We start from the raw sequence: 57351 nt of genomic DNA on the forward strand, positions 1-57351 counted from the left end.
CGGCTGGTCCGGCGAGAAGTCCGAGGGCGGCTGGTCCGGCGAGGAGTCCGAGGGCGGCTGGTCGGGCGAGAAGCGCGACTGGGCCGACGAGGAGTCCGGCAAGGGCGACAGCTGGGAGCACGAGAAGGACTTCGTCTACTACGGCGAGGCCCGCGTAGCCAAGGACGCCAAGCCCGGCACGTACGAGCTGGAGGGCTCCTGCGGCACCGGCGAGCTGGTGGTCCTGCCGCACGGTGGGGTCGACGGTGGTGACGGCGGCGTGGCCACCGGCACCGACCGGGGCCTGGCCACCGCCGGTGCGGGTCTGGTCGGCGCGGCCGCCCTTGGCGGGCTCGTGCTGATGCGCCGCCGCCGGGTCGATGAGTTCGCGGCCTGACACGACGGCGAGACGGGCCGACGGCCGTCACGGTAGACCGTGGCGCGCCGTCGGCGCCGCCGTCGTCGTCATGGTCGCCATGGTGGGCGCCGGGATGATCGGCGCAGCGCTGAAGACCGCTGAGGCCGACCGACCGCCCCAGCCGGCGGCGCGGGCCGGGGCGGGGACGTCCGATCCCACGCGGACCGGCGGCGCGGAGCCGACACCGGCGGGCCTGCCCCGCTCCGCCCCCACCGCCATCAGCATCCCCCGCATCGGCGTCGACGCGCAGATCATGGCGCTCGGCACCAACCCCGACGGCACCGTCGAGGTTCCTCCACTCGACCAGGCCATGTTGGCCGGCTGGTACGAGCCGGGGCCGAGCCCGGGAGAGCCGGGCAACGCCGTCATCGTCGGGCATGTGGACTCGGCCGCGATCGGTGCCGCCGTCTTCTTCTCCCTCGGCGCCCTGCAACCCGACGACTCCATCACCGTCCACCGGGCCGATGGCACGGCGGCTCGCTTCCAGGTGGACTCGGTGGCCTCCTACCCGAAGGACGCCTTCCCCACCGAGCAGGTGTACGGGCCCGCCGACCGGCCCGGGCTGCGGGTGGTCACCTGCGGCGGCGTCTTCGACGAGACGCTGGGCGACTATCCGGAAAACGTGATCGTCTTCGCCTACCTGGTGGACTGAAAACCCACCACGACACTGACCCCAGCACGACGACGCGGGGCCCGGCGCACCCACCGCCGGACCCGCGTCGTCGATCATGAAGTTGTGGTGCCCGCGAAGGCGGGCGGGTCAGCTGGCGGCGGAGGTGCGGACGAGGGTACGGATCTGGCGGAGCAGCACCGAGAGGGCCGCCAGATCGGCGCGGGACTCGTCGAACTCACCCATCGCCCGTTGGGCGCGGTGGATGGAGGTGGCGTTCGACTGCTCCCACTGCTGCACCCGGTCGTACGGAACAAGATCCTCCGGGGTTGAGTCGAGCACCTCCGCGGTGAGCGCGGCCAGCGCGGCGTACAGGTCGTAGCGCAGCGCCATCCGGGCGAGCGTCTGCCACCGGTCCTCGCGGGGCAGCAGGGAGATCTTCGACAGCAGCGAGTCGACCCGGAACCGGTCGGAGAGCACGAAGTAGACCGACGCCACCTCGCCCACGTCCCGCCCGGTGCGGGCAGCCGTCTCCACCACGTCCAGCAGGCCGAAGCTGTACATCAGCCGGGTGCTCCGCTCGGCCAGCTCACGCGGCACGCCGAGCCCGCTGGTCGAGTCGATGTGCGCGGCGATGGCATCCCGCTCGCTGCCGTAGAACAGCGTCTCCAACCGTGGCAGCAGTTGGGCCACCCCGTCGCGCAACCGAGCGATCTCCGCGGGCACGTCGATCGGCGAGCGACGGTTGGTGACCAGCCAGCGCACCGCCCGGTCGAGCAGCCGCCGGGTGTCCAGGTAGACGCTGGTCTGCAACTGCGGGTCGATCCGGCTGTCCAGCGCCTCGACCGCGTCCCACAGTTGGCGCAGCCCGAACACCTCGCGGACCACCACGTACGCCCGGATCACGTCCGCCGCCGGCACGGCGGTCTCCTCGACCACCCGGAAGACGAACGAGATGCCGCCCCGGTTGATCGCCTCGTTGACGAGCACGGTGGTCACGATGTCGCGGCGCAGCCGGTGCCGGCCCATCCGGTCGGCGAACCGCTCCCGCATCGGCGTCGGGAAGTAGTTGACCAACACTTCGTTGGTCCACTCCTCGTCGGCCAGTCCCTCGGTGAGGATCTCCTTCTCCAGGGCGATCTTCACGTAGGCGAGCAGCACCGCGAACTCCGGTGCGGTCAGCCCGGACTCGGCCCGTACCGCCAGCTCCTCGTCCGGCGGCAGCGCCTCCAGTGCCCGGTCCAGCGTCCCGGAACGCTCCAGCTCCGTGATCATCCGACGGTGCACCGGCAGCAGCGAGGTGGCCTGGGCCTGGGAGTTGTTGATCGCCCGGGCCTGGTCGTAGTTGTCCCGTAGCACCAGCTCGGCGACCTCTTCGGTCATCCGGGCCAGCAGCTCGTCCCGCTCCGGAACGGTCAGCTCGCCGTCGGCGACCGCGGTGTTCAGCAGGATCTTGATGTTCACCTCGTGGTCGGAGCAGTCCACCCCGGCCGCGTTGTCGATGAAGTCGGTGTACATCCGGCCGCCCGCCTGGGCGTACTCGATCCGGCCGTGCTGGGTGAAGCCGAGGTTGCCGCCCTCGCCGACCACCCGGCAGCGCAGGCTGCGGCCGTCCACCCGGATCGCGTCGTTGGACTTGTCGCCCACCTCGGCGTTGGTCTGGCTGGACGCCTTGACGTACGTGCCGATCCCGCCGTTCCAGAACAGGTCGACCGGCGCGGTGAGGATGGCCTTCATCAACTCCTGCGGGCTCAACTGCTCGACGTCGTCGTCCAACCCGAGCGCCGCGCGGACCTGCGGCGACAACGGCACCGACTTGGCCGTACGCGGATAGATCCCACCACCGACGGAGATCAGCTCGGTGTTGTAGTCCTCCCACGTCGAGCGGGACAGTTCGAACAACCGCTTGCGCTCGACGAACGACGAGGCTGCGTCCGGATCCGGGTCCAGGAAGATGTGCCGGTGGTCGAAGGCGGCCACCAGCCGGATGTGCTCCGACAGCAGCATCCCGTTGCCGAACACGTCTCCGGACATGTCGCCGACCCCGACCACGGTGAAGTCCTGGCTCTGGGTGTCGTGGCCCAGCTCCCGGAAGTGGCGCTTGACCGACTCCCAGGCGCCCCGCGCGGTGATGCCCATCTTCTTGTGGTCGTAGCCCGCCGAACCGCCCGAGGCGAACGCGTCACCCAACCAGAAGCGGTGCTCGGTGGAGATCTCGTTGGCGATGTCGGAGAACGACGCGGTGCCCTTGTCAGCCGCCACCACCATGTACGGGTCGTCACCGTCGTGCCGGACCACGTCCTCCGGCGGCACGATCTCACCGGCCACGATGTTGTCCGTGACGTCCAGCAGCGCCGAGATGAACTCCTTGTAGCAGACGACGGCCTCGTCCCGGTCGCCCGGGCGCTGCTTGAGCACGAAGCCGCCCTTGGCACCCACCGGCACGATCACGGCGTTCTTCACCATCTGCGCCTTGACCAGGCCGAGCACCTCGGTGCGGAAGTCCTCGCGCCGGTCCGACCAGCGCAGGCCGCCCCGGGCCACCGGCCCGAAGCGCAGGTGCACCCCCTCGAAGCGCGGCGAGTACACGAAGATCTCGAACTTCGGCCGCGGTGCGGGCAGCTCGGGGATCGCCTGCGGGTCGAGCTTGAACGCCACGTACGGCTTCGGCCGCCCACCGACCGGCTTCTGGTAGAAGCTGGTCCGCAGGGTGGCCTGGATCAGGGTCAGGTACGACCGCAGGATCCGGTCCTGGTCGAGGCTGGCCACGTCGTCGAGCGCGGCACGGATCTCGGCCACCAGCTCGGCGCTGCGCCGCGCCCGCGCGTCGTGGTGGCCCGGCTCGAACCGCGTCTCGAAGAGCTGCACCAGCAACGTGGCGATGCCCGGGTAGGCGATGAAGGTCGACTCCATGTAGTCCTGCGAGAAGACCGTGCCCGTCTGGCGCAGATACTTCGCGTACGCCCGCAGCACCACCACCTGACGCCAGGTGAGCCCGGCGCGCAGCACCAGCTCGTTGAAGCGGTCCACCTCGGCCTCGCCCCGCCACGCCGCCGCGAAGGCGTTCTCCACGTGCGGGCGTACCTCGGCCAGTTGCTGGTGCCCCTCGGGTAGCCGCAGCCCGAAGTCGTAGAGCCAGATCCGGCCGTCGACGCGCTCCACCTCGTAGGGGTGCTCGTCGACCACCTTCACGCCGAGCGAGTGCAGCACCGGCAGCACCGCCGAGAGCATCATCGGCTCGCCGTAGCGGTAGACCTTGAACCGGACGTCCATCGACTCGTCGACGTCCAGGCCCCGACCGGCGGCGCGCGGCACCAACTGCTTACGGAACAGGTGCATCTCCAGCTGGCCGGGCTCCTCCAGCAGCTCCAGCTTGGCCAGGTCCTTCATCGCCTCGTACGGCGTGTGTCCGTCCTTGTAGCCCTCCGGGAACGCGTCGGCGTACCGGCCGAACAGGTGCTTGGCCTGCTCGTCGCCGAGCTTGCGCTCCAGCACCAGCCGGTAGTCGTCGTCCCACAGCCGGGTGGCGTCGGCCAGCTCCTCGGCGAGCAGATCGGCGTCGATGTCGCCGGGCGGGCTGGTCGGGTCGGTACGCACGATGAAGTGCACCCGGGCCAGCATCGACTCGGTCACCCGGGTGGTGTAGTCCACCCCGACGCCGTTCAGCTCGCGCAGCAGGATGTCCTGCATGCGCAGCCGGTTCTGCGTGGTGAACCGGTCCCGGGGCAGGTAGATCAGGCAGGAGATGAACCGCCCGTACGCGTCCCGGCGCAGGAACACCCGCAGCTGCCGGCGACCGGCCATCCGCAACACACCGATCACCGCGTGGTACAGGTCGTCGGTCTTGATCTGGAACAGCTCGTCGCGCGGGTACGTCTCCAGGATCTGCATCAGGTCCTTGCCGGAGTGGCTGCGCAGGCTCAGCCCGGAGCGGTCCAGCACCTCGGCGACCTTGCGCCGGACCACCGGAAGCTCCTGCACGCTGGTCCGGTACGCGGCGGTGGAGAACAGGCCGAGGAACCGTCGCTCGCCGACCACCTCGCCGTTGCCGTCGAAGATCTTGAAACCGATGTAGTCCAGGTACGCCGAGCGGTGCACGGTGGCCCGCGAGTTCGCCTTCGTGATGATCAGCAGACGCTTCTCGGTGACCTTGTCGTGTGCCTCCGGCGTCATCGACGACAGGGCCCGGGCCTCCGGCGAGTCCTGCCGCAGGATGCCCAGTCCGGTGCCGAGCACCGCCTCCAGGGCGGGACCGCCACCGGCCGCGTCCGGCAGCAGCCGGTACTCCCGGTAACCGAGGAAGGTGAAGTGGTCATGGGCGAGCCAGCGCAGCAGCTCCACCGAGTCGGTGATGTCCTTCTCCGGCACCGGCGGCCGATTGTCGCTGGTCCGCGCGGCGGCCAACTCCTCGGCGAACGCCAGGGCCCGCTGGCGCATCTTCGGCCAGTCCTCGACGGCCTCCCGCACGTCGGTGAGCACCCGCTGCAACTCCCGGCGCAGCTTGTCCCGCACGTCCGGGTCGCGGACCGGGTCGATCTCGATCCGCATCCAGCTCTCGACCAGGTCACCGGCGATCGCGTCGTCCGGCTCCACGTCGGCGGCGACCTCCACCAACCGACCCAACGGCTCGCGGCGCACCACGACCAGCGGGTGCACCAGCAGGTGCACGTCCAGATGGTGGGTGTTGAGCAGGGCGGTCACCGAGTCGACCAGGAACGGCATGTCGTCGGTGACGATCTCGATCACGCTGTGGTGCTGCTCGGCGTCGGGTGAGTGGATCCGCAGCTTCAACTCGCCCGGCACCCGCTGCTGGGCCAGCTCCCGATGCGCGCGGGCGGCGTCGAGCATCTCACCGGCGGTGAACCCGATCAGCTCCTCGTCCGGCGCGAACCGCCAGAAACGACCCACCAGGGTCGCCGCGTCGTGGTCGTCGCCGGCCAACGCCACCGCCTGCGCCACCAGCCGCTCGGCGTTGGGCACCGGCTCGTCGAGTTCGGCGTCCTCCACGTCGTCCGCCAGCGCCTCTGGCGGCAGACCCAGGTCGTAGAGGGTGTCGATGCTCGAACCGGTCATCCCGGTCACTCCTGTGTCGAGTCGGCCGAGGCCGTCCCCGTCGGTCGCCGTGTCGAAGCTGTCGTCCCGGCCGGTGTCAGCCTGCCGGAGGTCGGGTCCCGGTTTGATCGCCGGACGCCGGTCCATCGGTGCCACTCCCCTCGACCCACAACGCTGTGGGTCACTCTGCCGCCAAGCCTAGGCCGACCGAGGAGTTCCTCCATCGGTGGACCACCGGCCCGACGTCCGGATCTGGCGACGTCGTCCTTTCACCCGTTGCGGTACGAGGTTCGGCCGGGTTCGGAGTACCCCGCTTGATGTTGTTCATCACACCGTCACCGGATCGTCTTTTCACCGGTCGGGCTCGGGCGGGGCAGTGCCGGAAGCGTGGGCGTACTAGCGTGCGAGGCAGCCCGACCAGGAGGAAACACCCCGATGCACCGTCCGCAACGCCCACATCGCAGCAAGTCACGGTTCGGCGTCTTCGCCGCCTGCCTGGTCGCCGCGACCGGCCTGGTCGCCTGCTCCGGCGAGGACGGGCCGCAGCGCAGCGTCGACGCCTTCCTGGCCGGCTGGCGTTCGGGCGACCTACAGGCCGTCGGCTTCGTCGACCCGACCGGGGCCAAGATCGCCGCCGCCGACGTGGCGCGGGAGATCAAGGACCTCTCCGGCGAGTTGGCCGGCACGCCGCCGACGCTGAGCCGGCAGGGTGACCCCGAGGTGGTCCAGAACACCGCGACCGCCACGATCCGGGTCGAATGGGCGTTACCGGGCGAGACGAACTGGACGTACGACCGGCCGGTGCGACTCACCCAGGGCCGCGACGACCAGTGGCAGGTCATCTGGGAGCCGCAGATCGTGCAGGAGCAGCTCACCCGCGGCGACCGTCTCGGGCTCAGCCGGGACGCCGCCGAGCGCGCCGCAGTGCTGGACGGCGCGGGCGAGCCGATCGTGACGCCACGCGCGGTGGTCCGGGTACGGCTGCACCCCCGCGCGGTGACCGACGTCGAGGCCGTGACCCGCGAGCTGGACCAGGCGTTCCGGGCGATCCGGCCGGCGATCACCCCACCGGTCGACCTCAGCAACCTGGCGAAGCGGCTCGACGAGGCCGACCCGGACGGACTCGTCGAGGTGGTCACCCTGCGCGACGAGGCGTACCGGCAGATCAAGCCACGCATCTACGACCTGCCGGGGACGCAGTTCCGCGCCGAGAAGCCGAACCTCGCCCCCACCCGCGAGTTCGCCCGGGCGGTGCTCGGCTCCGTCGACCCGGCGCAGGCCGACGACCTCGCCGAGTTCCCCGACCGCTACTCCCCCGGCGACCTGGTCGGGCACGGCGGGTTGCAGGAGCGGTGGGACGAGCGGCTACGCGGTGTGCCCGGACTCAACGTGATCATCAAGCGGCCAGGGTCGGACGGGACGCTGGAGCCCACCGGCACGGAGGTGTTCCGGCGTGAACCGCAGCCGGGCCAGCCGCTGCGGACCACCCTCGACGTGGCCGCCCAGAACGCCGCCGACCAGGCACTGCGCGCGGAGCGCAAGCGGTCGGCCCTGGTGGCCGTACGGGTCAGCGACGGCGCGGTGCTCGCCGCCGCCAACGGCCCCGGCGCCGCCGGTGAGAACCTGGCCTTCACCGCTCAGGTGCCGCCGGGCTCCACGTTCAAGATGGTCAGCGCCCTGGGGCTGGTGGAGCGCGGTGCGGTGACCCCCGACACGACCGTCGACTGCCCCAGGACGCGCACCGTCGACGGACGCTCGTTCAAGAACTCCAACGACTTCGAGCTCGGCGAGGTGCCGTTCCGCACCGTCTTCGCCAAGTCCTGCAACACCGCCTTCGCCGCGCTCGCCCCGCAGTTGGGCGCGGACGGGCTCGCCGTCACCGGTCGGACCCTCGGCCTGGAGGGGCAGTGGAACGTGGGACTGGACGCGTTCACCGGCAAGATCTCCGCGGGCGGCGGCGCCACCGAGCAGGCCGCCGCAGCGATCGGGCAGGGTACGACCCTGGTCAGCCCGCTGGCCATGGCGGCGGCGACCGCCGCGGTGGCCAAGGGCAGCTTCATCGGGCCGAGACTGCTCCTCGATCCTGCCCCCGAGCCGGCGGCCGAGCCGGGCCCGGAGCTGAAGCCCGAGGCGGTGGCGGCGGTGCGCGAGATGATGCGCGAGGTGATCGTCAGCGGCACCGGCAGCGCCTTGAAGGATGTTCCGGGCGAGCCGGTGCACGGCAAGACCGGCACGGCCGAATACGACAACAACCCGAAGAACACCCACGCCTGGTTCGTGGGCTGGCAGGGCGATGTCGCGTTCGCGGTATTCGTGGAGAAGGGCGGCTCGGGCAGCGGCACGGCCGCACCGATCGCGGAACGCTTCCTGCGCGCCCTGTCCCGCTGACCCGCCACCCGAGCGATCCCGACCGCCAGCCGGGCGCAGATCAGGAGTGATCAACTTATTGTCGGCGCGATGGCGGGAACCGGGCGATCGGGATAGCGCCATACCGGCGGAACCGTGTGGATCACCCGCGACCCACGCCTCGCCCACCCGTGACACCGCAGGCGGGCGTACGGATCATGCCGTCAGGCCGCCTGACGCCGTCGAGGAGCGAGCGTCGCTCTCCCCGGACGGGCGGGAGTCGTCCTCACCGGAGAAGGTGGAGTCACGTCGCTCGGCCGAGTCGCCGACGCCCGGATCCGTGGCACCGGCCAACCCGCCGGCCAGGTCGCCCTCGGACGGCCGGCCATCCGGCGGGACCGAAGGCGGCCGGCGAAGCGAGCCCGGCCCCACCGAGAAGGCGACGCCATGTCGATCCTGGCCGGTCGAGAAGGCGAGGTCACGGGTATCCGGCCCGTCGTCCGGCTCGCCGGTCGACTGCCGGGGCGCAGGCACCGGGCCGTCCGACGACTCGGGACGCGACCCCGACGAGACCGGACGCAGCCGCGACGACAGCGGGCCGGGCAGGTCGGGCTGCTCGGGACGGAGCCGGGGCGGCACCGAGCCCGGAGCGGTGACCGGACGCAGGCCGGCCACCACGGTGTTGACGATCTCGGCGGCGTACGCACCGTCCGGGTCGTAGTCGGGGTCGAACACGGTCAGCTCGACGCCGAGGCAGTGCGGGGTGTCGACCAGCCCGGCGAGCAGGATCTCCAGCTCGGCGAAGGCGATGCCACCCGGGTCGGGCGCGTCGACCGCCGGCATCACGGCCGGGTCGAGCACGTCCACGTCCACGTGCACCCAGTAGCCGGCGCAGTCGGCGAGCTGCTCGTGCGCCCACTGGGCGGTACGCGCCGCCCCTTCGGCACGCAGCGCCGGCACCGGCCTGGTGACGATCCCGGCGGCCTGCAGGTCGAGCCGGTACTCGTCCTGGGCGCGGATGCCGAGCACCACCACGTCGATGTCCCGGAAGTAGGGACGCCGACCCTCGATGGCCGCCAGGTCGGCCTGGCCCCGTCCGGTGACCAGCGCCAGGTCCTCGCCCGCCGCCGCACCCACGTACGAGGCGTTGCCGGGGTGCCGGAAGTCGGAGTGGCCGTCGACGAAGATCAGACCGATCCGCCCGCCGACCGCCTCGCCGAGCCGATGCATGGCCAGCGCCGAGCCGAGCAGCACCGAGCAGTCGCCGCCGAGCACCACCGGGAACTCCCCCCGGTCGATGATCGCGCCGATCCGGTCCGCCAGCGCCGTGGTGTAGTCGGCGATCTCCCGGGCGTGACAGACGCCGTCGCCCGGCCGCCAGTCGCCGGCGTCATAGCGGGGTGGGGTCAGACAGCCGGCGTCGCGGGCCCGCAGCCGGGGCAGCAGGCCCTGGTCACGCAGCGCGCCGGGCGCCTTCCCACAGCCCGGCACCGAGGTGGGCGTGGGCGGGCGCAGACCGAGGTTGCTCGGCGCGTCGAGGACGGCGATCCGGCGCATCTTGGGCTCCCGTCCTCAGGTGTCGGGCGGGCCGGCGGCACGCCGGCCCGCGCTGGCGTGGCAGGTGGTTCAGAACAGGGCGCTGGCCAGTGCCCGGCGTGCCGAGGCGACCGCGGGATCCTCCGGCCCGGCGATGGTGAACAGGCCGACGAGATGCTGACGGACCTTCTCCCGGTCCTCGCCGCTGGTGCGCCGGACCAGCCCGACCAGTCGCTGGTACGCCTGTTCGGCCAGGCCGCTGAGAACTTCGATGTCGGCGGCGAGCAGTTGGGCGTCGACATCGTCCAGGTCGGCCGCCGCGGCGGAGAGCGCCGCCTGCGGGTCGGCGCCGGCCACCCGGCGGGCGAGTCCCACCTGGGCCAGACCGGCCTCCGCCGCGGCGTCCGCCGGGGTCTCGGCCAGGATCTTCCGGTACGCCCGCTCGGCGGCGTCCAGGTCACCGCTCATCAGGGCGTCGTCCGCCTCGTCGAGCCGAGGGTCCTCCGGCTCGGCCACGGCGACACCGCCGGCCTTGAGCACCGCCTGGATCCACTGCCGCAACTGCGGCTCGGGCACCACGCCGGAGAAGGCGTCCACCGGCTGCCCGCCGACCACCGCGTACACCATCGGGATGCCCTGGACCCGGAACATCTGCGCGAGCCGCGGGTTGGCGTCCACGTCGACCTTGGCGAGCACCCAGGCGCCGCCGCTCTCCACGGCAAGCCGCTCCAGCACCGGGGAGAGCTGCTTGCAGGGCTGGCACCACTCGGCCCAGAAGTCCACCACGACGGGTGTGGTCAGCGAGCGCTCCAGGACCTCGGTCTGGAAGGTCGCCTCGGTCACGTCGATGACGGTGGCTCCACCGGCAGCCGCACCGGGCATTGCGGCAGGGGGGCCGGCCTGGGTGGGAGCCGGGGCGGGACTGGGTGCAGGGGTGCGCAGCGCGCTGAGGTCGACCGCGCCGCGGGTGAAGATCGACGAGGTGATCCGTGGGTCGCTCATGGTTATCTAGTCTCGCACGCGATTTGCCGAACTCAGATCAACCACGACCCGCCCAGTTGCCACTGTCACCCCTGCCCAGCCGCCCCCCTGGGGCATGGCGGTCAGAACCGTGCCGGCTCGCGGTAAACGCCCCATTCGGCGCGCAGCGCGTCGCAGATCTCGCCGAGGGTGGCCTCGGCCCGGACGGCATCGAGCATCGCGGGAATCATGTTCTCCCCGGTGCGGCTCACCGCCACCATCGCCTCCACCGCGGCCCGTACCCGGGCGTCGTCCCGACCGCTCTTGCGCTCGGCGAGCACCCGGCGCTGTTCCAGCTCCACCTCGTGCGAGATGCGCAGGATCTCCAACTCCTTGGCGACGGTACCGGTGTGGCAGTTGACGCCGACGATCTTCTTGTCGCCCTTCTCCAGCGCCTGCTGGTACACGAACGCCGACTCGGCGATCTGGCCGGTGAACCAGCCGTCCTCGATGCCACGCAGGATGCCGGAGGTCATCGGACCGATGGCATGTGGGCCCTCGCCGCCGAGCGCGTGGATCCGCGCGAAGATCTCCTCCGCCTCGGCCTCGATCCGGTCGGTGAGCGCCTCGACGTACCACGACCCGCCCAGCGGGTCGGCCACGTTGGTCAGCCCGATCTCCTCCATCAGCACCTGCTGGGTACGCAGGGCGATCTCGGCGGAGGAGTCGGTCGGCAGCGCGAGAGTCTCGTCCAGGGCGTTGGTGTGCAGCGAGTTGGTGCCACCGAGCACCGCGGCCAGCGCCTCCACGGCGGTGCGTACCACGTTGTTGACCGGCTGCTGCGCGGTCAGCGACACACCGGCGGTCTGCGTGTGGAATCGCAGCCACAGCGCCTTCTCGCTGGTGGCGCCGTAGACGTCGCGCAGCCACCGGGCCCAGATCCGGCGGGCGGCGCGGAACTTTGCGATCTCCTCGAAGAAGTCGACGTGCGAGTCGAAGAAGAAGCTCAGCCCGGGAGCGAAGACGTTGACGTCCATCCCGCGGGACAGGCCCAACTCGACGTAGCCGAAGCCGTCGGCGAGGGTGTACGCCAACTCCTGCGCGGCGGTCGAGCCGGCCTCACGGATGTGGTAGCCGGAGACCGACAGCGGCTTGTAACGCGGGATCTCGGCCGCGCAGTACTCCATCAGGTCGCCGATCAGGCGCAGGTGCGGCTCGGGGTCGAAGAGCCACTCCTTCTGCGCGATGTACTCCTTGAAGATGTCAGTCTGCAGGGTGCCGTCCAGCGCCGACAGGTCGGCGCCCTGGCGCTCGGCGGCGACCAGGTACATGCAGAACACCGGCACGGCCGGGCCGGAAATGGTCATGCTCGTGGTCACCCCGGCCAGGTCGATGCCGTCGAAGAGCAGCTCCATGTCGGCGGCGCTGTCCACCGCCACTCCGCAGTGGCCCACCTCGCCGAGGGACTGCGGGTCGTCGGAGTCGCGGCCCATCAGGGTGGGCATGTCGAAGGCCACCGACAGGCCGCCACCACCGGCGCCGAGGATCATCTTGTAGCGCTCATTGGTCTGCCGGGCGTTGCCGAACCCGGCGAACTGCCGGATGGTCCAGGTCCGCCCCCGGTAACCGGTGGGGTGCAGCCCTCGGGTGTACGGGAACTCGCCGGGCCATCCGATCCGCTCGAAGCCCGGGTAGTCGGTGCCCTCCGGGGGCCCGTAGACCGGCTCGACGGGTGTCCCGGAGAGCGTGGTGAAATCGGCGTCCCGCTTGCGCGCTGCGTCGTAGCGGGCCTGCCAGCGGGCCCGCCCGGCAGCGATCTCGTCGGCGTTCATCCCGGGCTCCTCCTCGAGTCCTCGACTGACGTCGAGTGTAGAGCCCTTTCCTGAACGATCGGTAAGGCGGCTCGTACCGACCGGTAACCTGAGCTGCCCGAACTCAGGCGGCCGGACCGCCGATCGCCACGTCGTCCACCCGAATGTTGATCTCGTCGACCTGCAGCCCGTACGCCTCCACCGCCTGCGTCACCCCGGCCCGCACCGCCGAGGTCACCTCGGGCACCGAGTGCCCGGCGTCGATCACGATCACCAGGTTGATCACCGCGGCGCCGTTGGTGACGTGGGCCGAGCAGCCCCGACGGGCGTCGCCCACCTGGTCCAGCCCGACCCGGTCGAGCACCGCGTTGAAGAACCGGGCGACGTCGCCACCCAGCTCGACCACGCCGGGCACCGCCTTCGCCGCGGCCACCGCGATCTTCTCCACCACCTCGTCCGAGATGTCCGTACGACCGCCCGCCACCGCGTCCGGCGTCATCTGCAACTCCTGCGTCATCTCGTGGTCCATGCATCCCCCAGCGCCCGTCGCACCGCCCGCGCATCAACGCGGCGGTGCGAGCGTAACCGCCGGGGACGGTCCGCAGTGGACCCCGGCCTACCCGGAGAGCTGGGCGAGCAGCGCGTCGGCGGCGGCGTACGGGTCGCTCGCCCCGGCTGCCACCTCGGCGGCGAGCGCCGGAAGCTGGGTACCGTCGCGCAGCGAGCCGATCCGGGCGCGGAGCACGCCGAGCGCGATCGCCTCGATCTCGGCGGCGGCCCGTGCCTCGCGGCGGCGGCGCAGCTCGTCGTGCTCGACCAGCCAGCCACGGTGCTTGTCGATCGCGGCGGCGACGTCGTCGATCCCCTCACCACGGGTGGCGATCGCCCGCACCACCTGCGGACGCCACTGGCCCGGCCCGCGCTCACCGAGCGCGATCATGCCCTGGATGTCCCGGACGGTCGCGTCGGCGCCGTCCCGGTCGGCCTTGTTGACCACGAAGATGTCGGCGATCTCCAGGATGCCCGCCTTCACCGCCTGGATCGCGTCGCCCATGCCCGGTGCCAGCAGCACCAGCGTGGTGTCGGCCAGCGAGGCCACCTCGACCTCGGCCTGCCCGACGCCGACGGTCTCCACCAGCACCACGTCGCAACCGGCGCCCTCCAGCACCCGCACCGCCTGCGGCGTGGCCGCCGAGAGCCCGCCGAGGTGTCCCCGGCTGGACATCGAACGGATGTAGACGCCCGGATCGGTGGCGTGGTCCTGCATCCGCACCCGGTCGCCGAGGATCGCGCCGCCGGTGAACGGGCTGGACGGGTCGATGGCCAGTACGCCGACCCGGTGGCCCCGGGCCCGCAGCGCACGCACCAACTCGTTGGTGGTGGTCGACTTGCCCACCCCGGGGGAACCGGTCAGGCCGACCACCTGTGCCTGGCCGCTGTACGGCGCGAGCGCCGCCGCGATGCTCGGCACCGTCTCGTCGCCCGATTCGACCAGGGTGATCAGCCGGGCCACCGCGCGTGGGTCACCGTCGCGGGCCCGCTGCACCAGCGCGGGTACGTCCCGACTGCGGCGCACCGATCCGGTGGCCGCGGCCGGAGCCCCGCCGGTCGACTCGCTGCTCGTCGCGCTCACTGATCACTTTCGGCGCCGGCCGGCACATGGATGATCAGCGCGTCGCCCTGACCTCCGCCGCCACAGAGCGCGGCCGCCCCGGTGCCGCCACCGCGTCGCTTGAGCTCCATCGCGAGGGTGAGCACCAGCCGGGCGCCGGACATGCCGATCGGGTGGCCGAGCGCGATCGCGCCGCCGTTGACGTTGACCTTGTCGGGGCTGACCTCCAGGTCACGGATCGACTGGATGCCCACCTGGGCGAACGCCTCGTTGATCTCGATCAGGTCCAGGTCGGAGAGGCTCAGGCCGCCCTTGCGCAGGGCGTGCAGGATGGCGTTGGCCGGCTGCGAGTGCAGGGAGTTGTCCGGGCCGGCCACGTTGCCGTGCGCCCCGACCTCGGCCAGCCAGGTCAGGCCCAGCTCCTTCGCCTTCGCCTTGCTCATCACGACGACGGCCGCCGCGCCGTCGGAGATCGGCGAGGAACTACCCGCGGTGATGGTGCCGTCCTTCGCGAACGCCGGGCGGAGCTTGGCCAGGGAGTCGGCGGTCGTGTCCGGCCGGATGCCCTCGTCCTCGCTGATCACCAGCGGATCGCCCTTGCGCTGCGGGATGACCACCGGAGTGATCTCCTCGGCGAAGTGACCGTTCTTCTGCGCCGCGGCGGCCCGCTGGTGGCTGCTCGCGGCGAAGGTGTCCTGCTCCTGGCGGCTGATCCCCCGGGTGCTGCCGTGCCGCTCGGTGGACTCGCCCATCGAGCAGCAGTCCCACGCGTCGGTCAGCCCGTCGAGCGCCATGTGGTCCTTGATCACCACATCGCCGTACTTGTAACCGGCCCGCTGGCCGAGCAGCAGGTGCGGGGCGTTGGTCATCGACTCCATGCCGCCGGCGACCACGATGTCGAACTCACCGGCCCGGATCAGCTGGTCGGCCAGGGCGATCGCGTCCAGGCCGGAGAGGCAGACCTTGTTGATCGTCAGGGCCGGTACGGACATCGGGATGCCCGCCTCGACGGCCGCCTGCCGGGCGGGGATCTGCCCGGTACCGGCCTGGAGCACCTGACCCATGATCACGTACTGCACCTGGTCGGCGGCGACCCCGGCCCGTTCCAGGGCCGCGGCGATGGCCACCCCGCCGAGCTTCGTCGCCGGTAGGTCCTTGAGGTTGCCGAGCAGCCGCCCCATCGGGGTCCGCGCGCCGCTGACGATCACCGAAGCCATACCTGCCTCCGAGGGGGTGCCGAACTGTACGCCTTAACGATTGTTCGGCCAGACTAGCGCCATGCCTGAGAACTCCCCCGTCGAGCCCGCTGCCGACTATGTCACAGACATCGGTCTGCGCCGCATCGACCATGTCGGGATCGCCGTGGCCGACCTCGACGCCGCGATCGACTTCTACCAGCGGACGTTCGGCATGCGCTGCGTGCACGTCGAGACCAACACCGAGCAGGGCGTCCGTGAGGCGATGCTGGCGGTCGGGCCGAGCGCCGAGGGCGGCTGCGTACAGCTGCTCGCGCCGTTGACCGCGGAGTCGACGATCGCGAAGTTCCTGGACCGCAACGGCCCCGGCGTCCAGCAGGTGGCGTACACGGTGACCGACATCGACGCGGCCTGCGCGGCGCTGCGCGACCGCGGCCTGCGGCTGCTCTACGACGAGCCGAAGCGGGGGACCGCCGGCTCGCGGATCAACTTCGTCCATCCCAGGGACGCCGGTGGCGTGCTGGTGGAGTTGGTGCAGCCGGCCGCCGGACACTGACCGCGATGCACTTTTTCACATCGGACTTCCGACCCAAGCTACCGTTCAGTAACGTCCGCTCTCACAGGTAGCGCGGCCGGTGGGCGAATGTGTCGACGGCCGACATGGTGGTGGCCCGGCACCGGCCCCACCATGGCAGCTCCAGGCCCGCCGCCGGCGCGGCGAGAACCGGAGGTCAGGAGTGCAGGACATTCTCGAAGCCATCATGGCGGCGGAAGGCTCGGCCGACCCAGGACGCGAGTTGGCCGGCGTCGCCGGCCTGCCGGTACCGGAGAGCTACCGGGGCATGGTGGTGCGCGCCGACGAGACCCGCATGTTCGACGGCAGGGCCACCCGGGACAAGGATCCCCGCGAGGCGCTGCACCTACAGGAGGTGCCGACCCCCGAGCTCGGCCCCGGCGAGGCGCTGGTCGCGGTGATGGCCAGCGCGATCAACTACAACACCGTCTGGACCAGCATCTTCGAGCCGCTGTCCACCTTCAGGTTCCTTGAGCGCTACGGCCGCACCTCGGAGCTGGCCCGCCGGCACGACCTGCCGTACCACGTGGTCGGATCGGACGCGGCGGGCGTGGTGCTGCGGGTCGGTGCCGGTGTCAGCCGCTGGCGCCCGGGCGACGAGGTGGTCGCGCACTGCCTGTCGGTCGAGCTTGAGGACGCGGCCGGCCACGACGACACGATGCTCGACCCGCAGCAGCGGATCTGGGGCTTCGAGACCAACTTCGGCGGCCTGGCCGAACTGGCCGTGGTCAAGGCCAACCAGCTGATGCCCAAGCCGGCCCACCTGAGCTGGGAGGAGGCGGCCAGCCCCGGGCTGGTCAACTCGACGGCGTACCGACAGTTGGTGTCGCACCACGGCGCGAACATGAAGCAGGGCGACGTGGTGCTGATCTGGGGCGCCTCGGGCGGCCTGGGCGGCTACGCCACCCAGATGGCGCTGAACGGCGGCGCCATCCCGGTCTGCGTGGTCTCCTCGCCGCAGAAGGCGGAGCTGTGCCGGCGGATGGGTGCCGACCTGGTCATCGACCGCTCCGCCGAGGGCTTCCGGTTCTGGTCCGACGAGCAGACCCAGGACCAGAACGAGTGGCGCCGCTTCGGCGAGCGGATCCGGGAACTCACCGGCGGCGAGGACCCGGACATCGTCTTCGAGCACCCGGGCCGGGAGACCTTCGGCGCCAGCGTCTACGTCGCAAAGCGCGGCGGCACCATCGTCACCTGCGCCTCCACCAGCGGCTTCCTGCACCAGTACGACAACCGCTACCTGTGGATGCACCTCAAGCGCATCGTCGGCAGTCACTTCGCCAACTACCGGGAGGCGTGGGAGGCCAACCGGCTGGTGGCGCTGGGGAAGATCCACCCCACGGTGTCGAAGACGTACCCCCTGGCGGAGACCGGCCAGGCCGCGTACGAGGTGCACCGCAACGCCCACCAGGGCAAGGTCGGCGTACGTTGCCTGGCGCCCGAGGACGGACTCGGCGTACGCGACCCCGAGCTGCGCGCGCGGCACGTCGACGCCATCAACCTGTTCCGCGGGCGCTGACCGGAGCGGGCGCTGACCTGACGGACGAGGCACCGATGGCCTTTCGGTGAACCGCGATTGGCTTTCCACACACCCCGTCCGGCACCCATTCGTGCGATCCAGCGAGGTGGAAACAAAGGGCCGTGGGCTACCCCCCGCGGCCCTTTTCCACGTCACGCTCCGTGCCACCCGGCTCGCCCCGGAGCTGGCAAGATCGCCCATCGGCCCGGTGGTCCGTCGCTCCACGGAGTTGACCATGTATTAAGGACGGCAAAGGGAGGCACGCTCTTGCGAAGCACCCCGGGGGGTCTGCCAGTATGTCCCAATGCCCCAGCAGCAGTCCTCCCCTCTCGCGTTCTTCGATAACGCGAACTCGCAGCCAGATTTCACCGTTGGCCTGCGCGGATACAACACCGGTCAGGTCGACGACTTCATCGGCCGGCTGAACGGCGCGCTGAGCCAGGCCAACAAGGACCGCGCCGACGCCGAGCAGGCGCTCAACGACGCGCAGCGCCGGCTCCGGCAGTCCGAGCAGCGGCTCACGGCCCTTGAGCAGAAGCTCACCGACACCAGCAAGCAGCTGGAAGAGAACAGCCGACCCACCCTGTCCGGCCTCGGCACCCGGGTGGAGCAGATCCTCCGGCTCGCCGAAGAGCAGGCGAACGACCACCGCAACGAGGCCAAGCGCGAGTCGGAGGGGATCCTCTCCGCCGCCCGTCTCGAGGCTCGGGAGATCACCGACAAGGCGCGCGCCGAGGCGGCCGCGATGAAGGCCAACGCGGAGCGGGAGGCGGGCAACGTCCGCACGACCGCCGAGCGGGAAGCCGCCGAGGTCCGCGTCCAGGCCCGTCGTGAGGCCGACACGCTGCGCGCCGACGCCGAGCGGGAGACCAAGCAGCAGCGCACGGTGACCGCCCACGAGGTCGCCGAGCTGAAGTCGACCGTGGAGCGGGAGGTGGCCACCCTGCGCGCCACCGCCGAGCGGGAGATCACCCAGCAGCGGGCCAAGGCCGCCCGCGAGGCCGAGGACAAGCGCGCCGAGGCGACCAAGCTGCTCACCGACGCCCGCGACAAGCGCGACAAGGACCTCCAGGCACTGGACCTCCAGCTCGCCGAGCGTCGGGAGAAGGCCGAGCGCGAGGAGTCGGAGCGGCACGCCGCCCAGGTCGCGCAGACCCAGAAGCTGGTCAGCGAGGCCGAGCAGCGGGCCCGGGCCGCCCAGGAGCGGGCCAAGGAGATCGAGCAGCGCGCCGAGGCCCGTCGGGTCGAGTCGGAGCGCAACGCCACCGAGACGGTCGAGAAGGCCAAGGCGCTTGCGGACCGGACGCTGAACGAGGCGCGCGCCGAGTCGCAGCGTCTGCTCAACGAGGCGCGCACCGAGGCGGAGCTGACCACTCAGGCGGCTCGCCGCGAGGTCGAGGACCTCACCCGGCAGAAGGACGCCGTCACCTCGCAGCTCGGGCAGATGCTCTCCGGTCTGGCCGGCATCGTCCCGGGCGTGCCCGCCGCGAACGCGGCCGGCACGGACAAGCCGGCCGCCAAGAAGGCGGACGACGCCGACGACAAGGTGGCCGCAGAGACCGCCGGCTGAGGCGAATCCACCGGGGCATGACCACGGCGCGGGGTGGCATCGGGTGACCGGTGACACCCCGCGCCGCCCTGCGTCCAGGAACCTACCGGTACCGGCCCTCCCGATGCGCGAAGTAGGTCCCAACAGGGGCGTCCGTATCGCCCCAGGAGGGCCCGATGCGTGTGAGGATGGGAGCATGTCGCACGGCGAGGAACTCTTCGCGCTCGGCGGGGACGTGACCACGGAGCCCAGCTTCGAGTCCGCCCTACGGGGGTACGAGAAACGACAGGTCGACCGCTACGTCGCTCGTGCGGAGCACGAGATCGCCGCGCTCGCGGCCGAGCGTGAACAGGCGTACACACAGATCCACAAGCTGGCCGGCCAGGTCGAGGTGCTGCAGCGCGACCTCGCCCAGGTACGCAAGCAGGTCGGCGCCGTCGACCGGGCCGCGTTCCGGCACCTCGGTCCACGGGTGGAGCAGATCCTCACGCTGGCCGAGGAGCAGGCCGAGGACATCCTCACCGCCGCGCACGAGGAGATCGAGGCCCGCCGGGCCACCGCCGAGCACATCATCGAAGAGGCCCGGGTCGAGGCCGCCAGGGCACTCAAGGACTTCGAGATCGCCCTGGCCGCCCGCCGTGCCGAGGAGGAGCGGCACGCCGCGACCCGCCGGGCGCAGGCGGAGGCCGCCAGCCGAGCGGCCGAAGAGGAGGCCGCCCGGCTGCGCAAGACCGCCCAGGAGGCGCTGGCCAAGGCCGAGCAGGAAGCCACCCAGCTGCGCGACGCCGCCAAGGAGATCCACACCCGGGCCCAGCAGGAGGCGACCCGGCTGCGCGAGTCGGCCCGCGAGGCACACGCCAACGCCCAGCAGGAGGCGACGCAGCTGCGCGACGCCGCCAAGGAGGTGCACGCCAACGCCCAGCAGCAGGCCAAGCGCCTGGTCGACCAGGCCACCGAGGCCGGGCGGGCCACCCACGCCAAGGCCAGCCAGGAAGCCAAGCAGATCATCGACGACGCCTCCGAGGCCGGTCGGGCCGCCCGCAACAAGGCCCGCCAGGAGGCCGAGCGGCTGACCACCCAGGCGACCGAGGCGGCCCGTCGCACCCGCGCCGAGACCGAGGCGTACGCCCAGCGGATGCGCGGTGAGACCGAGGCCTACGTGCAGCACGCCCGGGCACAGGCGCAGCAGGAGCTGGGCGCCTGGCGGGCCGGGGTGGAGAAGGAGGTCAACGGCCGGCGCGAGGCCGCTGACCGGGAGCTGGCCGAGCGCAAGGCGACCGCCGACCGCGAGTTCACCACCCGTCGTGACCAGTTGGAGAAGCAGTACAAGACGCGCAGCGCCGAGCTGGACGAGCGGATCCGCAGTCGCACCGCCGAGCTGGAGTCCGGGTTCGAGACCCGCCGTGCGGAGCTGGAGTCGGCGTACACCACGCGGCGTAACGAGATCGAGCAGGGCGCCGACCAGATCCGCCAGGCCGCCGAGCAGGACGCGGCCACCCTGCGGGAGCAGGCGCAGGAGCAGGCCGGCGAGCTGCTGCGGCAGGCCGAGACCGAGGTGGCCGAGAAGCGGCGCGAAGTCGACGAGTACGCCGCCACCACCCGCCGCGAGACCGACGAGTACGCCACCACCACCCGCCGCGAGGCCGACGACCACGTCACCGCGGTGCGCCGTGAGGCGGACGAGCACGTCGCGGCGTCCCGCCGCCAGTTCGAGGAGTACGCGGCCACCACGCAGCAACACCTGGCCACCACGCAGCAGCACCTGGCCGCGACCCAGCAGGAGGCGGCGTCCGGCCGCCAGCAGCTCGCCCAGGTGATGCTGGAGATCGCCAAGGCCCAGCAGCAGCTCGCCGACCTGCGCCAGGAGACCTGGAAGTCCCGGCAGGAGTCCGACGAGTTGCAGCGCAAGCTGCTCGACCTGCGGCTACAGGGGACCTCGGTGCCCGACGGCCCGACCTCGCCGGCACCGGCCGGCTCGGCCGCACCCGCCGGCCCGGTCGCGCCGACCGCAGCCGGTGCCGAATCGGTCAACGGCGGGCGCCCCGCCGGAGACAACGCCCTCGCCGTCCCCACCGCCAGCACGGCCAACGGCGTACGCCCGGCCGGTGACAACGTCCCCGCCGGGGCCTCGGCGAACGGTGGACGCCCCGCCGGCGACGAGGCCGGTCCGGCGACGAAGCCGGCGGCGGAGCCGGTCACCACGGTCGAGGACGCCTCGGCGACCAAACCCGCCACGGCACCGACCAGTATCGACGGTGGCACGGCGAGCGCCGGGGTCGACGGCGAACCGACGGTGGCGGCGGTACCGGGCGAGGGCGGCCGGGGCGCCACCCCGACGAAGATCACCAGCACCGGCGAGAACGGCAAGCGCCCGACCAAGCCGACCACCGACGAGCGCAGCGCCAAACCGAGCAAGGTCACCTCCGACTGACCGGCACCCGACCTGGTGCGGGCGACACGTGCAGCCGGGCTGCCGACGATCACGGCAGCTGGCTGCGGTCGGCGCGACGGCGCGGCGTGCTCCACCCGAGGAACCGGCCGAAGATCACCTTCGGCTCCGGGCCGTCGTGCGGGTTGAGCCGGTAGAGGTCGCGCATGGCCTCGCACATCAGGCCGGCGAGGTAGACCGACAGACCGGTCAGGTTGCGCGCGTACTCCGCCCGTAGCAACAGCCGGGCCGGCGCGCACGGCCACGGCTGCCCACAGGCCCGGCAGCACCAGATCGGCCGCAGCGGCGTGTGCGGGGCCCGGGCGCCGGGCGGATCGGGACGCTGCGGGTGCGGGCCGTGTCCCGGGGTGGGTAGCCGCTTCACACGCACGTCGACCTCCACAGAAAGCCTCGGGTGGGGAGGGGCCGCCCCGGCACGGGGGAAGGGCGGGGCGGCCCCGGAGGCAGAACCCGCCCCAGCCCTGCATGGCGTGGAGCGGATCCGCATGCGTGACAGTCTGCTCATGGCGGGACTACGCTCGGAAGGCATCGAGGCTGGTCGTGGCGTCTCTGCGCAGCCGCCGCGCCGCCTGCGAATGCCGAGTGATTCTCGACCGGTGACTGTGGAGGCGTTGTGGAAGAGTCGACGGCGGACCTGATCCGGGCGCAGCTGCGCCGGCTGCGCAGCGCCGCTGGTCTCAACCAGGAGGAGTTCGGCAAGCTGGTGCACTACTCGGCGTCGATGGTCTCCGCCGTCGAGACCGGCACCCGGCCGTACGATCGGCCGTTGCTCGCCCGCGCCGACGAGGTGCTGGCCTCCGGCGGGCTGCTGGTGTCGCTGCTGCGGATCGCCGAGCGGGAGGGCCAGCCGTCCTGGTTCCTGCCCTGGCTGGACGCCGAACGCCTGGCCCGGCAGCTCCGGGTCTTCCAGCCCACGCTGATCCCGGCGCTGCTCCAGACCGAGGGCTACGCCCGCGCGGTGATCCGCTGCGACGACCTGCTCAGCGACGAGGAGGTGGAGCGGCGGGTCGCGGCCCGGCTGGACCGGCAGGCGATCCTCGCCCAGCCCGACCCGCCGCAGCTCATCGCGGTCGTCGACGAGGCGGTGCTGCACCGCCGGGACGAGCGTTTCCGGGCGCTCATGGTGCACCAGGTCGAGCACCTGATCGCCTGCGCCGAGCGGCCGAACGTCAGCATCCACGTCATCCCGCTCAGCGTCGGCCTGCACATCGGCCTGTCCGGGCCGTTCTCGCTGGCCCGGGGCGCGGACGGGGGCTGGGTGGCGATCATGGAGAACCAGTTGACCGCCTCGCCGACCGATGGCGAGGCGGATCTGGCTACGCTGTCGGCGCGCTGGGAGACGGTGCGCAACGAGGCCCTGTCCCGCCAGCAGTCCGTCGAACTCCTCAAGGAAGTGGTGAAGTCATGGCCCTGACCGGCGCGATCTGGCGCACCGCCACCCGCAGCGGGAACACCGACTGCGTCGAGGTGGCCGACAACCTGCCCGGCGTGGTCGCGGTCCGCGACAGCAAGGACCGGCCGGGCCCGGTGCTCACGTTCACCCCGCAGACCTGGCGCACCTTCGTCACCCGACTCAAGCAGAGCTGATCCGCCGCACCCGCTCGGGGCCGGCCCGTCCACGCCGTCAGCTCGACAGCGCCCGCACACCACCACACCGACCCAGCCGCCCACGCCGGCGGCAGGGCGGCGCGGGCTCACTCGGCGCGGCGCTGCGGTGGACCCGACACCGGAGTGTCGGCGAACGCGGCGACGGTTCGGTCGGCGTACGCGCTGGCGTCGCCGGTCTCCATCGGGCCGTCCCAGGTGGTCGACAACGGCACCGGCACCGCCGGGTTGACCCGCCGGACCACCTCGTCCAGCACGGTCTCGGCGTCACCGACCCACAGATGCTTCGCCCCGGGCACCCCGACCACCTCGGCCTGCGGCACCACCGCGAAGCGCTCCCGGGCCTGCTCCGGGCGCAGGTAGTCGTCGAACTCCGGCACCAGCGCGGTCACCGGCCTGCCGGACTCGGCCCACTGGGCCAGGTCGGCGGCGCCGGAGTAGCGCAGCGGCGGGGAGAGCAGGATCGCACCGGTCACCGACGGGTCGCAGCCGTAGCGCAGCACCAGGTCGGTGCCGAACGACCAGCCGAGCAGCCAGACGTTCGGCAGTTCGTGGAACTCGGCGTACTCGATGGCGGCGGCCACGTCGTAGCGCTCACCGACCGCCGAGTCGAAGCTGCCCTCGCTGGTGCCGCGCACGCTGCTGGTGCCCCGGGTGTTGAAGCGGAGCACCGCCAGGTCGGCGAGCGCGGGCAGTCGCCAGGCCGCCTTGCGGAGCACGTGGCTGTCCATCATCCCGCCGTGGGTGGGCAGCGGATGCAGGCAGACCAGGGTGCCCGCCGGCTCCCGGTCCACCGGGCGGGCCAGTTCGCCGACCAGCCGCAGGCCGTCGGCGGTGTGCAGCTCGATCTCCTCCCGGTGCCCGGGCAGGATCGAGGACGCACGGATCGGTGTACTCACCCGCCCATTCTCCCGCGCCCCGTTTAGATGTAAGGAAGGGCCCCCTATTAACGCCTGCGGTAGAGCAGGGGCCCCCTATTAACAAACTGTGCCGCCGAGCGGCCTCAGCCGTGGCGGTGTGCACCACGCCCGCGCTGGATCGCCGGCAACCGCCGTTCGCGGGCCTGCCAGCAGCCGCTGTGCCAGTGCCGCCGGTCGGTGAGGTCACCCCGGCCGTCCGCCGGCCAGGCCACGACGTGCGCCACGCCGGGCCGGATCTCCTGGTCGCAGCCGGGACACCGGTACATCTTGGCGGACGCCCCGCCACTGATCCCGCGTACCTGCCAGTCGCCGTCACGCCACTGCTGGACGGAGGCGACACCGTGCCGCGCTCGCTCGGCGTCCAGCCGGTCGGCGTCGTCACGACGGGGACGGTTACGACGAGGACTCACGTCGTCAGCCTACGGGCGCACCAACGACCACAGCTCAGCGGCGGGTGTGGTCGCGGAAGCCACGGCCGGCCTTGCGGCCCAGGTAGCCGGCGGTGACCAGGTGCTCCAGCAGCGGCGCCGGGGCGAAGCCCGGTTCGCGCAGTTCCAGGTACAGCTCCCGCTGGATGGCCAGCGACACGTCCAGGCCGACGACGTCGAGCAGCTCGAACGGGCCCATCGGGTAGCCGCAGCCGAGCTTCATCGCGTGGTCGATGTCGTCGGCCGTGGAGTAGCTGGCCTCCAGCATGCGTACCGCGTCGTTTAGGTACGGGAACAGCAGCGCGTTGACGATGAAACCGGACCGGTCACCGCAGACCACCCCGGTCTTGCCGAGGGTGGCACAGACCGCGCGGGCGGTGGCGATGGTCTCCGCCGAGGTGCGGATCGTCTGCACGATCTCCACCAGCGCCATGACCGGTGCGGGATTGAAGAAGTGCAGCCCCACCACGTCGGCCGGGCGCTGGGTGGCCATCGCCACCTCGATCACCGGCAGCGAGGAGGTGGTGGTGGCCAGTACCACGCCGGGCTTGCAGATCTCGTCCAGGCTGGCGAAGAGCGCCTTCTTGACGCTCAACTCCTCGACCACCGCCTCGACCACCAGGTCGACGTCGGCCAGGTGCTCCAGCGTCGCCGACCAGTTGATCCGGCCGAGCGCGGCGTCCCGGTCGGTCTCGCTGAGCCTGCCCCGGACCACGCCCTTGTTGAGCGAGGTCTTGACGGTCTCGAACACTGCCGCGGACTTCTCGGCTCCCCGGGTCACCGAGACGACCTCGTAGCCGGCCGTGGCGAAGACCTCGATGATCCCGACGGCCATCGTTCCGGAGCCCACGACGCCGATCTTGGTCGCGGTCGCGGGGGCCGGTGCGGGCCCCGCCGGGGCCGGGGTCTGCTCGTCCGGTACGACCTTCGGCGAGCCCGGCCGCTCGTAGGTGTAGAAGCCCCGGCCGGATTTCCGCCCGAGCAGACCCGCCGTCACCATCTGCTTGAGCAGCGGCACCGGGGCGTGGCGGCGGTCCCGGCCACCGCGCCGGTACATGGTGTCCAGGATCTCGTACGCGGTGTCCAGGCCGATCAGGTCCATCAGCGCGAGCGGGCCCATCGGCAGCCCACAGCCCAGCTTCATCGCGGCGTCGATGTCCTCCCGGGTGGCGTACCGGGACTCGAACATGTCGACCGCGTGGTTGAGGTATCCGAAGAGCAGCGCATTGGCGATGAAACCGGCCCGGTCGCTGATCGTCACGTCGACCTTGCCGAGCCGCTTGCAGAGGGCCTCCACGTCCGCCACCACGTCGGCGGAGGTGACCACCGTACGGACGACCTCGACCAGCTTCATCACCGGCGCGGGGTTGAAGAAGTGGATGCCGATGACCTGGTTGGGGCGGGCGGTGGCCACGGAGATCTCGGTGACGCTCAGCGACGAGGTGTTGGTGGCGAGGATGGCCTCGGCCTTGCAGACCCGGTCCAGTTCGGCGAAGATCCGCTGCTTGAGGTCGAGGTGCTCGGGTACCGCCTCGATCACCAGGTCCACCGAGTGCAGCGCGTCCAGCCCGACCTGGAAGTCGACGCGGGCCAGCAGGGCGTCCCGGTCGGCCTCGGCGAGCTTGCCCTTGGCGACCGCCCGGTCGGTCGAGCCGGTCAGGTTGGCCCGACCACGTTCCAGGGCGGCGTCGGAGATCTCCACGGCGACCACGTCGACACCGTTGCGGGCGAACACCTCGACGATGCCGGCACCCATGGTGCCCAGACCCACCACACCCACGCTGGTGAACTCGCGCGCCACGACCCGGCCTCCCCTGTCCGCTTCCGCACGGCCGGACATGAACGGCCGCTAAGGTTATGCGCGCGAGTCTGCCATGTGACGCACCGTTGTCGAGACGCCGTGGGATAACTCACCGGTCATACCCGCGGCCGTCACGCCGCATCGACGCCGGCGAGGGCGAGCAGTTCCGCGACGAACTCCGCCGGCCGCTCCAGGTGCGGGCTGTGCCCGCAGCCGGCCAGCGTGACCTCCCGGTAGCTGCCACCGGCGGCGGTGTACCGGTCGAGCACCGCGCGGGTCTGCCCGACCATCGGCTGCGGCGGGCACTCGTCCGGCCCGGGCCAGCCGGGCACCACGCCCAGCGCGCCGAGCTGGGCCAGGTCGAACAGGGACGTGTCGGAGACGATCACGTCGTGGTCGCCACGGATCCAGAGCACCGGCGGTTTCGCGGGTACGGCGATCAGCTGCTCGGCGATCCGGAAGTGGGCGAGTGCGTTGAGCACGCCTCGCCGGCCCGGCGCGGTACCCGGCCAGTTCGGCGACTCCACCGCGTCTCCGGGGTAGTTGTCCGGGCCGGTCGCGGTGGAGAGGACGCTGTCCAGCAGCAACTCCTCGTCGTCGCCGAGGCAGGCCGGGTCCGCCACGTACGCGGAGCGCAGGACGCTGCGGGGGCTGGTCCGTGCCTCGGCGCTGCGGTCACCGGCCGCCAGCCGCGCGACGAAGTCGCTGCTCGCCGTACCGGCGCCGGTCCCGGCGAAGTCCGGCGTGGTCGGGCCGCCGGCCAGGTCGCGGGTGCCACCGAAGCCGTACGGCGACACCGGCGCCGCGAGCAGCAGCCCGGCCAGCCGGTCGGGGTGGTCCACCAGCAGCCGCATCGCCACTCCCCCGCCGAGCGAGTGGCCGACCACCACGGGCCGGGCACCTTCGGCGAACAGGGACGGCTCGTCGAGCAGGGCGGCCACGTCGTCGGCGAAATCGGTCAGCCCCCGGCTGCCGTCCACCGGCGCGGTCTGCGTACCGCCGTAGCCGCGCAGGTCCGGCGCGACCACCCGCAGCGTCGCCGGCAGCCGCCGCACCAGCGGCTCCCAGAAGGCGGCCGACGAGCAGTTGCCGTGCACCAGCAGCACCGGCACTCCGTCAGCGGGTCCGGCGACCCGGACGGCCTGCTTGATTCCGTTCGCGGTCACGACGTGCTGCTCGGCCCTCATCCGCGGCATGGTGCCACGATCGATCCGGCCGGTCCAGGTGGCCGACCCCCACATACCGCGCCCGACGATGGCGGCCGACACCGTCAGCGGCGGCGGCACCGTCAGCGGCGGGCAGCGCCCACGGCTGACGGGTCCGGCACGCCGGGCTGCCCGGGTACCACCGGCGTCGCGACCGCGACGCGCAGTGGCATGGTCGGCCGCCGCTCCTGGCGCGGCAGTCCGAAGCTGAGGCCCACCGGGTCGGTCCGGGCCAACCCCGGATCGAAGAACCTCAGCTCGGTACGGCCGATCCGGATCACGTCGCCGTCGCTGAGCCGGGCCACGCCGGTGATCCGGAGATCGTTCACCCAGGTGCCGTTCGTGGAGGCGAGGTCGACCAGGGACACGCCTTCACCGGCCAGCCAGATCTCGGCGTGCCGGCGGCTCAGGTGCGGGTCGTGCACGACGACGTCGACCGACGGGTCGCGGCCGATCACCTGTGGCCGCGCAAGCAGCCGGAAACTCAGCCCTCGCATCGGCCCAGCAGCCACCGTCAGCAGCGGCATCAGTTGCGGATGTTCATCCATGGGCAGTCCTACCTCCACCCCGCGCGGCCACCCCCGGGTCAGCCTGTCATCACCGGGCGGCCGTCTCCACCGCCAGCCGGCCGTCTCTTGGTGACCGGGCGGGCACCTTCTGAGCGAACCTTGCGGAGGCCACATCCGGAAACCGCCCGACGGTGGATCGGGTTCGCCCCGGTTCAGCACCCCTACCAGTGAGTAATTCTCGGGTCTAGACTTCCGCCATGACGGCTGTGCGGCTCCCTGGCACCCCGGTGATCGAGGACGACCACCTGATCTCGACCAGCCCGGCGACGGGCGACGAAGCGGGTCGCGTCCCGATCGCCACCACGGTGGACATCGAGCGCGCCGTCGAGCGGGCCCGAGCAGCCGGTCAGTGGTGGGCGGCGCTCGGCTTCACCGGGCGGCGGGAGCGGCTGCTGCGTTGGCGCGGCCTGCTGGCGCAGCGGATGGAGCAGTTGGCGGCGCTGATCCACGCGGAGAGCGGCAAGCCGGTCGCCGACGCCCTCGTCGAGATCGTGACCGCCGTGGAACACGTCGACTGGGCGGCCCGCAACGCCCGGCGGGTGCTGGGCCCCCGTCGGGTCCGCTCCCGGCTCATCCTGGCGGAGTTCTCGGCCCACCTGGAGTACCAGCCACACGGGGTGGTCGGCGTCATCGGGCCCTGGAACTATCCCGTCTTCACCCCCATCGGCTCCGTCGCGTACGCGCTGGCGGCCGGCAACGCGGTGGTCTTCAAGCCCAGCGAGTACACCCCGGTCGTCGGCCAGTGGCTGGTCGACAGCTTCGCCGAGGTGGTACCCGAACAGCCCGTCTTCACCGCCGTGCACGGCCTCGGCGAGGTCGGCGCGGCGCTCTGCCGAGCCGGCGTCGACAAGGTCGCCTTCACCGGATCGACGGCCACCGCGAAGCGGGTGATGGCGGCCTGCGCCGAGTCGCTCACGCCGGTGCTGCTGGAGGCCGGCGGCAAGGACGCCATGATCGTGGACACTGACGCCGACCTGGACGCCGCCGCCGAGGCGTGCGTCTGGGGCGCGATGACCAACGCCGGGCAGACCTGCATCGGCATCGAGCGGGCGTACGCCGTGGAGCCGATCTTCGACGCCTTCGTCGACAAGGTCGTCGAGCGCGCCGGCCGCCTCACCGTCGGCCCCGACGACGCCGACATCGGCCCGATCACCATGCCCAGTCAGCTCGACGTCATCCGGCGGCACATCGAGGACGCGCTGGCACGCGGCGGCCGGGCCGCCCTCGGCGGGCCGGACGCGGTGCGGCCCCCGTACGCCCACCCGACCGTGCTGGTGGAGGTGCCGGAGGAGTCTGTCGCGGTACGCGAGGAGACCTTCGGACCCACCCTGACCATCAACCGGGTCCGCGACGCCGACGAGGCCCTGACCCGGGCCAACGCCCTGCCGTACGGGCTGGGTGGTTCGGTCTTCGGTCAGCGGCGCGCGGTCGCGATCGCCCGGCGGCTACGCTCCGGCATGGCCTCGGTCAACTCGACCCTCACCTTCGCCGGCATGTCCACCCTGCCGTTCGGCGGGGTCGGCGAGTCGGGCTTCGGCCGCATCCACGGCGAGGACGGGCTACGCGAGTTCGCCCGGGCCAAGTCGGTCACCCGGCGCCGGGCCCGTTCGCTGCTGCCCTCGACCACGTTCGAACGCACCCCGGCCGACGTCGCCCGCCTGGTCAAGACGATCAAGATGCTGTACGGCAGGAGCTAGAAGAGGGTCAGCTCGTCTCGCTCGATGCCGCGCAGCCGGTTGTAGTCCACCGCCACGCAGCGGATTCCCCGGTCCGTGGCGAGCACCCGGGCCTGCGGCTTGATCTCCTGGGCGGCGAAGACACCGGCGACCGGGGCGAGCAGCGGATCCCGGTTGAGCAGTTCGAGATAGCGGGTGAGCTGCTCCACGCCGTCGATCTCGCCACGACGCTTCACCTCGACGGCGACCGTGCCCTGGTTGGCGTCCCGGCAGAGCAGGTCGACCGGGCCGATGGCGGTCATGTACTCGCGGCGGATCAGGGTGTACCCGTCGCCCAACGTCTCCGGGTTGGCCGCCAGCAACTCCTGCAGGTGCGCCTCGACGCCGTCCTTGCGCAGCCCCGGGTCGACCCCCAGGTCGTACGAGGTGTCCTGGAAGATCTCCTCCAGGGTGATCCGCAACTCCTCGCCGGCCTTGTTGACCACCCGCCAGACGCCGGGTGCCTCCTCCAGCCGGCACGGCGGACTCATCCAGTTCAGGGGCTTGTAGGCCCGGTCGTCGGCGTGGATGGAGACCGACCCGTCCGCCTTCACCATCAACAGCCGGGTCGCCGGCGGCAGGTGGGCCGAGAGCCGTCCGACGTAGTCCACCGAGCATTTCGCAATGACCAACCGCACCCGAGCAGGGTAGCGGAGTCACCGGGCAGCGCCACCGAGCGCCACTGGCGTGCCGGTGCGATGCTGGGATGGTGCTCGAAGTGCTCACCGGTACCGGCCTCGCCGCCTCGGCGGGGTTGAACGCCTACATCCCGCTGCTCATCACGGGTGCGCTGGCCCGCTACACCAGCGTCATCGACCTGCCCGGCGGCTGGCAGTGGCTCGGCAACGAATGGGTGCTGGGCATCCTCGCGGTACTGCTCGCCGTCGAGTTCGTCGCGGACAAGGTGCCGGTGGTGGACCACGTCAACGACCTGGTGCAGACGGTGGTCCGGCCGACCGCCGGCGGCCTCGCCTTCGGCGCCGGCTCGGCCTCGGAGACCGTGACGGTGAACGACCCGGACAGCTTCTTCGCCAGTGGCGGGCAGTGGCTGCCGGTGCTGGTCGGGGTGCTCATCGCACTGGGCGTACATCTGCTCAAGTCGACCGCCCGGCCGGTCATCAACGCCGCCACCGCCGGCATCGGCGCACCGGTGGCGAGCACCGCCGAGGACGCCACCAGCGTGGTCATGTCGCTCGTGGCGATCATCCTGCCGGTGCTGATGCTGGTGTTCCTGGTCGGGTTCGCGCTCTTCCTGCCCTGGCTGCTACGCCGCCGGGCGGATCGACGCCGGGAGCGACAGGCCGCGCGCGAGGCGGGCTTCCGCGTCTGACGCCCGTGTACCTGCTTGACCGAACCGTCCCCGCCACCTGCCCAGAAGCCTAAAATTGGGGCAATCAGCGTAGGAGGTTGGGTCATGACCGCAGCAATGGAGATGCCCCGCGTTCAGGAATGCGTGGTCGCCGCCTGCGCGTACAACCACACCGGCGACTGCCACGCCTTCGCCATCACCATCGGCAGCCTGGACCACGCCCACTGCCACACCTTCATCGAGATGCCCGCCGTCCGCGCCGGCGTCGACGGGCAGATCGCCCAGGTGGGGGCGTGTCAGCGCGCCGACTGCCGGCACAACGAGCAGTTGGAGTGCCAGGCGCCGTCGATCCGGGTCGGCCCGGACGCCGACATGGCCGACTGCATGACGTACACCCAGCGCTGACACCCGTCCGCCGCCCGCCGCCCGCCGCCCACGGTCCGCCGCCCGCCGCCCGCCGCCCGCCGCCCGCCGCGACGTCGATCGGCTCGGGTGTTAACAGGGGCCCCCTGCTATACCTGAGGCGTTAATAGGGGGCCCTTCCTTACATCAGGTCGTTGGACTCGCGGATGACGGTGACCAACTCGTCGATGATGCCGGTGAGCGCGAAGTCCTTCGGCGTGAACACCCGCGCCACGCCCGCCGTGCGCAGCACGGCGGCGTCCTCGGCCGGGATGATGCCGCCGACCACCACCGGCAGGTCCGGCCGGCCGGCGGCCCGCAGGCCGTCCAGCACCGCGGGCACCGCCGCCAGGTGCGAGCCGGAGAGCACGGAGAGCCCGACCAGGTCCACGTCCTCCTCCACGGCGGCGGCCACGATCTGCGCGGCGGTGAGCCGGATGCCCTGGTAGACCACCTCGAAGCCGGCGTCCCGGGCGCGTACCGCGATCTGTTCGGCGCCGTTGGAGTGACCGTCCAGGCCGGGCTTGCCGACCAGCAGTCGGAGCCGTCCACTGCCCAGCTCGGCCGCGGTGGCGGTGACCCGGGCACGGACCTCGGCCAGGCCCTCGTCCCCGCCGGCGGCGGCACCGCCGGCCAGTCCGGTCGGCGCCCGGTACTCGCCGAAGACCTGGCGCAGGGCACCCGCCCACTCGCCGGTGGTCACCCCGGCACGGACGCACTCCTGGGTGGCGGCCATCAGGTTCGTCGTGGTCGCGGCGTCCGCCCGGAGCCGGGCCAGTGCCGCGTCCACGGCGGTCGGATCCCGGTCGGCCCGCCACCGGCGTACGGCGTCCGATGCGGCTGCCTCGACCGCCGGGTCGACCTGTTCGACCGCCTCGGCACCGGCGACGGTCAGCGGCGACGGCTCGGTCTCGGTGAACCGGTTGACGCCGATGACCACGTCGCTACCGGCCTCCATCCGGCGTCGCCGCTGCGCCAGCGAGGCGACCAGGGCGCTCTTGAGGTAGCCGGTCTCCACCGCGGCGACCACGCCGCCGAGCTCCAGCACCTTCGCCAACTCGACCCGCGCACCGGCGACGATCTCGTCGACCAGCGCGGTCATCACGTGCGAGCCGGCGAAGATGTCCGGGTACTCCAGCAGGTCCGACTCGTACGCGAGCACCTGCTGCATGCGAAGTGACCACTGCTGGTCCCACGGGCGGGGCAGGCCGAGCGCCTCGTTCCAGGCGGGCAGCTGCACCGCCCGGGCCCGCGCGTCCCGGGAGAAGGTGACGCCGAGCATCTCCAGCACGATGCGCTGCACGTTGTTCTCCGGCTGGGCCTCGGTCAGGCCGAGGGAGTTGACCTGCACGCCGTACCGGAAGCGGCGCTGCCGTGGATCCTGCACGCCGTACCGCTCGCGGGTGATCTCGTCCCAGAGCGCACCGAAGGCGCGCATCTTGGCGATCTCCTCGACGAAGCGCACACCGGCGTTGACGAAGAACGAGATCCGCTGCACCACGTCGCCCATCCGCTGCGCCGGCACCTGGCCGGCGTCCCGGACCTCGTCGAGCACCGCGACCGCGGTGGCCAGCGCGAAGCCGACCTCCTGCACCGGCGTGGCGCCGGCCTCCTGGAGGTGGTACGAGCAGATGTTGACCGGGTTCCACCGGGGCATCTCGGCCAGCGTGTACGCGATCACGTCGGCGGTCAGCCGCAGGGAGGCGGCCGGCGGGAAGATGTACGTCCCCCGGGAGAGGTACTCCTTGATGATGTCGTTCTGCGTGGTGCCCGCGCACCGGGCGAGTTCGGCGCCCTGCTCGGTGGCGACCGCGCCGTAGAGGCCGAGCAGCCACATGGCCGGTGCGTTGATCGTCATCGAGGTGTTCATCTCGGCCAGCGGTATGCCGTCGAAGAGGGTCCGCACGTCGCCCACGTGCGACACCGGGACGCCGACCCGGCCGACCTCGCCGGTGGCCAGCTCGTGGTCTGGGTCGTAGCCGGTCTGGGTGGGCAGGTCGAAGGCGACCGAGAGGCCGGTCTGCCCCTTCGCCAGGTTGCGGCGGAAGAGCGCATTGGTCGCGGCGGCCGACGAGTGCCCCGCGTACGTCCGCATCACCCAGGGGCGGTCGCGCTCCGGCAGCCGGCCCTGGAGTGGCTTCTCGTCCATGGCCGGAGTTTAAGTTACCGTTCAGTAGATCGGGCTGTGCGAAACCACACAACCCGATGGAGGTGACGCCCGGGTACGGAACGCCCTCGATGGTGGCGACCACCACCCCCGGTGCGTACGGCTGCCGACCGGGGGCCGCACACTTGACGGCATGAGTGACGAGGTCGCGATCCACGTCCGGGGGTTGCGCAAGGCGTACGGCGACACCGTCGCGGTGGCCGGGCTGGACCTGGATGTCCGCCGTGGCGAGGTGTTCGCCCTGCTCGGGCCGAACGGCGCCGGCAAGACCACCACCGTGGAGATCCTGGAGGGCTACCGCAACCGGGACGCCGGTGAGGTTCGGGTGCTCGACCTCGACCCCGAGTTGGCCCTCGGGTCGCGGCTGCGGGGCTCGACCCAACCCCCACGCGCCCCGGGCCACCCGAGGAGCTGGCGTGCCCGGGTGGGCATCGTGCTCCAGGGCACCGGGGAGTTCGACGAGCTGACCGTCGCCGAGGTGGTGCGCCACTTCGCCGGCTTCTACCCGGACGCCGAGGACCCGGACAAGGTGATCGAGCGGGTCGGGCTGACCGCCAAGGCCCGGGCCCGTACGCACACCCTCTCCGGTGGGCAGAAGCGCCGCCTCGACGTGGCACTGGGCATCGTCGGCCGTCCCGAGCTGCTCTTTCTCGACGAGCCGACCACCGGCTTCGACCCGGAGGCGCGGCACGAGTTCTGGGAGCTGATCCGGGACCTCTCCGCCGCCGGCACCACCATCGTGCTCACCACGCACTACCTGGACGAGGCCGAGGCGCTCGCCGACCGGGTGGGCGTGATCGCCGGCGGCCGGCTGGTCGAGGTCGCCACCCCGGACCGCCTCGGCAACCGGCAGGAGGCACAGGCAACCGTCTCCTGGCGTACGCCGGACGGCCGGGTGGAGAGCGCGGAGAGCGCGACGCCGACGGCGCTGGTGGCGGAGCTGGCCGCGCGCTTCGGTGGCGAGGTGCCGGGCCTGACCGTCACCCGGCCCACCCTGGAGGACATCTACCTGCGGATGATCGGACAACGATGAGCACCACGACGAGGCCGGCGGCCCCGGTCGCCGCCACCGCACCAGCCCGTCGGCTCGGTCCGACCCGTCTCGCCCTGCGTCAGGGTCGACTGGAGATCCGGCAGTTCCTGCGCAGCCGCGAGTCCGTCGTGTTCACGCTGGGCTTCCCGCTCATCATGGTGCTGATCTTCGCGTCGATCTTCGACGAGGAGATCGCGCCCGGCGTGAGCTACACCCAGTACTTCATCACCGGCATGATCGCGACCGGCCTGATGACGGTCAGCTTCCAGAACCTCGGCATCTGGATCCCGATCGAGCGGGACCGGGGCGTGCTCAAGCGCTACCTGGGCACCCCGATGCCGAAATGGGTCTGGTTCGCCGGCAAGGTGCTCATGGTGCTGGTGATCGGCGTCGCGATGACCGCGCTGCTGCTCGCCGTCTCGGTCACCCTGTTCGACCTGAACCTGCCGACGGACGCCACCTCCTGGTTGACCTTCGGCTGGGTCTGCGCCCTCGGGATCACCGCCTGCACCCTCTGCGGCATCGCGATCTCGTCGCTGGCCCGTACCGCGCGCAGCGGCTCGGCGGTGGTCACCCCGATCGCGCTGGTGCTCCAGTTCATCTCCGGCGTCTTCTTCGTCTTCACCAACCTGCCGAGCTGGATGCAGCAGGTGGCGGCCATCTTCCCGCTCAAATGGATGTGCCAGGGGCTGCGGGCGGTCTTCCTGCCGGAGAGCTTCGGCGCGGACGAACCCGGCGGCTCGTTCGAGCTGACCCGCGTCGCCCTGGTGCTCGGCGTCTGGTGCGTGATCGGCCTGGTGCTCTGCCTGACCACCTTCCGCTGGACCACCCGCCGCGACGGCTGAGCCACGGGGAGGGCCCGGCCGGGCCCTCCCCGAAGCCGCGTCAGTACGAGTAGAAGCCCTGGCCGGTCTTGCGGCCCAGGTCGCCGGCGGTGGCCATCCGCTGGAGCAGCTCCGGTGGGAAGAACTTCTCGTCGGCGGTGTCGGTGTAGATGTTGCGCGTCGCGTTGAGCAACACGTCGACGCCGGTCAGGTCGACGGTGGCCAGCGGACCCATCGCGTGCCCGAAGCCGAGCTTGCAGGCGGTGTCCAGGTCCTCGGCCGAGATGACACCCGCCTCGACCAGCTTGACCGCCTCCATGGCCAGGGCGCAGATCAGCCGGGTGGTGACGAAGCCGGCGATGTCGCGGTTGACCACCACGACCGTCTTGCCGATCTCCTCGGCGAACGACTTCGCCGCGTCCAGGGCGGCGTCGCTGGTCTTGTACCCGCGGACCAGCTCGCAGAGCTTCATCATCGGCACCGGCGAGAAGAAGTGGGTGCCGACGACCGACTCGGGACGCTCGGTGACCGCCGCGATCTGGGTCACCGGGATGGCCGAGGTGTTGGTGGCCAGCACCGCGTCCGTCTTGCAGATCTTGTCCAGCGCCCGGAATACCTCGTGCTTGATCTCCAGCTTCTCGAAGACCGCCTCGACGACGATGTCCGCGTCGGCCGCCGCCTCCAGGTCGGTCGTCGGGGTGATCCGCCCGAGCGCCGCCTCGACGTCGTCCGCGGAGATCTTCCCCTTCTCGGCGAACCGCTCCAGCGACTTCCGGATGCCGGTAAGGCCGCGCCGCGTCGCCGCGTCGTCCAGATCCCGCAGCACCACCTGCCAGCCTGCCTGCGCCGCCACCTGAGCGATACCCGAGCCCATCAGCCCGGCACCGACGACCGCGAGTCGACCCGCCATCTGCCTCTCCCTCGCTGCGATTGGAGTGTCTGACAGCACCCTAGTCGGCGAGCCTGAACGAAGCCTAAGGCGGCTCAGATGGTCAGCTCGGGCTCCTCCGGTGCGGTGGCCCGCTCGACCTCGATGCCGAGCGCCCGCAGGTCCGCCACGAAGTCCGGGTAGCCCCGGTCGACGTGGTGCACGTGGGACACCTCGGTCGTCCCGTCGGCACAGAGCCCGGCGATGATCAGCCCGGCGCCGGCCCGGATGTCGGTGGCGCGCACCGGTGCGCCGGACAACCGCTCCCGGCCGCGTACCACCGCGTGGTGCCCGTCGGTCTTGATGTCCGCGCCCAGCCGCATCATCTCGTTGGCGAACATGAACCGGCCGTCGAAGATGTTCTCGGTGATCAGGGAGGCACCCTCGCTGAGCGCCGCGAGCCCGATCGCCATCGGCAGCAGGTCGGTGGCGAACCCCGGGTAGGGCAGCGTCACCACGTCCACCGCCCGGGGCCGGTCGTCCATCCGTACCCGGAAGGCGTCCGCCCTGGTCTCCACCAACCCGCCGGCCGCGACCACCTTGTCGAGCGCGACCTCCAGGAACGCCGGGTCGAGGCCGGTCACGGTCACGTCGCCACGGGTCATCGCCGCGCCGAAGGCCCAGGTCCCGGCGACGATCCGGTCCCCCACCGTGGCGTGCCGGACCGGCCGTAGCCGGGGTACGCCGACGATGGTGACGGTGGACGTGCCCTCGCCATCGATCAACGCGCCCATCCGCTGGAGCATCGTGCAGATGTCGACGATCTCCGGCTCACGGGCGGCGTTGTCGATCACAGTGGTGCCGTCGGCCAGCACCGCCGCCATGATCAGATTCTCGGTCGCTCCGACGCTCGGAAAGTCCAGCACGATCTCCGCGCCGCGCAGGCCGTCGGGGGCCGAGGCGATCACGAAGCCGTGCTCGCCGCAGATGTCGGCACCCATCCTGGTCAGCCCGGAGACGTGCATGTCCAGGCCACGGGAGCCGATCGCATCGCCGCCCGGATGGGCGACCCGCACGTAGCCGCGCCGGGCCAGCAGCGGGCCGAGCACACAGATCGACGCGCGCAGCCGGCGGACCAGGTCGTAGTCGGCCTCCACGCCCGGCTGCTCCGGTACGTCGATGGTGACCGAACGGGATCGGGCCACCCCGCCGACCGCCACCATCGGGTCCACCGGATCGTCGGCGTCGAACCGTACGCCGCAGCCGAGGCGGCGCAGCACCTCGCCCATGATCGCGATGTCGGTGATCCGCGGAACGTTGGTGATCACGGTGCGGCCGGGAGCGAGCAGCGCGGCGGCCATCAGCTTCAGCGCCGAGTTCTTCGCACCGACCACGTGCACGGTGCCGGCGAGCCGGGCGCCACCGCGTACCCGGATGACGTCGACGTCGGCGACCGCGGGGTCACCCGCGTCGCCCGGGCCGACCCCCGAGCTCCATCCCGTGCCGGCGTCCGGGCGTGCCGGGATCGTCAGGTCCGGTATCCGTAGGCTGTGCGTCATGGCCGTCCACCTCACGCGCATCTACACCAAGGCCGGCGATGCCGGCATGACCAGGCTGAGCAACAACGAGCAGGTGCCGAAGAACGATCCGCGGATCGCCGCGTACGCCGACGTCGACGAGTGCAACGCCGCCATCGGCGTGGCGCTCGCCCTGGGCCAGCTCGACGACGGACTGCGGACGGTGCTGGGGCTGATCCAGAACGACCTGTTCGACGTGGGGGCAGACCTGTCCACCCCGGTCGAACCGGACCCGAAGTACCCGCCGCTGCGGGTCACCGAGGAGTACGTCGAGCGCCTCGAGGGCTGGTGCGACGAGTACAACGCGCGCCTGAGCAAGCTCGACTCCTTCATCCTCCCCGGCGGCACCGCGGGCGCGGCGCTGCTGCACGCGGCGCGGACGATCGCCCGGCGCGCCGAGCGGTCGGCGTGGGCCCTCGTCGCACATGACCCCGACCGGACTGGCCACCTCCCGGCAAAGTATCTCAACCGGCTGTCGGACCTGCTCTTCATCCTGGCAAGAACGGCAAATCCGGCCGGAGACGTGCTATGGGTGCCGGGCGGAGGCCGGTGACGGTCGGAGCACTGCACCACGTGGAGGTGTGGGTACCCGACCTGAGCGCCGCGATGCGCGGTTGGGGGTGGCTCCTCGACCAGTTGGGCTGGACGCCGTTCCAGGAATGGCCGGCGGGCCGCTCCTGGCGACTCGGCCCGACGTACCTCGTGCTGGAGGAGTCGCCCGCGCTCTCCGGCCGCCGCCACGATCGGCTCGCCCCAGGGCTCAACCACCTGGCCTTTCACTGCGGCCCACCCGCCGCCGTGGACCGGCTGGTCGCACAGGCTTCCGGGTACGGGTGGGAGTTGCTCTTCCCCGACCGTCACCCCCATGCCGGCGGGCCCGACACGTATGCGGCGTACCTGGTGGACGGGCAGGGGTACGAGGTCGAGTTGGTGGCTTCCTGATCCTCGGGTTTGCACTTGGGTTGCGGTTTTGGGGCTGGGGGCGACCGTGCCCGGCTCCGGGCGGTCAGGCTTGATCCCTGCGCCGGGCACGGTCGCCCCCAGCCCGTCGTGGGCATCCGCCATCCGCAGGTGACGGGTCGAGAGACGCCGCTGGCCGGCACCCGGGGTACGGGTGCCGGCCAGCGGCTTTCTGCTCCCCCTCTGTCGAGGAAAGTCTGATCGAGATGTGGGTCAGTTGTTGCGGGGTCAGCTGTTCCAGTGCTGCGCGACGAGGTCGGCGGCCAGCTGCTCCCACTGGGCGTAGTGATCCGGGTACGCCGACACCTGCACGGTCTGCGCGGCCACGGTCAGCGGCATGTCCTGCCAGCCGTCGACCTGCTTCAGACCCTTCAGGAACGCCAGGGTCGAGTACTCCGGGTCGGTGATCTGCTCCACCGTGCCCCAACCAGAGGTCGGACGCTGCTGGAACAGGCCCTGCGAGTCGTGGTCGTTGCGGTCACCCAGGTGACCCAGGTTCTCCAGCTTCGACTCCTGCAGGGCGGTGCCGATCGCCACCACCGCGGCACGCTCGTCCATACCGGCCTTCTTCGTCGCCGCGATGATCGCCTTCACATTCGCGGTCTGCTCATCAGACAGGTCGATCGTCGACTGACTGCCCTGCACACCGTGCGGGATCAGCTTGCCCATGTCCGGCTTGTCAGCCTGCACCACCGAGGTCGCACCCGCGACCGGAGCGGTGTCGGCGTACGCGGCCACCGGACCAGCGACCATGCCACCAGCAAACGCCACACCAGCAATACCCAGCACGCTCTTACGGAAGATCGTGTTCATGATGAAAGCTCCATTCGGGGGTTGGCACACACACCGCTAGGGGGAAGCGGACGCGTGCAAGCACCGTCAGGCGCCCAAAGACGGGGGAAAATCTCCGGCACGGGGGCTGTCAGCCGCTACCCGATGCCGGGACCAGATGTAACGACCGGCGACCCGCCACCATTCCCGGGGGTCCAGCACCCACCTCGGCGGGTGGTCCTCCTCGGCCGTTCAGGGGTGTACAACGACGCCGACCCGCCAGCCATTCCACCGCGACGCCGCCAGCCGACCGGCCGGACCGGACATCGGAGCCGATACCACCCACGGCTGGGGATGTGCCGGTGGCGCTGCTGATCGACCTGGGCTGATCAACGCCGGATGGGCGATATGGCGCGGGTCGGGCGGGACACTGCCATGGGCGGCGAACGGCGTCGACCACGCGGGCCACGCCCACAAACAGCCGACCGCGTCAGGCGGCGGGCCAGTCCTGCGAGGCCATACGCGGCGAGACCGCCCCCGGAGGGGCGGCCTCGAGCCAGGAGAGAAACCCGGTGACGGTAGATCGTGCCATCGCGATCTCGACCGGGGCGTGTCGACTGGTACACCGGAGGATGATCCAGTCGGCCGGCATGGACATTCGTTCCTGCCCCTCGGGCAGTCGCCGTCGCTCCACCGTCAGCCCTTCGCGGGAAAGCACCCGCTTGGGGCGTACCGCGAAACTGACCATGCGGTACCAGCGGAGTTCATCGCCGGCGAAGCGGCCGAAACCGGGCGACCATCCGCGACCGTCGAGCATGGTGGTGGTCCGGACGCTCAACCGGATGATGCCCCCGCTACGGGTGACCAGAGCCCGCCGGATGAAGAGGAACAGAATCGCGCCGAGGATCACGGCGAAGCCGATTCCGACCCCTTCGACGATCTCCATCGGCGGAGTCGACTCAGCTGTCCGAAGCGGCGGAGACCGGGCTGGCGCTCTCGGCAAGTACGGTGACGCCACTCTCGCTCACCGAAAGGAAGCCGCCGGCCACCTCGTAGGCGACCTGCTCGCCCCCGGGGAGCTTGATGCGTACCCGGCCGGGCTCGGCGAGCTGGCCGAGCAGGGGCGCGTGCCCCGGCAGCACACCCAGCTCACCCTCGGTCGTCCGGGCCATCACCATCTCGGCCTTGCCGGACCAGACCTTCTCCTCGACGGCCACGAGCTGGACGTTAAGCTGCTCTGCCACGCTGTCTCCTTGCTGAGGCGGCGGATTGGGAAAAGTCTAGTCCGGCCCCGGACGCGTTCTACATGCGGGTGCCGAGACCTGCGCCACGGTCAACTCCTGCTCAGCAGCTTGGGGTGTTCGAGCAGGAACGGGTCCAGCAGTTCCCGCTCCAGGGCGACGAAGAACTCGTCGACCTCGGGCTCGAAGCGCTCGCCGAGGTACTTGCCGTTCTCGCTGATGCCACCGCCCGGCAGCTTGATCATCTGAATGTTGCCGGGACGGATGTCCTTGAGCGCGAGACCGAAGTCGACCACGCTGTGCCCCCGGCCACTGAAAATCAACGACTCGCCGGCCGCCCGGAGCACCTTGTCGAGCTTGACCGGGTTGGTCACCACGTCGGCGCTGAGCGCCTGCCCGGCCATTGCCTTGACGAACTGCTGCTGGTGCCGCTGCCGGCCGTAGTCGCCGTCCGGGACGCCGTTCTCCGGGTACCGCTGGCGGACGTAGTCCAGCGCCTGCCAGCCGCTCAGGTGCTGCTTGCCCTTCGGGTAGACCGCCTGCGGCCCGATGTAACCCGCGCCGTTCGGGTTGCCCTTGCGGTGCTTGCCGTCCGGCTCGCGGTGCTCGGAGCGGACCTCCCGCTCGATGTTCATGGTGACGCCACCCATGGCGTCGACGATCTTCCGGAAGCCGGAGAAGTTGATGATCGCGCCGGCGTCGAAGCGCTCGATTCCGGTGACGTTCTGCACGGTGATGGCGAGCAGTTCGAAGCCACGCGCCGCGTCCGGCTTGCCGCCGGGCACCCGGCTGCCGTAGGACATCGCGGCGTTGAGCTTTGTGGTGTCGCCGTTGAACTCCGCCTTGCGGAACGCCGGGATGTCGACGTAGAGGTCGCGCGGCAGGGAGAAGAGGTAGGCCCGGTCCATCTCCTTCGGCACGTGCAGGACCATGATCGCGTCGGACAGCGGCGGCGTGTCCTCGTCGCGGGGGTCGATGCCGACCAGCAGGATGTTGAGCGGCCCCTTGATGTCGCTCTTGGGCGTGGCGCCGGCCGCCTGGTCGCCGAAGAGGTCGGCCTTGCCGATCGCACCCTCGTAGCGGGCCATCAGCGCCTCCGCGCCCACCAGGCTCGTGCCGCTGAGCACCATCAGCACCACGCCGAAGATGGTGCAGAGCTGCGCCCAGCGCGGCACACCCCGCCATACCGATGGGCGTCCACCGCGCTTACCGCGTCTACCGCCCCTACCGGCCTTGCCCACAAGCATCTCCGTTCGTCGCGTCCCCTGGGGAATACGGGCGCGCGTAGCCGAATGGTTTAACCGATCACCGCTCGTCGGCGCAACGAGTGTGGCTAGACGGTATCTCGCAGGCGGCGTGATCGCCGAGCGCGGGAAACCGGGCAGCGGCGATGCTACGTCGTGAAGATGAACAGAAGGCCGCCCCGGGGTTACCGGGACGGCCTTCTGTTCGTTCGTGTCGAAGGGTCAGCTCTTCATCAGCTCGGCGGCCTTCTTCTCCAGGTCGTCGAGCCCACCGCACATGAAGAACGCCTGCTCGGGGAAGTGGTCGTACTCCCCTTCGCTGATCTTCCGGAACGCCTCGATGGTCTCCTTGATCGGGACCGTCGAGCCCGGTACGCCGGTGAACTGCTCCGCCGCGTAGGTGTTCTGCGACAGGAAGCGCTCGATCCGCCGGGCCCGCTGGACCGTGATCTTGTCTTCCTCGGAGAGCTCCTCGATACCGAGGATGGCGATGATGTCCTGCAGGTCCTTGTAACGCTGCAGGATCCGCTTCACCTCGCTGGCCACCTGGAAGTGCTCCTGGCCGACGAACTCGGGAGCCAGGATCCGCGACGAGGACGCCAGCGGGTCGACCGCCGGGTAGATGCCCTTGTCGGAGATCGACCGCTCCAGGTTCGTGGTCGCGTCCAGGTGGGCGAACGTGGTGGCCGGGGCGGGGTCGGTGTAGTCGTCCGCCGGCACGTAGATCGCCTGCATGGAGGTGATGGCCTGGCCTCGGACGGAGGTGATCCGCTCCTGCAGCTCACCCATCTCGTCGGCCAGGGTCGGCTGGTAACCCACCGCGCTGGGCATCCGGCCCAGCAGGGTGGAGACCTCGGAACCGGCCTGGGTGAAGCGGAAGATGTTGTCGATGAAGAGCAGCACCTCCTGCTTCTTCACGTCACGGAAGTACTCCGCCATGGTCAGCGCGGAGAGCGCGACCCGCAGCCGGGTGCCCGGGGGCTCGTCCATCTGGCCGAAGACCAGCGCGGTCTTGTCGATGACGCCGGACTCGGTCATCTCGTGGATGAGGTCGTTGCCCTCACGGGTGCGCTCACCCACGCCGGCGAAGACCGAGGTACCACCGAAGTTCCGGGCCACCCGGGTGATCATCTCCTGGATGAGCACCGTCTTGCCCACACCGGCGCCGCCGAACAGGCCGATCTTGCCACCCTTGACGTACGGGGCGAGCAGGTCGATCACCTTGATGCCGGTCTCCAGCATCTCGGTCTTCGGCTCCAGGTCCGCGAAGGCCGGGGCCTTGCGGTGGATGCCCCAGAGATCGTCGGCCTCGATGCTCTCGCCCTCGGTGAGGTTGAGGCACTCGCCGATCGCGTTGAACACGTGGCCCTTGACCGCGTCGCCGACCGGCACCCGGATCGGGAAGGCGGTGTCACGGACCTCGGCGCCGCGTACCAGACCGTCGGTGGGCTGCATCGAGATGGCGCGAACCACGTTGTCACCCAGGTGCTGGGCGACTTCCAGGGTGAGCGTCTTCTCGCCGCCGGAGAGGGTCACGCTCACCTGCAGGGCGTTGAACAGGTCCGGCATGGCGTCGCGCGGGAACTCGGCGTCGACGACCGGGCCGATGACCCGGACCACGCGACCCGTGGCCGTCTTGGTCTCAGCTGGTCCACCAGCAACTGCGGATACAGTCATCACACTTCACTTCCCGACGCGGCCAGCGCGTTCGCGCCGCCGACGATCTCACTGATCTCCTGGGTGATCCCGGCCTGGCGGGCCGAGTTCATCTCACGCGTGTACTTGTCGATCATGTCTTCCGCGTTGTCGGTGGCGCTCTTCATCGCCCGCCGCCGGGCCGCCGACTCGCTGGCCGCCGACTCCAGCAACGCCGCGTAGATCCGCGTGTTGATGTACTTCGGCAGCAGCGCGTCCAGCAGCGCCTCCGCGTCCGGCTCGAACTCGTACGCCGGCAGTACACCGGGGGCAGCCTCCGATCGGGGCCGCTCCTCGATCTGCAGCGGGCCGATGATCCGGGTGACCGGGTTCTGCGTCATCAGGGACTTGAACTCGGTGTAGACGATGTGCAACTCGTCGACCCCGCGTACCCCGTCCGGGCCCGGCTCGCCGTCGACATCGTCAGCGCCGGCCGAGAACGCCTTGATCAGCGTCTCGCCCACCTCGCGCGCGTCGGCGAAGGACGGCTGCTCCGAGAAGCCCGTCCAACTGCCCTCGATCGGCCGGTTGCGGAACCGGTAGAACGACACGCCCTTGCGCCCGATGACGTAGAGCACCGGCTGCTTACCGTCGGCCTCAAGCCGGGCGACCAGCGACTCCGCCGTCCGGATGGCGTTGGAGCTGTAACCGCCGGCCAGGCCCCGGTCGGCGGTCACCAGCAGTACACCCGCCCGCCGCACCCGCTCGCGCGGAGTGAGCAGCGGATGGTCGACCGAGGCGTTGGACGCCAGCGCCGTGAGGACGCCGGTGATCGCCCGGGCGTACGGCAGGGACGCCCCCACCCGGGCCTGGGCCTTGGCGATCCGGCTCGTCGCCACGAGCTCCATCGCCTTGGTGATCTTCTTCATCCCCTTCGCCGAGCGAATCCGTTGACGAAGAACACGTACCTGCGCCGCCATGGCTCGGCCCTACTGCTTCTGGGCCGGAGCCTCGCCGCTGTAGCGGGTGACCGTCTCGTGCTCGGCCTCGCCCTCCAGCGGCGCCGCCGGCGCCTCGTTGATCGTGCGCTCGTCCTCGCGGCCGAGGAAGCCCTGCTTGAACTCCGCGACGGCCGTGTCGAGGGTGGCGATGATGTCGTCGTCCCACTTGTTGTCGGCGATCGCCTGCAGCGTGGCGCTGTGCTTGCGCCGCAGGTGCTCCAGGAACTGGGTCTCGAAGCGCCGCACGTCACCGACCGGGACGTCGTCGAGCTTGCCCTCGGTGCCGGCCCAGACCGAGACGACCTCGTCCTGCACCGGATACGGCGAGTAGTTCGGCTGCTTGAGCAGCTCCACCAGGCGGGCGCCGCGGTCCAGCTGGGCGCGGGAGGCCCGGTCCAGGTCGGAGGCGAAGGCGGCGAACGCCTCCAGCTCACGGAACTGGGCCAGGTTCAGCCGCAGCGAGCCGGCGACCTTGCGCATCGGCTTCACCTGCGCGGCGCCACCGACCCGGGAGACCGAGGTGCCGACGTTGATGGCCGGCCGGACGCCCTGGTTGAACAGGTCGGTCTCCAGGAAGATCTGGCCGTCGGTGATGGAGATGACGTTGGTCGGGATGAAGGCCGAGATGTCGTTGGCCTTCGTCTCGATGATCGGCAGGCCGGTCATCGATCCGCCGCCCATCTCGTCGGAGAGCTTCGCGCAGCGCTCCAGCAGCCGGGAGTGCAGGTAGAAGACGTCACCCGGGTACGCCTCACGGCCCGGCGGGCGACGCAGCAGCAGCGACACGGCACGGTACGCCTCGGCCTGCTTGCTCAGGTCGTCGAAGACGATGAGGACGTGCTTGCCGTTGTACATCCAGTGCTGGCCGATGGACGAGCCGGTGTACGGGGCGAGGTACTTGAAGCCCGCCGGGTCCGACGCCGGGGAGGCGACGATGGTGGTGTACTCCATCGCGCCCGCCTCCTCCAGCTGGCCCTTGATGGAGGCGATGGTGGAGGCCTTCTGACCGATGGCGACGTAGATGCAGCGGACCTGCTTCTTCGGGTCGCCGGAGGCCCAGTTCTCGCGCTGGTTGAGGATGGCGTCCAGGGCGACCGTGGTCTTACCGGTCTTGCGGTCACCGATGATCAGCTGCCGCTGGCCCCGACCGATCGGGGTCATCGCGTCGATGGCCTTGATGCCGGTCTGCAGCGGCTCGAACACGGACTGCCGCGCCATCACGTTCGGGGCCTGGAGCTCCAGCTCGCGGTAGCCCTCGTCGGTGATGTCGCCGAGGCCGTCGATCGGCTTGCCGAGCGCGTCGACCACGCGGCCGAGGAAGCCGTCGCCGACCGGTACCGAGAGCACCCGGCCGGTGCGCTTGACGCGCTGCCCCTCCTCAAGCCCCGAGTAGTCGCCGAGGACGACGACACCGATCTGCCGGACGTCGAGGTTCAGCGCCACGCCGAGCGTGCCGTCCTCGAACTCCAGCAGCTCGTTGGTCATGGTCGAGGGCAGGCCCTCGACGTGGGCGATGCCGTCGCCGGTGTCGGCGACGGTGCCGACCTCCTCACGGGAGACGTCGGGCGAGTAGGAGGAGACGTAGCGCTCGAGGGCGCCACGGATGTCCTCCGTCGAGATGGTCAGCTCGGCCATCCTCTGCTTCCTTAAGTATCAGGGGCCCGGGATACCTAGTACCGACCGGTCCTCGGGTCGACTGTCATTCCGAGCGCTTCGCGGGGTGTTGGTCAGCGCTTCGCGAGCGCGTTACGGGTCTCGTTGAGGCGGCGCAGGATCGTCCCGTCGTACAGGTCCGAACCCACCCGAACGCTCGCTCCGCCGAGGATCGTCGGGTCCACCGTAAGCTTCACGGCGACCTCCCGCCCGTAGATGGTCGAGAGCTGGTCGCCCAGCCGGCGTTCCTCGTCCTCGGTCAGCGGTGCCGCGACGGTCACGTACGCGACCTGTCGGTCGCGGCGATCCGCCGCCAGCTCCACCAGTCGGGTCAGCCCGGCGGAGAACGACCGGCCACCGAAGCCGGCCAGGGCCGCCTCCACCAGTCGCACGGTCACCGGCCGGGCCTTGTCGGTCAGGAGCATCCCGACCAGCTCGGCCCGCTGGGCCACCGGTGCGATCGGGTCGGACAGGGTGTTGGACAGCTGCCGATCCGCGGCGACCACCTGGCCGAAGCGGAACAGCTCGTCCTCCACCTCGCCGAGCTCGCCGGCGCGGTCCGCGCTGCCGAGCAGGGCCTGCACGCCGAGGCGTTCGACCGCGTCGAGCAGCTCCGACGGTGCCGACCACCGGCCGGTCACCAGGGTGCCGAGCAGCTCCAGCGCGTCCGCACCGACCTTGCCGGAGAGCACCCCGGTCAACAGGCCGGCCCGGTCCTCGCCCGAACGGGCCGGATCGGAGAGCGCCCGGCGCAGCCGGACCTCACGCCGCAGCAGGTCCGCCACGGTGAGCAGCTCCGCGCCGGTGGTGGCGGCGGCCGACGGCTCGGCCCCCCGGAGGTACTCCTCCAGCCGCGCGAGCGCGACGGAGTAGGTCTCCCGGCTGGCAGCCCGCATCAGCGGGCCCCCGCGCTCTCGAGATCGGTGAGGAACCGCTCGACGGTGCCCTTGCGACGGGCCTCGTCGGCGAGCGACTCGCCCACGATCCGGCTGGCCAGGTCGACCGCGAGGCCGCCGACCTCCGCGCGCAGCTCGCGCACGATGGTCTGCCGCTCCACGGCCAGCGAATCCCGGCCGGCCGCGATGATCCGGTCGGACTCCTCCCGAGCCTTGGCGAGGATTTCGGTCCGGATCGACTCGGCGTCGGCGCGGGCGTCGTCCCGGATCTTGGCCGCCTCGGTACGCACCTCGGCGAGCTGGGCCCGGTACTGCTCCAGCAGCTGGTTGGCCTCGGCCTGAGCTGCCTCGGCACGCTTGAGGCCGCCCTCGATCGCGTCGACCCGCGCCTGGTACATCGCCTCCATGCGCGGCATCACGAACTTCATCAGGACGAAGCAGAGCAGGGCGAAGGCGATCGACCCGACGACGAGCTCCTGCCAGATCGGCACGAGCGGGTGGTGCTCCACACCTTCAGCGGCGACGTACATGTCAGACCTCCGGGTCGCGTCGGGCTACGTCAGACTGCGAACGCGAGCACCAGGCCGAACAGGGCGAGCGCCTCGACCAGCGCGAAGCCCAGGACCAGCCAGGTGCGGTTGTAGCCGGCGGACTCCGGCTGGCGGGCGCTGGCCTGGATGTAGGCCGCGAAGACCAGGGCGACACCGATGCCGGGGCCGATGGCGGCGAGGCCGTAGCCGATGGTGTTGACGTTGCCCTCGATGGCGGCAATAACGTCCATTGCGGGTATTCCTCCTAGTAGACGCGTGAGTTCTCACGCGTACGCGGTCGTACCGGAAGTTTGGTCGGGCCGGGCGGCCCGCCGAGGTCTCTGGATCAGTGCCCGTCGGCGAGCGACGTGCCGATGTAGTTGGCGGTCAGGGTGACGAAGACGTAGGCCTGCAACAGCGAGACCAGCACCTCGAAGAAGGCCATCAAAATCGCCATCAGGAACGAGAAGATCGACGTCGCCTGAATGAAGATGTTGTCTGAGGCCAGCATCACGAAGCCGCCGACGGTGAAGACCAGCAGGATCAGGTGACCGGCGAACATGTTGGCGAAGAGTCGCACCGCCAGGGTGACCGGCCGGTTGATGAAGTTCTGCAGGAACTCGATCGGGATCAGCAGGAAGTGCATCGGCCACGGCACGCCCGGGATGATCAGGCTCTGCTTGAGGTAGCGGCCCAGGCCCTGCTTGCGGACACCGATGTAGAGGTACATCACGTAGGTGATCGCGGCCAGCACGATCGGGAAGGCGATGTGTGAGTTCGGCGAGATCTGCAACCCGGGGGTGACGCCGAAGAGGTTTGTCACCGCGATGAAGCAGAACAGCACGGTGAAGTACGGCGCGAACCGGATGCCGTCCTTGCCCATCTGCTCACGGGCGATGTTGTCCCGGACCAGGCCGTAGATCGACTCCGCGTACCACTGGCCCTTGCTCGGCACCAGCTTCGGGTTCCGATAGGTGGCCATGAAGAAGATGATCAGGATCCCGACGGCCAGCCAGACCATGAGCGTGAACTTCGTGACCCACGGGCCGGCGAGATCCGGCGGGTAGAAGTCTCCGACGCTGGGGGGCCAGGGCAGGCCCTCCGCGGCGACAAGCTGTCCGCTCACCGTGTCATCCTCCGCACTCGACAGACCCACGCGTGCCGGAACTCAGGCACCGAGCCTCTTCATGATCAGGTAGATCGCTCCGGCTGCGCCGAGCATCATGCCCACGGCGATCCCAACACCGGTCGGCACTCCGAGGAACTCCCCCGCCAACCAGCCGAGGAATCCCCACACCACGATGCCGGCGAGCAGGTAGCCGAGGACGGCTCCGGCGACACCTTCCGACGAGTGTTCGTCGGGGCTTCTGGGGTGAGAGTTGTCGGCCATGACGAGGCGAACACTATCAGCCGGGTGTTTCGCGAGTGTGCGGCACCCCCCACACTGCGAGCAGCGTGCGGGCGGTTGCGGGCGCGTCAAGCCGGAGTCAGCCTACTCCTGTCCGGCCGGGGCGACAGGCCCGCGAAACGCCCGGGAAACGCCAGCCGTACGGTCAGTGATCCGACGACCGGTCCACCGTGGGCAGCGGGGAGCGCAACGCCCAGGTCAGGTGGGCTCCCGTCCAGACAACCACCGCCGCGATGATGGCCACCCCCAGGTCCGGCAACCCGGGCCAGCCGGTGGCCGCGACGGCCGCCATCACCACGCCCAGGATGACGATCTTCGTGACGTAGGTGACCAGGCCCACCGACATGATCAGTTTTGGGTGGACCGCGTCGGCCCAGGCCACCGAGAGACCGGAGATCAGGTAGCTGACGACCACCAGAGCGATGCCGGCGGCCACCCCGGCCGCCCCGGTCGGGCCGCGCAGCACGGCGGCGGCCGGCACCCCGACCACGGCCAACGCGGCGCAGGCGAGCAGCGGCAGGCGGAGGTACGGCAGCCGGGCCCGGATCGCGCCGGGCTCGCCGGCGCGCGGCACGTCCGTCGCAGGCACGCCGGGTTCGCCGGCACGGGGGGCGCTCATCGGGGGTACGCCGGGAAGGCGGCGACCAGCTCGGCCACGTCGGCGGCGATCCGGGCCAGCGCGTCGGTCCCGCCCGGCGCCGCCGGGTCGGTCCGCACGGCTCGACCAATCAGCTCGGCGATCTGTCTCATCTGCGGCTCGCCCATGCCCTGGGTGGTGACGCCCGGAGTGCCCACCCGGATGCCCGAGGCGACCATCGGTTTCTGCGGATCGTAGGGGATCGCGTTCTTGTTCAGCGTGATGGTCGCGGCGTCGCAGCGCGCCTCCGCCTCGGCCCCGGTAACCCCGGTCTCCCGCAGGTCGATCAGGGTCAGGTGGGTGTCGGTACCGCCGGAGACCGGGCGCATCCCCTCGGCCGCCAGCCCGTCGGCGAGCGCCCGCGCGTTGGCCACCACCTGCGCGGCGTACGTGCGGTAGGCCGGCTGGGCCGCCTCGTGCAGCGCGACGGCCTTCGCCGCCACCGCGTGCATCAGCGGACCGCCCTGGGTGAACGGGAAGACCGCCTTGTCGATCCGCTCGGCCAGCGGCTCCCGGCACAGGATCATGCCGCCGCGTGGCCCGCGCAGCACCTTGTGCGTGGTCGCGCAGACCACGTCGGCGTACGGCACCGGGGACGGGATCGCCTGCCCGGCGACCAGCCCGATGAAGTGCGCCGCGTCCACCATCAGGTACGCACCGACCGAGTCGGCGATCTCCCGGAACAGGGCGAAGTCGATCAGCCGCGGGTACGCCGTCGCCCCGCAGATGATCATCTTGGGCCGGTGCGCGAGCGCGAGGTCGCGTACCTCGTCGTAGTCGATCAGCTCGGTGTCCTGCCGGACGCTGTACCCGACGGTGTGGAACCACTTGCCGGAGAAGTTGACCCGGCTGCCGTGGGTCAGGTGCCCGCCGTGCGGCAACTCCATCGCCAGCACGGTGTCGCCCGGCTGCACCAGCGCCGCGTAGGCGGCCAGGTTGGCGCTCGCGCCGGAGTGCGGCTGGAGGTTGGCGTGCGCGGCGCCGAAGAGGTCCTTCGCCCGGGCGATGCCGATCTCCTCGGCCCGGTCCACCTGCGCGCAGCCGCCGTAGTAGCGCCGGCCGGGGTAGCCCTCGGCGTACTTGTTCGTCAGCGTCGACCCCAGCGCGGCGAGCACCGCCGGCGAGGTGAGGTTCTCGCTGGCGATGAGTTGCAGGCCCCCGCGCAGCCGGTCGAGTTCGCCGAGCACCACCTCCGCGATCTCCGGGTCGGTCGTGCTGAGCTGCTCGAAGTCCGGCCCCCAGAAGGTGCCCTTGACGGTCTCCACAGCGCACGAGTCTAGGAGACCGCAGACTGGAGACCGTGAGATGCCTGGTGACCGGTGCGACGGGATACATCGGCGGGCGGCTGGCCCCCCGCCTGCTGACCGAGGGACACACGGTGCGCTGCCTGGCCCGGCGGGCCGGACGGCTGCGCGACGTGCCGTGGGCCCCGCAGGTCGAGGTGGTCGAGGGAGACCTGGGCCGACCAGAGACCCTGGCCGGGGTGTTCGACGACGTCGACGTGGCGTACTACCTGGTGCACTCGCTCGGCCAGGCCAGCTTCGAGACCGCCGACCGGCAGGCCGCGACTGCCTTCGCCGAGGCCGCCCGCGCGGCCGGCGTACGGCGGATCGTCTACCTGGGCGGGCCGCAGCCGGCGACCGGCGACGCCTCCTCGGCGCACCTGCGCTCCCGCAGCGAGGTGGCGCAGATCCTGCTGGGCAGCGGGGTGCCCACGGTGGTGCTGCGGGCGGCGGTGATCCTCGGCTCCGGCTCGGCCTCCTTCGAGATGCTGCGCTACCTGACCGAGCGGCTGCCGGTGATGATCACCCCGCGCTGGGTGAAGAACCGGATCCAGCCGATCGCGATCCGGGACGTGCTGCGCTACCTGGTCGGCTGCGCGACGCTGCCTCCCGAGGTCAACCGGGCCTTCGACATCGCCGGACCGGACGTGCTGACCTTCGCCGAGATGATGCAGCGCTACGCCCGGGTGGCCGGGCTCTCCCCCCGGCTGCTGCTGCCGGTGCGCCTGCTGACGCCCACGCTCTCGTCGCACTGGGTCGGGCTGGTCACCCCGGTGCCCAGCGCGCTCGCCCGGCCGCTGGTGGAGAGCCTGGTGCACGAGGCGGTCGCGCACGAGCACGACATCGCGGCGTACCTGCCCGACCCGCCGGGCGGGCTGACCGGCTTCGACCAGGCGGTCGAGCTGGCCCTGACCATGGTCCGCGACGCCCAGGTGGAGACCCGCTGGTCGAGCGCGGCCGGCCGGGACGCGCCTGCCGAGCCGCTGCCCAGCGACCCGGACTGGAGCGGCGGCACCGCCTACACCGACATGCGGGAGCAGGCGGTGGCGGCCTCGCCGGAGGCGTTGTGGCGGGTGATCGAGGGTGTCGGCGGCGAGCACGGCTGGTACTCGTTCCCGCTGGCCTGGTCGGCGAGGGGGTGGCTGGACCGGCTGGTCGGCGGCGTGGGGCTGCGTCGCGGCCGGCGGCACCCGCACCAGCTGCGGGTCGGCGAGGCGCTGGACTTCTGGCGGGTCGAGGAGATCGTGCCCGGCGAGCTGCTGCGACTGCGCGCCGAGATGCGGCTGCCCGGCCGAGCCTGGCTGGAGATGCGGGTGCAGCGGGACGACGCCGGACGGGTCGCGTACCGGCAGCGGGCGGTGTTCCTGCCCCGGGGCCTGGTCGGCCACGCGTACTGGGCCGCGGTGGCGCCGTTCCACGCGCTGGTCTTCGGCGGGATGGCCCGCAACATCGCCGCGGGAGCCGAGCGGATTGCCGGTCAGTTGCCGGTGCGTTGACCGGTGATCCGCCAGGCGGTCGTCTCGCTGGGCGGCACGAAGTCGCGGACCGGCTCGTCCCGCAGGGCGAAGCCGAGGATCTCTCCCACCCCTTCCACCATGACGGCCTGCACCGCCCGGCCGACGGCGTCGCGCGGCTCGTCGGGGTTGGCCGCCATCGCCGCGACCACCAGCTGCGGGGTGAAGGCCACCACGGTCTCCGTGGCGTACCGCTCGGAGCTGCCGGTCTTGCCCGCCACCGGCCGAGCCAGCTGGCCACGCAGCCGGCTCGCCGTGCCACCGGCACAGCCCTGGTACATCGACTGGTCGCCGACCGGGCAGCGGGCCGCGTCCGCCGCCGCCCGGGCCACGTCGACATCGAGCACCTGCCGACAGTCCGGCGCGCCGGCGGCGACCCGGCGGCCGTCGGCATCGGTGATCGAGGTGACCGGCGTGGGCGCGCACCAGGTGCCCTCGGCGGCCACCGTCGCGTACGCCCCCGCCAGGTCGAGCGGGGTGGTGGCGGCCACGCCGAGGGTGAACGGCCCCCACTCGCGGGCACCGTGCCGGGCCAGCTGCGCGTCGTCCTCGGCCCGGAACACGATGCCCAGGCGCTCGGCCATCTCCACCACCCGGTCCGCGCCGACCCGCTCGGTCAGCCAGGCGAAGTAGGTGTTGACCGAGTTGCCGAACGCGGACCACATGTCGTGCACGCCGCTCGCCGAGGCGCTGGCGTTCTGCGGGCACCAGTACCCGCCGCAGCTCGCCTCGCCGCTGATCCGATAGTCGGTGACGATCCGCGGTGGGGCGTCGAAGACGGTACGCAGCGGCAGTCCGGCCTCCAGTGCGGCCAGCATGGTGAAGAGCTTGAACGTCGAGCCGGCCTGGTAGCCGACGATGGTGCCGCCACCGGCGACGAGCTGGTTGACGGTGTTGGGGTGGTTCTGCTGTCCGCTCGGGTTGGCCGCGACGCTGTAGACCCGGTTGACCGACATGGCGACCACCCGCCCGGTGCCGGGCTGCACGACGGCGGTCGGCAGGGCGTGCGGATGCTCCACCGAGTAGATCCGGCGGACCTGCTCGGTGGTCGCCCGCTGCACGCCCGGGTCGAGCGAGGAGACGATCGTGAAACCGCCCCGGCGCAGGGTGCGTTGCCGCTCGTCGACGCTGCCCCCGAACGCCCGCTGGTCGTTCCACCAGCGGGTGAACCAGTCGCAGAAGAAGGCCCAGTCGTTGTGCCCCTCGGGCACGGCGGTGCAGTCGTTCGGGGTCTCGCTGGGCCGCAGGTTCAGCGGCTCGGCCCGGGCCCGGGCCGCCACGTCGGGCGTGAGCTGGCCCGACTCGACCATCCGGTCCAACACGTACGCGCGCCGCTCGGTCGCGCTGTCCGCGTCCCCGTTGATCGGGTCGTCGCTGTCCGGTGACCGGACCAGCCCGGCCAGCAGCGCCGACTGGGCCAGGGTGAGCTTGGCCGGGGAGGTGGAGAAGTAGCGCTTGCTGGCGGCGGCGACGCCGTACGCTCCGGCGCCGAAGTAGGCGATGTTGAGGTAGCGGGCCATGATCTGGTCCTTGGTCAGCTCACGCTCCAAGGCCAGCGCGTAACGGATCTCCTGGATCTTGCGAGCGGTGCTCACCTCGGTGGCCGCGACCCGTTGCGCCTCGGTCAGCCGCGGGTCGGTGCTCAGCACGTTACGGACGTACTGCATGGTCAGCGTGGAGGCGCCCTGCCGGGTGGCCCCGTCGCGCCGGTTGACGGCGAACGCCCGGACGATGCCCCGCAGGTCCACCCCGCTGTGTTCGTGGAACCGGGCGTCCTCGGCGGCGACGATGGCCTGGCGCATCACGGGGGCCACCTCGCGCAGCGGCACGTCCACCCGGTCCTCCTGGTAGAAGGAGGTGATCAGGGTGGTGCCGTCGTTGGCGTACAGGTTGGACCGCTGGGCCGTCGGCGGCGTACGCAGCGTGTTGGGCAGCTCCGCGTACGGCGCGGCGAGCGCCGAGAAGCCGATGCCGAACACCAACGCGGCCGGCAGGGCCGCCGCCGCCAGCGCCAGGCCGGCCAGTACGCCGGCCAGCAGGACGGTGAAGATCTTCGGCAGGAACGCCCGGGTCATCAGCTCTCCCCGCAGGAGCCGGCAGGACTCCCCCAGGATGGGGCTAATCACCCCTTCTGCCGCGCTTTTCCCTCAAACCCGGATGAAATTCACCGATCAGGGGAGCAGGATCGCGGCGAGCGGGTGCACCGTCTCCTCGATCTCGTCGGCCACCCGGCTGAAGCACTGGTCGCCGCGGCCCCACGGGTCGTCGAGATCGTCGGTGGCGAGCGGGGTGGTCCCCTGGCGAGCCACGTGCGCGGCCTCGACCAGGGCCACCCCACGGGCGTGAACGGCGTCCGCGGTGGCCTCGGCCACCGGCAGCACCGCCGGATCCAGGACGGCCAGCAGTCGGCCGAACTCGCCCAGCACGAACGTGCGGGAGGCGGCGTCGGGACGCAACGCGACCACGTACTCCTGCTGGTCGGCGGTGGCGGTCAGGACGAGGTCGGCGGCGTCGATGTGGTCGGAACGCAGCTTGCGGGCGGCGAACCCGGTGACCGCGCCGCCCCGGGTGACGACCTGGCGGGCGGCGGGCGGGTTCATCTCCTCGCCGGCGTGCCAGCCACCGGTGCCCGCGCTGTGGCTGTGCAGCAGCTCCTCGGCCCGGGCCGGATCGACGGCACGCCGGGCGAGTCGCTCCCCCACGGCGAGGGTGAGCAGCCGCTCGGCCATCGGCGAACGGCAGATGTTTCCCATGCAGACGTGCAGGACGGTGAAGGGAGGCACCTACACCTCCTGGCTCTCGCGCAGCTGCGGCACCACGTCGCGCAGCCGGGCCAGGTCGATGGCACCCTCCCGGACGAGCACCGGCTCGTCGCCGGTCAGATCCACGATCGTGCTCGGCACCGGATCCACCGCCGGCCCCGCCTCCAGGTAGGCGCGCACGGAGTACGCCAGCTGGTCCCGTGCCTGGTCGGCGGTGAGCGCGGCCGGCTTGCCGGTCTTGTTTGCCGAGGCCACCGCCATCGGCCCGGTCTCGCGCAGCACCTCCAGCGCCACCGGGTGCAGCGGCATTCGCACCGCGACCGTGCCGCTGTCGTCGCCGAGATCCCACCGCAAACTCGCCGAGTGCTTCACCAGAATGGTGAGCGCCCCCGGCCAGAAGGCCTCCACCAGGTCCCGCGCCGCGGGCGGCAGCGTGTAGGTCAGCCCGTCGAGGGTGTGCCGGGAGCCGATCAGCACCGGCGGTGGCACGTGCGCCGCGCCCTTGGCGTCCAGCAGCGCCTTGACCGCGTACGGGGTGAACGCGTCCGCGCCGATCCCGTAGACCGTGTCGGTCGGCAGGACGACAAGCTCACCGTTGCGGACCGCCTCGATGGCCGCAGCGATGCCGCGGTCCCGGTCGGCGAGCGACCGGCAGTCGTAGAGCATCACGAGGAGCCAGTCTGCCACGTCTGCGCCGGGTCAGGTGCCGGGCGGTCCGCCCGGCGGGACGCGGTGACGAAACGGGGCCGACCGGCGAGGTCGTGGTGGTCGGCGATCGACGCGTACCCGCCGTGCGCGGTGAGCAGTCCGGGCACCGCCGTACCGTGACTGTCGTCGTGCTCGATGCCCAGCCCGCCGCCGAGGCGCAGCAGGGCCGCCGCCCGGTCGACCACCGGGCGGATGACGGCCAGGCCGTCCGTGCCACCGAACACCGCCTCCGCCGGGTCGTGCCCGGCCACCTCCGGCGGCACGGCCACCGCCTGCGGGACGTAGGGCGGGTTGCAGAGCAGCACGTCGACCCGGCCGACCAGCTCGGCCAGCAGGTCCGGGTCGGTGGCGTCCGCCTCGACCACCTCGATCGGCCGGTCCCCCGCGGCGACCCGGGCCGCCGCGTTACGCCGCAGCCAGGACAGCGCGGCGGGAGAGCGTTCCACCGCGACCACCCGGGCCGCCGGCACCTCGTGCGCCACCGACAGCGCGATCGCCCCGGACCCGCTGCACAGATCCACCACCAGCGGCGGCGCGCCGCCGGCCCGATCGACCTGCCGGGCTCGCTCGACCCCCCAGCCGGCGAGCAGTTCGGTCTCCGGGCGTGGCACGAAGACACCCGGCCCGACGGCCAGCTCCAGGTGTCGGAAGCCGGCGCTGCCGGTGAGGTGTTGCAGGGGCTCCTGCTGGGCTCGCCGCGCCACCAGCGTGTGGTAGACGTCGAGCTGACTGTCGGTGAACCCGTCCGCGAGGGCCAACCGCCCCCGGGGCACCTGGAGCACGTACGCGGCCAGCAACTCCGCCTCCGCCCGGGCCGAGACCACGCCGGCTGCCGCCAGATCGCGGGCGGCTCGGGCCAGTGCGGAAGAGGGACGGTGACGTCTCGTCCCTTCGGACGGGTGTTGCGGCACGGTGGTCACGCAATAATCATGAATCGTCGCGGTGCACGTGCATAAGCGGGTGCAGCCGGCGACACACCGACAGGAGGTCGCGGGTGGCTTGGCTCGACCGGGTCGATGACCAGGTTGACGTCCTGACGAAAGCGCGGGCGTTGCAGGAGGTGAGCCGCTCTGC

52 protein-coding genes and 1 pseudogene (1 of these 53 cut by a window edge) are annotated in these 57351 nt (G+C 71.3%); 18 read left to right on the forward strand and 35 right to left on the reverse strand.

Translation table 11 applies throughout. The features are described 5' to 3' along the window. Window positions 1-376 (forward strand): annotated as a pseudogene (locus tag BMY89_RS08725) (hypothetical protein); the annotation flags it as partial. After that, complete coding sequence (locus BMY89_RS08730) at window positions 360-1049, forward strand: class F sortase (RefSeq protein ID WP_092377794.1); 690 nt, start codon at window positions 360-362, stop codon at window positions 1047-1049. The pseudogene BMY89_RS08725 and the gene BMY89_RS08730, both read left to right, overlap by 17 nt. Before the next feature lie 108 nt (window positions 1050-1157). Here the strand turns inward: BMY89_RS08730 and BMY89_RS08735 are convergent, their stop codons facing one another. Further along, on the reverse strand, window positions 1158-6206 hold the full coding sequence (locus BMY89_RS08735) for an NAD-glutamate dehydrogenase (protein WP_092377797.1): 5049 nt from the start codon (window positions 6204-6206) through the stop codon (window positions 1158-1160). A 288-nt stretch (window positions 6207-6494) separates the two neighbouring features. Here BMY89_RS08735 and BMY89_RS08740 point away from each other — a divergent pair, with 288 nt between their 5' ends. After that, window positions 6495-8447, forward strand: a complete 1953-nt coding sequence (locus BMY89_RS08740) for a penicillin-binding transpeptidase domain-containing protein (RefSeq protein WP_092377800.1) — start codon at window positions 6495-6497, stop codon at window positions 8445-8447. A gap of 174 nt (window positions 8448-8621) precedes the next feature. Here BMY89_RS08740 and BMY89_RS08745 read toward each other — a convergent pair whose 3' ends face one another. The 6 genes from BMY89_RS08745 to BMY89_RS08770 all read right to left on the reverse strand — a co-directional run bounded on the left by BMY89_RS08745 (window position 8622) and on the right by BMY89_RS08770 (window position 15541). Beyond that, window positions 8622-9962, reverse strand: a complete 1341-nt coding sequence (locus BMY89_RS08745) for an arginase family protein (protein ID WP_307818769.1) — start codon at window positions 9960-9962, stop codon at window positions 8622-8624. A gap of 69 nt (window positions 9963-10031) precedes the next feature. Then, window positions 10032-10943 (reverse strand): tetratricopeptide repeat protein, encoded by a 912-nt coding sequence (locus BMY89_RS08750; protein WP_092377802.1) that lies wholly within the window; start codon window positions 10941-10943, stop codon window positions 10032-10034. Between the two features lie 101 nt (window positions 10944-11044). Beyond that, window positions 11045-12733, reverse strand: coding sequence for a coenzyme B12-dependent isobutyryl-CoA mutase large subunit (locus tag BMY89_RS08755; RefSeq protein ID WP_092377805.1), 1689 nt, complete (start codon window positions 12731-12733; stop codon window positions 11045-11047). A gap of 103 nt (window positions 12734-12836) precedes the next feature. Next, window positions 12837-13229: an Asp23/Gls24 family envelope stress response protein gene (locus BMY89_RS08760; protein ID WP_372433340.1), complete on the reverse strand. Its 393-nt coding sequence runs from the start codon at window positions 13227-13229 to the stop codon at window positions 12837-12839. Window positions 13230-13328: 99 nt separating this feature from the next. Beyond that, window positions 13329-14345: a methylmalonyl Co-A mutase-associated GTPase MeaB gene (gene meaB / locus BMY89_RS08765; protein ID WP_092377809.1), complete on the reverse strand. Its 1017-nt coding sequence runs from the start codon at window positions 14343-14345 to the stop codon at window positions 13329-13331. Continuing rightward, on the reverse strand, window positions 14342-15541 hold the full coding sequence (locus tag BMY89_RS08770) for an acetyl-CoA C-acetyltransferase (protein WP_092377812.1): 1200 nt from the start codon (window positions 15539-15541) through the stop codon (window positions 14342-14344). Before BMY89_RS08770 ends, meaB begins: the two co-directional genes overlap by 4 nt. Before the next feature lie 61 nt (window positions 15542-15602). Here BMY89_RS08770 and mce point away from each other — a divergent pair, with 61 nt between their 5' ends. The 4 genes from mce (at window position 15603) to BMY89_RS08790 (ending at window position 21593) form a co-directional block, all read left to right on the forward strand. After that, complete coding sequence (mce, locus tag BMY89_RS08775; RefSeq protein WP_092377814.1) at window positions 15603-16076, forward strand: methylmalonyl-CoA epimerase; 474 nt, start codon at window positions 15603-15605, stop codon at window positions 16074-16076. 181 nt (window positions 16077-16257) lie between these two features. Continuing rightward, window positions 16258-17613 (forward strand): crotonyl-CoA carboxylase/reductase, encoded by a 1356-nt coding sequence (gene ccrA, locus BMY89_RS08780; protein WP_092377817.1) that lies wholly within the window; start codon window positions 16258-16260, stop codon window positions 17611-17613. A gap of 304 nt (window positions 17614-17917) precedes the next feature. Continuing rightward, complete coding sequence (locus BMY89_RS08785) at window positions 17918-19183, forward strand: cell division protein DivIVA (protein ID WP_092377819.1); 1266 nt, start codon at window positions 17918-17920, stop codon at window positions 19181-19183. A gap of 175 nt (window positions 19184-19358) precedes the next feature. Further along, window positions 19359-21593: a coiled-coil domain-containing protein gene (locus tag BMY89_RS08790; RefSeq protein WP_092377822.1), complete on the forward strand. Its 2235-nt coding sequence runs from the start codon at window positions 19359-19361 to the stop codon at window positions 21591-21593. Between the two features lie 49 nt (window positions 21594-21642). Here the strand turns inward: BMY89_RS08790 and BMY89_RS08795 are convergent, their stop codons facing one another. Further along, window positions 21643-21981 carry a hypothetical protein gene (locus BMY89_RS08795; protein ID WP_092379150.1) on the reverse strand — a complete coding sequence of 113 codons (339 nt, stop codon included), beginning with the start codon at window positions 21979-21981 and terminating at the stop codon, window positions 21643-21645. A gap of 243 nt (window positions 21982-22224) precedes the next feature. Between BMY89_RS08795 and BMY89_RS08800 the strand changes: the two genes are divergently transcribed. Then, window positions 22225-23025: a helix-turn-helix domain-containing protein gene (locus BMY89_RS08800; RefSeq protein WP_092377825.1), complete on the forward strand. Its 801-nt coding sequence runs from the start codon at window positions 22225-22227 to the stop codon at window positions 23023-23025. After that, entirely contained in the window at window positions 23016-23198 is a 183-nt protein-coding gene (locus tag BMY89_RS08805; RefSeq protein WP_092377828.1) for a DUF397 domain-containing protein, read from the forward strand. The genes BMY89_RS08800 and BMY89_RS08805 overlap by 10 nt, the downstream gene beginning before the upstream one ends. 107 nt (window positions 23199-23305) lie before the next feature. Here the strand turns inward: BMY89_RS08805 and BMY89_RS08810 are convergent, their stop codons facing one another. The 5 genes from BMY89_RS08810 to BMY89_RS08830 form a co-directional block, all read right to left on the reverse strand. Continuing rightward, window positions 23306-24115 (reverse strand): alpha/beta hydrolase, encoded by an 810-nt coding sequence (locus tag BMY89_RS08810; RefSeq protein WP_092377832.1) that lies wholly within the window; start codon window positions 24113-24115, stop codon window positions 23306-23308. Between the two features lie 104 nt (window positions 24116-24219). Further along, window positions 24220-24546: a hypothetical protein gene (locus BMY89_RS08815; protein ID WP_092377836.1), complete on the reverse strand. Its 327-nt coding sequence runs from the start codon at window positions 24544-24546 to the stop codon at window positions 24220-24222. Window positions 24547-24580: 34 nt separating this feature from the next. Continuing rightward, window positions 24581-26365: a 3-hydroxyacyl-CoA dehydrogenase family protein gene (locus tag BMY89_RS08820; RefSeq protein ID WP_092377839.1), complete on the reverse strand. Its 1785-nt coding sequence runs from the start codon at window positions 26363-26365 to the stop codon at window positions 24581-24583. A gap of 131 nt (window positions 26366-26496) precedes the next feature. Then, a complete protein-coding gene (locus BMY89_RS08825) occupies window positions 26497-27561 on the reverse strand; it encodes an alpha/beta fold hydrolase (RefSeq protein WP_372433339.1) in 1065 nt (354 codons plus the stop codon). A 92-nt stretch (window positions 27562-27653) separates the two neighbouring features. Then, the gene (locus BMY89_RS08830; protein ID WP_092377841.1) at window positions 27654-28118 is read right to left on the reverse strand and encodes an FHA domain-containing protein; all 465 of its coding nucleotides are present in this window, start codon (window positions 28116-28118) and stop codon (window positions 27654-27656) included. A 218-nt stretch (window positions 28119-28336) separates the two neighbouring features. Between BMY89_RS08830 and BMY89_RS08835 the strand changes: the two genes are divergently transcribed. Next, on the forward strand, window positions 28337-29836 hold the full coding sequence (locus tag BMY89_RS08835; RefSeq protein ID WP_092377844.1) for an aldehyde dehydrogenase family protein: 1500 nt from the start codon (window positions 28337-28339) through the stop codon (window positions 29834-29836). Here the strand turns inward: BMY89_RS08835 and nucS are convergent. Continuing rightward, window positions 29833-30492 (reverse strand): endonuclease NucS, encoded by a 660-nt coding sequence (nucS, locus tag BMY89_RS08840; protein WP_092377847.1) that lies wholly within the window; start codon window positions 30490-30492, stop codon window positions 29833-29835. The two genes, BMY89_RS08835 and nucS, sit on opposite strands and share 4 nt — an antisense overlap. A gap of 71 nt (window positions 30493-30563) precedes the next feature. On the opposite strand from nucS, the gene BMY89_RS08845 reads away from it, so the two are divergent. Further along, complete coding sequence (locus BMY89_RS08845; RefSeq protein ID WP_092379156.1) at window positions 30564-31184, forward strand: DUF4126 domain-containing protein; 621 nt, start codon at window positions 30564-30566, stop codon at window positions 31182-31184. 84 nt (window positions 31185-31268) lie between these two features. Further along, window positions 31269-31568, forward strand: a complete 300-nt coding sequence (locus BMY89_RS08850) for a DUF1540 domain-containing protein (protein ID WP_092377850.1) — start codon at window positions 31269-31271, stop codon at window positions 31566-31568. A gap of 139 nt (window positions 31569-31707) precedes the next feature. On the opposite strand, the gene BMY89_RS08855 is transcribed toward BMY89_RS08850, so the two are convergent. Beyond that, window positions 31708-33714, reverse strand: a complete 2007-nt coding sequence (locus tag BMY89_RS08855; protein WP_092377853.1) for a protein meaA — start codon at window positions 33712-33714, stop codon at window positions 31708-31710. 151 nt (window positions 33715-33865) lie between these two features. On the opposite strand from BMY89_RS08855, the gene BMY89_RS08860 reads away from it, so the two are divergent. Next, window positions 33866-34765, forward strand: a complete 900-nt coding sequence (locus tag BMY89_RS08860; RefSeq protein WP_092377856.1) for an ABC transporter ATP-binding protein — start codon at window positions 33866-33868, stop codon at window positions 34763-34765. Further along, entirely contained in the window at window positions 34762-35610 is an 849-nt protein-coding gene (locus tag BMY89_RS08865) for an ABC transporter permease (protein WP_092377859.1), read from the forward strand. The genes BMY89_RS08860 and BMY89_RS08865 overlap by 4 nt, the downstream gene beginning before the upstream one ends. 40 nt (window positions 35611-35650) lie before the next feature. Here BMY89_RS08865 and BMY89_RS08870 read toward each other — a convergent pair whose 3' ends face one another. Together BMY89_RS08870 and murA are read right to left on the reverse strand one after the other, a co-directional pair. Further along, on the reverse strand, window positions 35651-36499 hold the full coding sequence (locus tag BMY89_RS08870) for a 3-hydroxyacyl-CoA dehydrogenase family protein (protein WP_092377862.1): 849 nt from the start codon (window positions 36497-36499) through the stop codon (window positions 35651-35653). A gap of 74 nt (window positions 36500-36573) precedes the next feature. After that, complete coding sequence (murA, locus tag BMY89_RS08875) at window positions 36574-38016, reverse strand: UDP-N-acetylglucosamine 1-carboxyvinyltransferase (protein ID WP_092377865.1); 1443 nt, start codon at window positions 38014-38016, stop codon at window positions 36574-36576. On the opposite strand from murA, the gene BMY89_RS08880 reads away from it, so the two are divergent. Both BMY89_RS08880 and BMY89_RS08885 read left to right on the forward strand, forming a co-directional pair. Further along, window positions 38015-38587, forward strand: a complete 573-nt coding sequence (locus BMY89_RS08880) for a cob(I)yrinic acid a,c-diamide adenosyltransferase (RefSeq protein WP_092377868.1) — start codon at window positions 38015-38017, stop codon at window positions 38585-38587. The two genes, murA and BMY89_RS08880, sit on opposite strands and share 2 nt — an antisense overlap. Next, window positions 38563-38976: a VOC family protein gene (locus BMY89_RS08885; protein WP_092377870.1), complete on the forward strand. Its 414-nt coding sequence runs from the start codon at window positions 38563-38565 to the stop codon at window positions 38974-38976. The genes BMY89_RS08880 and BMY89_RS08885 overlap by 25 nt, the downstream gene beginning before the upstream one ends. Window positions 38977-39222: 246 nt before the next feature. On the opposite strand, the gene BMY89_RS08890 is transcribed toward BMY89_RS08885, so the two are convergent. The 14 genes from BMY89_RS08890 to BMY89_RS08955 all read right to left on the reverse strand — a co-directional run bounded on the left by BMY89_RS08890 (window position 39223) and on the right by BMY89_RS08955 (window position 51275). Continuing rightward, window positions 39223-39807 (reverse strand): hypothetical protein, encoded by a 585-nt coding sequence (locus BMY89_RS08890; RefSeq protein WP_092377873.1) that lies wholly within the window; start codon window positions 39805-39807, stop codon window positions 39223-39225. 448 nt (window positions 39808-40255) lie between these two features. Beyond that, a complete protein-coding gene (locus BMY89_RS08895) occupies window positions 40256-40711 on the reverse strand; it encodes a DUF2550 domain-containing protein (RefSeq protein ID WP_092377876.1) in 456 nt (151 codons plus the stop codon). A 13-nt stretch (window positions 40712-40724) separates the two neighbouring features. Continuing rightward, window positions 40725-41009, reverse strand: a complete 285-nt coding sequence (locus BMY89_RS08900) for a F0F1 ATP synthase subunit epsilon (RefSeq protein WP_092377879.1) — start codon at window positions 41007-41009, stop codon at window positions 40725-40727. An 89-nt stretch (window positions 41010-41098) separates the two neighbouring features. Further along, complete coding sequence (locus BMY89_RS08905) at window positions 41099-42253, reverse strand: LCP family protein (RefSeq protein WP_092377881.1); 1155 nt, start codon at window positions 42251-42253, stop codon at window positions 41099-41101. 219 nt (window positions 42254-42472) lie between these two features. Further along, a complete protein-coding gene (atpD, locus tag BMY89_RS08910) occupies window positions 42473-43927 on the reverse strand; it encodes a F0F1 ATP synthase subunit beta (protein ID WP_092377885.1) in 1455 nt (484 codons plus the stop codon). After that, complete coding sequence (locus BMY89_RS08915; RefSeq protein ID WP_092377888.1) at window positions 43927-44865, reverse strand: F0F1 ATP synthase subunit gamma; 939 nt, start codon at window positions 44863-44865, stop codon at window positions 43927-43929. Before BMY89_RS08915 ends, atpD begins: the two co-directional genes overlap by 1 nt. Window positions 44866-44874: 9 nt before the next feature. Continuing rightward, complete coding sequence (atpA, locus tag BMY89_RS08920; RefSeq protein ID WP_092377889.1) at window positions 44875-46521, reverse strand: F0F1 ATP synthase subunit alpha; 1647 nt, start codon at window positions 46519-46521, stop codon at window positions 44875-44877. Between the two features lie 92 nt (window positions 46522-46613). Then, a complete protein-coding gene (locus BMY89_RS08925; protein WP_170147635.1) occupies window positions 46614-47438 on the reverse strand; it encodes a F0F1 ATP synthase subunit delta in 825 nt (274 codons plus the stop codon). Continuing rightward, window positions 47435-47965: a F0F1 ATP synthase subunit B gene (locus BMY89_RS08930; protein ID WP_092377895.1), complete on the reverse strand. Its 531-nt coding sequence runs from the start codon at window positions 47963-47965 to the stop codon at window positions 47435-47437. The genes BMY89_RS08925 and BMY89_RS08930 overlap by 4 nt, the downstream gene beginning before the upstream one ends. 29 nt (window positions 47966-47994) lie before the next feature. After that, window positions 47995-48216: an ATP synthase F0 subunit C gene (gene atpE / locus BMY89_RS08935; RefSeq protein ID WP_092377903.1), complete on the reverse strand. Its 222-nt coding sequence runs from the start codon at window positions 48214-48216 to the stop codon at window positions 47995-47997. 95 nt (window positions 48217-48311) lie between these two features. Next, window positions 48312-49091, reverse strand: a complete 780-nt coding sequence (atpB, locus tag BMY89_RS08940; RefSeq protein ID WP_092379159.1) for a F0F1 ATP synthase subunit A — start codon at window positions 49089-49091, stop codon at window positions 48312-48314. A 42-nt stretch (window positions 49092-49133) separates the two neighbouring features. Then, entirely contained in the window at window positions 49134-49355 is a 222-nt protein-coding gene (locus BMY89_RS08945; RefSeq protein ID WP_092377906.1) for a hypothetical protein, read from the reverse strand. Between the two features lie 163 nt (window positions 49356-49518). Further along, window positions 49519-49992, reverse strand: coding sequence for a Cg1360 family ATP-synthase-associated protein (locus BMY89_RS08950; protein ID WP_092377909.1), 474 nt, complete (start codon window positions 49990-49992; stop codon window positions 49519-49521). After that, window positions 49989-51275 (reverse strand): serine hydroxymethyltransferase, encoded by a 1287-nt coding sequence (locus BMY89_RS08955; RefSeq protein ID WP_092377912.1) that lies wholly within the window; start codon window positions 51273-51275, stop codon window positions 49989-49991. Before BMY89_RS08955 ends, BMY89_RS08950 begins: the two co-directional genes overlap by 4 nt. Window positions 51276-51310: 35 nt before the next feature. Between BMY89_RS08955 and BMY89_RS08960 the strand changes: the two genes are divergently transcribed. Beyond that, a complete protein-coding gene (locus tag BMY89_RS08960; protein WP_092377916.1) occupies window positions 51311-52789 on the forward strand; it encodes an SDR family oxidoreductase in 1479 nt (492 codons plus the stop codon). Here BMY89_RS08960 and BMY89_RS08965 read toward each other — a convergent pair. From BMY89_RS08965 to prmC, 4 genes are all read right to left on the reverse strand, one after another. Continuing rightward, window positions 52771-54882, reverse strand: coding sequence for a transglycosylase domain-containing protein (locus BMY89_RS08965; protein ID WP_092377919.1), 2112 nt, complete (start codon window positions 54880-54882; stop codon window positions 52771-52773). The two genes, BMY89_RS08960 and BMY89_RS08965, sit on opposite strands and share 19 nt — an antisense overlap. A gap of 96 nt (window positions 54883-54978) precedes the next feature. Next, window positions 54979-55590, reverse strand: coding sequence for an arsenate reductase/protein-tyrosine-phosphatase family protein (locus BMY89_RS08970; RefSeq protein WP_092377921.1), 612 nt, complete (start codon window positions 55588-55590; stop codon window positions 54979-54981). Further along, window positions 55591-56235, reverse strand: coding sequence for an L-threonylcarbamoyladenylate synthase (locus tag BMY89_RS08975; protein ID WP_092379162.1), 645 nt, complete (start codon window positions 56233-56235; stop codon window positions 55591-55593). Beyond that, a complete protein-coding gene (prmC, locus tag BMY89_RS08980; RefSeq protein ID WP_372433305.1) occupies window positions 56235-57188 on the reverse strand; it encodes a peptide chain release factor N(5)-glutamine methyltransferase in 954 nt (317 codons plus the stop codon). Before prmC ends, BMY89_RS08975 begins: the two co-directional genes overlap by 1 nt. Before the next feature lie 83 nt (window positions 57189-57271). On the opposite strand from prmC, the gene BMY89_RS08985 reads away from it, so the two are divergent. Then, window positions 57272-57351 carry the beginning of a GGDEF domain-containing protein gene (locus BMY89_RS08985; RefSeq protein WP_092377926.1) on the forward strand. 1471 nt of this gene lie beyond the right edge of the window, so the window shows 80 of its 1551 coding nt (coding positions 1-80); it begins with the start codon at window positions 57272-57274; the stop codon falls past the right edge of the window.

The sequence above is a fragment of the Micromonospora phaseoli genome (genome assembly GCF_900109115.1).
Taxonomy (GTDB): Bacteria; Actinomycetota; Actinomycetes; order Mycobacteriales; family Micromonosporaceae; genus Micromonospora; species Micromonospora phaseoli.

Excerpts from the sequence above, each read along its gene's own strand:
- BMY89_RS08730 (WP_092377794.1), top strand. The coding sequence starts at position 360 with ATGAGTTCGCGGCCTGACACGACGGCGAGACGGGCCGACGGCCGTCAC.
- BMY89_RS08860 (WP_092377856.1), top strand. The coding sequence starts at position 33,866 with ATGAGTGACGAGGTCGCGATCCACGTCCGGGGGTTGCGCAAGGCGTAC.
- BMY89_RS08760 (WP_372433340.1), bottom strand. The coding sequence starts at position 13,229 with ATGACGCAGGAGTTGCAGATGACGCCGGACGCGGTGGCGGGCGGTCGT.
- BMY89_RS08950 (WP_092377909.1), bottom strand. The coding sequence starts at position 49,992 with ATGAGCGCCCCCCGTGCCGGCGAACCCGGCGTGCCTGCGACGGACGTG.
- BMY89_RS08870 (WP_092377862.1), bottom strand. The coding sequence starts at position 36,499 with ATGGCGGGTCGACTCGCGGTCGTCGGTGCCGGGCTGATGGGCTCGGGT.
- BMY89_RS08965 (WP_092377919.1), bottom strand. The coding sequence starts at position 54,882 with ATGACCCGGGCGTTCCTGCCGAAGATCTTCACCGTCCTGCTGGCCGGC.
- atpA (WP_092377889.1), bottom strand. The coding sequence starts at position 46,521 with ATGGCCGAGCTGACCATCTCGACGGAGGACATCCGTGGCGCCCTCGAG.
- BMY89_RS08865 (WP_092377859.1), top strand. The coding sequence starts at position 34,762 with ATGAGCACCACGACGAGGCCGGCGGCCCCGGTCGCCGCCACCGCACCA.
- BMY89_RS08745 (WP_307818769.1), bottom strand. The coding sequence starts at position 9,962 with ATGCGCCGGATCGCCGTCCTCGACGCGCCGAGCAACCTCGGTCTGCGC.
- atpE (WP_092377903.1), bottom strand. The coding sequence starts at position 48,216 with ATGGACGTTATTGCCGCCATCGAGGGCAACGTCAACACCATCGGCTAC.
- BMY89_RS08770 (WP_092377812.1), bottom strand. The coding sequence starts at position 15,541 with ATGGCTTCGGTGATCGTCAGCGGCGCGCGGACCCCGATGGGGCGGCTG.
- BMY89_RS08945 (WP_092377906.1), bottom strand. The coding sequence starts at position 49,355 with ATGGCCGACAACTCTCACCCCAGAAGCCCCGACGAACACTCGTCGGAA.
- BMY89_RS08755 (WP_092377805.1), bottom strand. The coding sequence starts at position 12,733 with ATGAACGCCGACGAGATCGCTGCCGGGCGGGCCCGCTGGCAGGCCCGC.
- BMY89_RS08885 (WP_092377870.1), top strand. The coding sequence starts at position 38,563 with ATGGGTGCCGGGCGGAGGCCGGTGACGGTCGGAGCACTGCACCACGTG.
- BMY89_RS08785 (WP_092377819.1), top strand. The coding sequence starts at position 17,918 with ATGCCCCAGCAGCAGTCCTCCCCTCTCGCGTTCTTCGATAACGCGAAC.
- BMY89_RS08835 (WP_092377844.1), top strand. The coding sequence starts at position 28,337 with ATGACGGCTGTGCGGCTCCCTGGCACCCCGGTGATCGAGGACGACCAC.
- atpD (WP_092377885.1), bottom strand. The coding sequence starts at position 43,927 with ATGACTGTATCCGCAGTTGCTGGTGGACCAGCTGAGACCAAGACGGCC.
- BMY89_RS08880 (WP_092377868.1), top strand. The coding sequence starts at position 38,015 with ATGGCCGTCCACCTCACGCGCATCTACACCAAGGCCGGCGATGCCGGC.
- BMY89_RS08850 (WP_092377850.1), top strand. The coding sequence starts at position 31,269 with ATGACCGCAGCAATGGAGATGCCCCGCGTTCAGGAATGCGTGGTCGCC.
- murA (WP_092377865.1), bottom strand. The coding sequence starts at position 38,016 with ATGACGCACAGCCTACGGATACCGGACCTGACGATCCCGGCACGCCCG.
- mce (WP_092377814.1), top strand. The coding sequence starts at position 15,603 with ATGCCTGAGAACTCCCCCGTCGAGCCCGCTGCCGACTATGTCACAGAC.
- BMY89_RS08855 (WP_092377853.1), bottom strand. The coding sequence starts at position 33,714 with ATGGACGAGAAGCCACTCCAGGGCCGGCTGCCGGAGCGCGACCGCCCC.
- BMY89_RS08830 (WP_092377841.1), bottom strand. The coding sequence starts at position 28,118 with ATGGATGAACATCCGCAACTGATGCCGCTGCTGACGGTGGCTGCTGGG.
- BMY89_RS08790 (WP_092377822.1), top strand. The coding sequence starts at position 19,359 with ATGTCGCACGGCGAGGAACTCTTCGCGCTCGGCGGGGACGTGACCACG.
- BMY89_RS08805 (WP_092377828.1), top strand. The coding sequence starts at position 23,016 with ATGGCCCTGACCGGCGCGATCTGGCGCACCGCCACCCGCAGCGGGAAC.
- BMY89_RS08895 (WP_092377876.1), bottom strand. The coding sequence starts at position 40,711 with ATGGAGATCGTCGAAGGGGTCGGAATCGGCTTCGCCGTGATCCTCGGC.
- BMY89_RS08740 (WP_092377800.1), top strand. The coding sequence starts at position 6,495 with ATGCACCGTCCGCAACGCCCACATCGCAGCAAGTCACGGTTCGGCGTC.
- BMY89_RS08930 (WP_092377895.1), bottom strand. The coding sequence starts at position 47,965 with ATGTACGTCGCCGCTGAAGGTGTGGAGCACCACCCGCTCGTGCCGATC.
- BMY89_RS08750 (WP_092377802.1), bottom strand. The coding sequence starts at position 10,943 with ATGAGCGACCCACGGATCACCTCGTCGATCTTCACCCGCGGCGCGGTC.
- BMY89_RS08915 (WP_092377888.1), bottom strand. The coding sequence starts at position 44,865 with ATGGCGGCGCAGGTACGTGTTCTTCGTCAACGGATTCGCTCGGCGAAG.
- BMY89_RS08735 (WP_092377797.1), bottom strand. The coding sequence starts at position 6,206 with ATGGACCGGCGTCCGGCGATCAAACCGGGACCCGACCTCCGGCAGGCT.
- BMY89_RS08975 (WP_092379162.1), bottom strand. The coding sequence starts at position 56,235 with ATGCTCTACGACTGCCGGTCGCTCGCCGACCGGGACCGCGGCATCGCT.
- BMY89_RS08890 (WP_092377873.1), bottom strand. The coding sequence starts at position 39,807 with ATGAACACGATCTTCCGTAAGAGCGTGCTGGGTATTGCTGGTGTGGCG.
- BMY89_RS08825 (WP_372433339.1), bottom strand. The coding sequence starts at position 27,561 with ATGCCGCGGATGAGGGCCGAGCAGCACGTCGTGACCGCGAACGGAATC.
- BMY89_RS08905 (WP_092377881.1), bottom strand. The coding sequence starts at position 42,253 with ATGCTTGTGGGCAAGGCCGGTAGGGGCGGTAGACGCGGTAAGCGCGGT.